We start from the raw sequence: 57,671 nt of genomic DNA on the forward strand, positions 1-57,671 counted from the left end.
CCAGTGACTTTGAACGTCTTAATCGCCGTATGCACAATAAATCTCTGATTGCAGACAGTGTTTCTGCCATTGTCGGGGGTAGGAATATCGGCAATGAGTACTTTTCTTTTGAATCACAAGTCGAATTTGGTGATTTTGATCTACTGCTCTATGGTGAGGCGGTACAACAAACTGCAGATCAGTTCGACCTCTATTGGAATAGCGCCTATGCGATACCAATGGAATGGATAACACCGGACTCACAGCAAATTACTGACCTGGCGATTCAAAAGCAGGTCGACAAACTCCAGCTAGAGGAAAAGTTCTCAACCGGCCGTTATGACTTCACTAAACTGGATATGTACCAAGCTCTCAAACAAGGCAATCTCAAGCTCTACTGGGGAGAAGCAAAAGTATGGTTTGACTTACCCGATAAAGTTGCGACCCGAGAGAGCCAACTTATTGATAATTTAACGGAGCTGGTTAAAAGTGTTGAACATTCATTTGTTCTTATCTCCCCCTATTTCGTCCCAACCGAAGTCGGCACACAAGCATTGAGTAACGCGGCCAAGCGAGGCGTTGATATCACGATTGTGACCAATAGTCTCGCCTCTAACGACGTGTTTGCCGTGCATGGTTGGTACGCAAAATATCGAACAGACCTACTCGAAGCTGGGGTCAAGCTATGGGAAGTAAAAGCAAGCGCGAAACTCAAAAGCAAGTGGAGCCTCACGGGGAGCAGCAGAGCAAGTTTACACGCAAAAGCAATGACGATTGATGACAAAACTCTGTTTGTTGGCTCGATGAACTGGGATCCACGTTCAGCCGCTTTGAATACCGAAATGGCCGTTGTTATCGAACAGCCAGAATATGTGCAAATGTTTCTAGAACAACTGCCGAATCAATTGTCGAATAACGCCTATGCCTTAACTCTGCGCGACGGAGACATTGTCTGGACCGACATAAAAACAGGCAAAGAATATGATTCTGAACCAGAGGCCGGAGTATGGCGAAAAATGGGCGCTTGGTTCTCCGGTATATTGCCAATTGAAGATCAGCTATAACAATTGCCAATGTTTCAAAACCTCCCCGATAAAGCAAGACAAGAATGGACACTAGATTTGGGGAAACACAATAAATACAAGGAAGTTCAATGTCAGCACAATGGAACGAGTACTATCAGAAAATTTTAAACCAACCTCACCGCCCAAACGTAGAAAATGCCGTAAACCTATTGAAACTCGAGAGCAAAGTCGCTCTTGATATTGGCTGCGGAATAGGTCGAGACAGTCATTTCCTCCTCGAACAGGGGTTTAACGTTCACGCATTTGATAGCCATGAAGATGCAGTAAAAACTTGTTTAACACGCTTTGAAGGCCAGAAGCGTTTCTCAATTTCACAGTGCTGTTTTACTGAGTTTGACTACCCTCAATGCAGCCTGGTTATCGCGAATGCCAGTTTGTTCTTTTGCCCGGATGAAGGCTTTGAGCAAGTTTGGACCAAAATAGACAGTGCCTTACAACCTGGCGGTATCTTTTGCGGTGATTTCTTAGGAGTAAAAGACTCCTGGGTTGCATCAGAAATGCATCCGAACATTACCGCATTAACGAAAAAGGAAGTGGAAAGTTTATTCGAAGATTACGAACTCATTTCATTGAATGAAAGAGATGAAGACGGAACCACGGTAGTCGGAAGCCCAAAACACTGGCACATGTTTAGTGTGACCGCTCGCAAGCGCTAAAAGCGGTCTCTCAAGAAAGCAGCACTTCAAATCAGTGCTGCTATCAGCGATTAATTGACTGAATACACCACTTCAAAACGCTCCAAAACTAGCGTACGTTTCTCATGCCAATCTATGTTCAACTCATCGCATTCAGCTTTAAAAAATGCAGTATGCGCGTCACGCCACCAGTTTAAGGTTCTATCACCTTCGCCTTCTGCGTAGGCAAACTCTGCGGTTACATCCTCATATTTGCATGTACTTACGTCAGTAATTCGTATCACGCAAACTGGGTCCCCATCCCAATTCGTCACTACTTGTAAATGACCGACTTGGGGCATGCTTTCGCCATGCTCTCGATACCAAAGCTCCATACTGCAAGAGACGGTTTTCTGTCCAATTCGAACCAAATCGGCGCATACGTTGGCGTTGTATTCATCGGCACAATAATAGTCAGCACTAACTGATGGTACGGCTGCTCTTTGTTCTGGTGATAATAATTTTAGATACTGCTCTAAGTAATCCTTAGCTCGCGCGTCCATGCTCTCACTCCATTAATCATAAATTCGCAAGGAGGATAAAAGATATCACGGCAAATAACCACCAGGAACAAACTGAAAAACAACAAGAATATGACTTTTACGTAGACGACAATTATTTCTTTTGTAATAACTTTGCTAAACGTTTGTGCTATTTGCTATTGTTGCATGGTCTATCTGTACTCTTCTCGTGAAAGGACGTTATATGCGCTTATTTATTGGTATTTTTTTCTCGCTGATACTTGCCTTGCCGACAATGGCATCGGACGAAAAGTATTCAGAATCGGATCTGTTAGATAGACCATTAATGGAACGCTATATTTTAGATGAGCTAAAAGCACTGCGTCAGGACTATCAGAGCCTAGAAAAACGAATGATCACAGAGATCACCGACCGTGAGCTGACGGTTGCGGATAAATCGTTGAACTATGCCAACGTGACCGTAACCTACTTCTTCTACATCATCGCAGGTGTCGCATCGCTGATCGCCTTTGTAGGCTGGCAATCTCTGCGTGAGTTTAAACACAACACCAAAGAGATGGCGGATAAACGATTAGAAAAGATTGCCCAAGAATACGAGAAGAAATTTGTAGCACTGGAGCGAGATTTAAAACGTAAAACTCGCATTATCAGTGAAAACAATAAAGAAATTGAGAAAATCAACGAGATCCATAACTTATGGTTGCGTGCGCAAAGCTCACAAACACCAGAGCAACGTATTGAAATCTATGACGAGATCTTGCTGATTCGCCCAGGTGATTTAGAAGCGTTGACTTACAAAGCAGACGCCGCGATGGAAATCAACGAATACCACTGGGCACTGAGCATCTGTAACCGCGTACTTGAAGTCGATTACACCAATGGTCCTGCACTGTATCAACGTGCTTGTGCATACTCTCGTCTTGGCATTGAAGAGCAAGCCATTGAAGACTTGGAACGCGCTATTGAATACAGCCCATCTATTCGTGACTTGCTTGCCGAAGAGCGAGACCTCGAATTGCTGCATGGTAACGAGCGCTTTGAAAAGCTCTTACACCTAGCAAACGAATAATGGAATGAGCAGCATGAGTAGTCACTTTAACTTAGAAGACGCCAGCCAAGTGTTGGTTGGCGCTTTTGCCCTCGCCGTCCCCATCTCTTTTTCTGAAGAGGCGTGGCGACTGGGTGAAAGCTTGCCAATGGCAAACCTGCTCATGCTGTTAAGCCTTTCTGTCATTTTCCTCAGTTTTTTCGCCTATCAAAGCGTGTTCCAAAGCCACATAAAAAATCGCGTATCCATTTTTATTTTTCGTGTGGTTATCGCGTACCTCATTGCGGCCGTTGTGGTGGCGTTAGTTCTTTTCTGTCTTGATAAGCTGCCACTAATGAATGAGCCTTTGGTTGCGATAAAACGGGTCATCGTCATCACAATGCCGGCGTCAATGGGCGCGATTGTGGTGGACAGTTTCGACAAAGAATAGGAATAACACCTACTCTTCTAACGTTAAGTTAGAACCCGAGTGGTCTTTGCCTAACACATCTTCTGGGTTTCGCAGTGCGCAGGTTTCTAACGACAAACACCCGCAGCCAATGCATCCGCCCAAATCGTTTTGCAGGGCTTTGAGCTTTTGAATTTTTTGCTCCAACTGTTCATGCCAATGGCTCGCCATGACTTCCCATTGCTGTTTGTTTGGCGCTTGATGTTTCGGCAGCTCATCTAGCGCATGTTTGATTTCTTCTAACGACAACCCCACTTGCTGCGCCGCTTTAATCACCGCAACACGGCGCAAAACGCTACGGTGGTAGCGGCGCTGATTGCCTTGATTTCTCCAGCTCGAAATCAGTCCTTTTTGTTCATAAAAATGCAGGGCAGAGACCTTCACTCCGGAACGTTTTGCCACTTCTCCTACACTGATTTCCATCCTTGACTCCCTGTGTATCAATTTTGTTAAAAAAATGCTTTACCTCAAGTTTACTTGAGGTTTTAAAGTTGCACCATCTTAATTAACGCTAAACCCAGATGGTCTCGAAATAATGCGTTCGGAATGAACAAGTTTGTTGACAAACACAGCACCGTTATAAGCCAACGTTTTGAAATCCAAAGGGAACTTGAGGCAAACATAATGAAAAATAAAACTCAGCCGTACTTAGCTGGCCGCTTCTTCGACAGTATCTCATCTGGCTTGTTCATGATGGCACTGCCATGGGTCATGCTTTCCGAACCTAACATGAGTACATTCGTCGCTTTAGTTTCTCTGAGCTGCACCGCGATTTCTTTTCTGGCAACGCCTTTCTTTTCCACTTTAGTTGACCGACACTCACGCAAAGCACTCCTCGTGCTCAATCAATGGATTCAATCGGGCATGGCTTTGGTGGTGTTCATTGCTTATTGGTTGGGTTTTGAGTCCCACTGGCTGCTGGCTTTTGCGCAATTGGTGTATTGGGTTTCGAGTAACTTTGCATGGACGACCAACAACGCCTTCACCCAAGAAAATTATCAGCATCACGAATACGCAAAAATTTCGGGTCAGCAAGAAATTGTAATGCAATCCACGACCCTAGGAGCTGGTGCGTTGGGTATTGTTTTGCTAGAAATGTGGGGAATGAAAGAGTTTGCTTTGTTTGCAGCCAGCGCATCCGCTTTGGCGGCGATGTTTTATATTCTGACGCCGTATACCCAACAATTAAGGGCATCAAAATCTGTCGCTTTCATCGCACAACTCAAAGAGAGCCAACAAATATTCCGTCTCGAACCCCGCTTTTATGGCTTTATTCTGCTCTCTTGTCTCTCTTATCCTGCATTGACGTATTTGAGCAAATTGGTGCCGATTTGGTTTTCTGAACAAGGCATCTCTGGCGATTGGTTTGCAGGGTTCAACATCAGTTTTGGTCTCGGCTCGTTGCTAACTGGTTTCATTGTCACCAAAGTGCTGAGTCGCGCCTCCCATAGCCACATTATGTTTGCTTCGATGGTTATGGTATCTCTGACGTTAATCGGGATGAGTTTTTCAATGAGTCCCCTCATCATCTTGTTGTTTACGGCACTGTTTGGCGTATTTAACGCGCTGAATCGCATTGCGAGAGTCAACTGGATGCATCACACCGTAGCGGTTCATCAACGAGGTCGTGTTGATGGCGGCATCAGCATGTTTTCCACCACCATTCAATCTCTTAGTTATGTATTAATCGCGATGTTGAGTCATTACGAGCTAACACAATACGGTTTTGCAATAGCAGCTGTTGTCATGGTGTTAGCAGTGGTATTGATGGGATTACTCAGCCGAGACGTCGAGCCGTTTAACGACCTGCCCCTTCATGCAGCGGCAAAGTGAAGCATAGAAATTGAGAAGTTGAGAAATTGAAAAAGCGAGATAAGAAGATAACCAAAATCGTCTTCCTAATTTTCTACACCAGTACTTTTTTCTCTATCGCTCATCAGCAAGGTTGGGTATTCTGAGGCGACCAACATGAGCAGAAGGAATTCGCAGTGAACTTAAGACAATTGGAAGTCTTTTACGCCATTATGCAAGCAGGAACGGTGTCAGGCGCGGCTCGCTTACTGCACGTTTCCCAACCTAATGTCACTCGAGTTCTCGCCCATACAGAGCAACAACTGAGCTTCGCTTTATTTGAGCGTGTAAAGGGGCGTCTCGTTCCCACTCAAGAAGCCAAAGCCTTATTGCCAGAGGCAGAAAAAGTCTATCAACAACTCGGACAATTTCGTTCTCTGACCAACAAAGTCAAACAGGGAACTCAACATTTACGAGTCGGTGCCCCGCCTGTTTTGGCCGCACACTTGTTAGCGCCGACTGTCGCGTTGTTGTCGAAAGAACACGGCATCTCCTTTGAGCTATTAACGGCCAATCGCGATGAACTGTGCTCTGGGTTGCTGAAACATGAATTGGATGTCGCTATCGCTTTTGGTGAAGAAACACCACCAGCGCTTATGGGGCACGTGTTATTGAAAGAAAACTTAGCACTGATCGCTCCTAAAAGCGCAGCGATACCCGCAGAAAAAACCGTCATTTTAGAAGAACTCATCAGTGACGATTTATCCATTATCGGTTTAGATAGCCGAGACCCTCTGGGCTTATTGCTGCATCAAACCTTATCGGCGCGTGACGAGCATTATCAACATGCCATCACCGTGCGCAGCTACTCCGCAGCGGCTGAACTGGTGAAACACCAAGCAGGGTTCGCCATTGTAGACCCATGGACTGCAAAACAATATCGCCAAGATAATGCCGTCTCCGTGCATGCTTTGGAGCCAAACATGTCCTTCTCTGTCTCTATTTTATTCGCAGAGCACACGCCTCAATCCATTGCGACAAAGCAATTTATCACCGCCCTAAAACAACAGATGGTTTAAAGGTATAACTTGAAGTTATACCTGCCTAACAAATAAGCATTCGGTTTCCTAAATCAATCTGGCTACATTAATGAGCAATAACGATGACGAAGGGAACCATCATGCAAATTGCTCAACCTTACCTACTCTTTCTTGGCGATGTAACCGATCCACTCGCAGCAAAAACCGCGCGTGGCATATACCAATGGCGACCTGAGATTTGCCTTGGCCAAATCCGCCTGACGCCAGAAACCGTATCGCTTGGTTTAACCGACATGACACTACAACAAGCGCAGCAGCAAGGAGCAAAAACGCTGGTACTTGGCACAGCAAACCCGGGGGGAGTCATTCCCGAAGCTTGGCAAGCAACCTTACTTGAAGCGGCAGAAATGGGATTTGAAATTGCATCGGGCATGCACCAACGTTTGGCGGAATTTGCTCCTCTTGCCGATCTAGAACAACGCGGATTAACCAAACTATATGATGTTCGCCATTATGATGCCCCGCTCAAGGTCGGCAATGGCAAAGCTCGCGCAGGCAAGCGAGTACTTACTGTAGGAACAGATTGCTCCGTTGGCAAAATGTACTCCGCCCTTGCCATTGAACACGCATTAAAGCGTAAAAACTGTCGCGCAGAGTTCAAAGCAACGGGTCAAACGGGAATTCTCATCTCAGGCAGTGGCATTTCAATTGATGCCGTAGTTGCCGATTTTATCTCCGGCGCAGTAGAAGCGATCAGCCCCGACTTCACTGACCACGATTGGGACATCATCGAAGGGCAAGGTTCGTTATTTAACCCTTCGTTTGCTGGCGTAAGTTTGGGCTTACTTCACGGCGCACAAACGGACGCTCTGGTACTGTGCCATGAGATTGGTCGCCCGCACATCCGCAACTTACCACATGCGAGTTTGCCAACCATTGAACAAACGATAGAAGCGAATCTGGCCGCTGCTCGCCTCACAAATGCAAAAGCTCAATTAGTGGGTATTTGCTTAAACACTTCGGCGATCAGCGAAGAAGATGCAGCCCAGCTATGCCAGGATTGGAGCGACAAATATCGGGTGCCCGTCACCGACCCTGTGCGTTTTGGCGTTGATGCGGTTGCAGATAAGATCCTTACGATTTAGGAAACATTTACGGTTTAGAAAATAACTGCGGTTTAGGGAAAACTAGTGAGATGAAAATTCATGTAGAACCCGTCACGATTGCTATGGCGACACCATTTCGCATCTCTCGCGGCAGTCGGACAGAGTGCCACGTAGTCCGCGTGACAATTGAACATCGAGGCATGATCGCCCAAGGAGAATGCACGCCATACCCTCGTTATGGTGAATCAGTTGAATCGGTAATTAAGGCGATTTCTCACGCCGCGCATGAACTGCAAAGTTTGTACGCCAAAGGTGACGCTGATGTGATGGCTCTCAAAAGCCAGCTTCAATCATTATTGCCCGCAGGAGCGGCAAGAAATGCGTTGGATTGCGCCCTTTGGCATCTTCTTGCGCTTTTGAGCCACAAGCAACAAGTTCACGACCTCTTTACGTTACCTGAGGCGATTGTGACGGCGATGACGGTTTCTATCGATACGCCGCAAGCGATGGCAAAACAGGCGCAAGCTTACCTTAGCCAAGGCGCAAAACTGCTTAAGGTAAAACTGGATGGTGAACACGTGATTGAGCGCGTTGCAGCAGTACGTGACGCCGCGCCGCACGCACAAATTGTCTTAGATGCGAATGAAGCGTGGCGAAACCTCGACATCGCGACGGTATTTGATCAACTCGAACCGTTTAATATCACCATGATCGAGCAACCGTTGCCACAAGACTGCGACGACGTACTCGCTAGCATTCCACACCCCATTCCACTTTGCGCCGATGAAAGTTGTCACACCAGAGAGCAATTGCATCAACTGCTTGGCAAATATGAAATGGTGAACATTAAGCTAGATAAAACGGGCGGGCTCAGTGAAGCATTATTGCTGGCCGACGATGCAAAAAAACTCGGTTTTAGCCTCATGTCCGGTTGTATGTTGGGGACGTCGCTGGCGATGCGAGCTGCGTTACCCATTGCTGCTCAGGCGAGCGTTGTCGATCTTGATGGCCCGGTGTTGCTCGGACAAGATGTAACGCCGAGCTTAGTTTATCGCGACGGCGAAATCGTTCTTTCCAAATAGCCTAAACAATCCAGAGGTTTTGATCGAAAAGTCAGAACCTCTGAGTTTATGATCTCGATTAAAAAACAATCAGCCCCATCATGAAATAAGTCACATAAATTATACGGTTATTACGGCATGCTAAGATTACAGTAGTCCAAGAAGGTGGTCTTATGCATCGAGTCATCCGGAAAATGACATGGAAGACGAATAGGCGGTAATCCCGCCCTACTCCAATGCAGTGCGTGGGTTTCTCTAACAACCCACTTCCTAGCAATTCGTAGGTTTTTCACGCCATCTTGCAAGGAGGCTCTATGCCTATAAACAAAATACGCAATATCGCTTTCGTCGGCCAAACCGGGACCGGTAAAACCACGCTGATAGAAAAACTGCTCTTCACCTGCGATGCCACTCACCATTTAGGCAGCGTAGAAAAAGGCGATACCGTTACCGACTTCGACCCTCAATCCATCCAATATCAACACAGCATTGAAGCAACGCCAGTCGCACTGCGCTGGAATAAATACCGGCTCAATATCATCGACACTCCGGGACAAAACGAGTTACTTGGCCGTACGATCAGCGTCTTTCCTGCCGTTGAAACATCCGCCCTTGTCATCGACCCTCAAACCCCACTAAACCAAACTTCCGATCGCTTATTCACCTTTGCTAAAGAGCAGCAAAAATGTCAGATGATCATCATCAATAAGCTCGATAACCACGGTAGTCAGTTAGAAAGATTGATGGAGAACATCGTTGAGCATTTTGGGGACCACTGCTTGCCGATCAACTTACCTTCGGCTGACGGGGAATCTGTAGTTGACTGCTATTTCGAACCAGAATTGGGACGAGAAACCTTACTTGCAACGGTAGATGAAGCTCATGAGACCTTGATTGACCAAGTTATCGAAGTCGATGAAGAACTGATGGAACTGTATCTGGAACAAGGTTCCGAACTCACCGCAGAGCAACTGCATGATCCGTTTGAAGAAGCACTGAGAACTGGACATGTGATTCCGGTCTGTTTTGTCTCAGCACAAACCGGCGCGGGCATCGAGCTTCTGCTTCGTACCTTGGCGGAGATCATGCCCATGCCAAACGAAGGTAACCCTCCTCTATTGGAAAAGAACGGCAAAAAAATCAAAGTAAATTGCGAAACCTTAGAGCACACCGTCGCACACGTGTACAAAGTCAGCGTCGACCCATATATGGGAAAACTTGCCTACTTACGTGTGTATCAGGGTGAAATCAATGCGGGCAGCCAGCTTTATATTGGCGAAAGCAACAAGGCATTTAAAGTTGGGCACTTATATCAACTGCAGGGCAAAGATAGAACTGAGATCCCTCGCGCGCTTGCCGGCGACTTCTGCGTTTTAGCCAAAGTGGATGATCTCGAATTCGATTCAATCGTTCATGACTCTCACGAAGAAGATGGTGTTCAACTCAAAACGTTGGACCTTCCTGACTCCATGTATTCTTTGTGCTTGAAGCCTCTTAAGCGTGGAGATGAGCAAAAATTGGGAGATGTGCTGAATAAAATCGCCAGTGAAGATCCTTCGCTGCGCATCGAACATCGCGCTCGCACCAACGAAACCATCATCAGCGGCCAAGGGGAGTTTCACCTCAAAGTCGCATTAGAAAAGATGGCGAACGTGTACAAGCTGGACGTCGAAACCTGCCAACCAAGCGTCGAATACTTTGAAACCATCACCAAACCTGCCGAAGGGCATTATCGACACAAAAAACAAAGTGGCGGTGCAGGCCAGTTTGGTGAAGTGCAATTGAAGGTTCGCCCACTCGAGCGTGGCGCCGGATTTAAGTTCATCAACAAAGTGGTGGGTGGCGCCATCCCAACCGCGCTCATTCCTGCTGTTGAAAAAGGTATTTTGCAAGCACTCGAAGAAGGGGCGATTTCTGGCAACCCAATTAAGGATGTGGAAGTCACCGTTTATGACGGTAAATATCACTCCGTCGATTCGAAAGAAATTGCGTTTGTCATCGCAGGTAAGAAAGCCTTTTTAGATGCGATCAACAACGCAGATCCTATTGTGTTAGAGCCCATTGTCCAAATGGAGTTACACGTCCCAACCACAAACGTCGGTGACGTGTCTGGGGATTTGTCAGGTAATCGAGGATTAATAGAAGGCACCGAACCGATTGATAGCCAATTCACGTTGTTGAAAGCCAAATCGCCAGTAAACGAGTTGCAAGATTACGCTCGTCGATTGCGAGCTATCACGGGTGGTGAAGGCAGTTTTAGTATGACTTTAAGCCATTACGAGCCCGCGCCACCAGCAGTGCAAAAACAAGTCTGCCAAGGCAGTGCTCAACAAGGTTAATTCCCTAAGATTCAAATCAATCAAATAAAAAAGCGCCCTCAAAATGAGGGCGCTTTTAGGTAAATTAAAATTTATTTATCGAGAGACAAACCGATCTGACTGATTTTATTTTCAAACTCTTCGATGCTGTTCGCTTTGTAAGTCGGAGCACCGTTAAAGTAGCGCGGTTTCTCTGGCAGCATCGCATTTTTCAGCTCTTGTTCTTGATCGACATTGTCATGATAAACCGTTACACGATTTGGAATATCCTGCTTTATTACAGCCATATTGGTTCTCCTTGTTTAAATCGAATATTAAGCGTAGAACGTGGTTAGCGATGCGTAAAAGCCTCTGTGTAAAATTTAGACACTAGCGACAATTTTATACTCAAACCATTGCATTATTTTGTTTCAATGTTCTCTTTAAGTATTCTTGGCGCACACACCTTTCGCGTTTAAGGTAAGTGAAGATTCCACCATCAAAAGACAGGATGTCTCATGTCAAAGCAAGAGCTTAACCAGATGGGCAGTGCCAAAGTTTATCTGGTAGAAAAACACGGCATTTCATTCATTGAAAAGCAGCAGGTAGAACAGGTTGAGGTCGCTTTTTATCAACACCAGGCTAAACCATTCAATGAACTTGGCATTCTTGTACCTGAGCTCATTGATTACGATCACCAACAAAATACGTTACGAATCGAGTATATCCCGCACTCTGTCAATCAAGAATTCCTGCTTGAAGAGCCGCGCGTGATAGAACAACTAGCTAAAATACATAGACTACCTCCGACATCAGACGGTGTTTATCATCCTCATCAGTGGACACAACCAGCCACTTCCCAAGCTTTAAGCACGCTCAAACTAGACGCAAAAACAGAGCGGTTCTTTTATCAGCTACAAGAGCAATCCGGCCCGCTTTTCAACGCCAAAAATTTGATCTCTGGAGACACCAATGCCGGGAACTGGGGGCGACGAGATAATGGCGATTTGGTGCTGTTCGACTGGGAACGTTTTTCGACAGGGCATATCGCGATAGATTTAGCGCCACTAGTCAAGGGCATGGGCACATTCGAAGATTATCTTGGTGTGGCACATACCTATACCAAGACTGCAAATCAAGGCGATGCGAGTAATTTAGCAAGAACGATTGCAATAGCTAAAACGTGGATGGTGGTAGAAGTGGTGAACATACTGGTCTCGAGACAGAACCCGCAGACCAGTAAATACATTGACTGGTTTAAACAAACCTTACCGAAATGGGCAAAAGATCTTAGCGCTCAGATGACGAATTAGGTTCGGATATTTGATACAAACGTCTTTCAGGCTCTGCACAAGAGGTTTCACAATTGCACACCTTATCAACACCGACATTATTCAATCCGCCACAACTCCCTTGAATACGCTTGTTGTGGAAAATGACGCCAAGCGACATCAACAAAATGATTGCGAGAAAACCAAGAAAGGTAAATAACCAAACCATATTAACCTGCCTTATTAGCCATCGTCTTTAGCCTAAGTATAGCAGGGCGAGATGTCACTTTAAGTAGCCCTGCTGGTGCTTTCGGTCTTGCCAGCAAGGAGGGTTTGGATTTTTTGCCACCACAACCACAGGAACCGCAACCGCCTTTTGGCTTGTGAGCATTTTTCTTATGATTGTTTGAGGGACGACCTTGAGACGGCTCAATGAGAGGCTCTCTTGGAACCGCAAGTACATCTTCCAATGAGCTACGGGTAGAAAGCCTGAATACTTGCGTGCCACTACGAAGTAATTTGGCTAATGCGCGTTCACCGATATTTCGTACAAGTACAGCATCCACATTATACTCTTGCAGAGACTGAATTAACTGAGACTTCGCATTGCAACCTGCTTGTGGCATCGAAGCAATGTTCGCTAAGTTTTTTAGCATGCCGTCAGTATCAGAATAAATAGCAATATATGGTGCTTTAACAAAGTGGTTTGCCACCCGCTCACCATCATTAGGAATAGCATAAATCATAAGTTTGACTCCTCATCCGGAAAAACTAATGCATGACCTTCAACTAAACTTTTTGCGACTTTCAATCTTGCACTTTTTACTGTGTTACCAAAAGTTTGTCTAGAGACGCCCATCTGATCAGCAGCTTGCTGCTGGCTAAGCCCCTCTAAATCGGCCAAACGCAGTGCTTCTAGCTCTTCTGGTAATATGGCGACTTGCTCCAACTGATGAAATGGCACGCCATTAGGTTTGAAACAATGGTGTGCAGCACGTCCGCATATTCGTCTTTCTATCTTTGGTCTTGCCATCATTATCCCTCGAAAACACAGGGTCAAATTACGCCTTAAACTGGCATATGCCAATAACATTTTTAGCATATGCCAATAAACTAAGTTTGCAAAAATCGACACGATAAATACGTAAGACATCAGGATTAATTAGACATCTAAGAATTGACAAACTTTGGTGACAAACGAGCAAAAAGATCAATTCTAATTATCTAGATAATAAAAACGTTAGTTTGCGCAGACTTTTCATACAAATACGCGCTAATGTATTCATTTTATTGGAGAAGAAAAACTATAATCCGATCAAATCATTCATTTGAACACTAATGATTATTTTATTAAAAGAGTGTCTCCCTAAGTAACTATAAAGTGCAGGTCGACTGCATTGAAATGAGCCTAAAGGGTAAAACAATAGATGGAGGACCTATCGAACCACCAATCATTACTTGGTCTACGATCCCAGCCATTCTTGCTGAATCACGTCTCTTGAGGCCACCTAGATATATCAGAAAAGGAAGTAAATATGTCTGACTCGAATTGGCTCAGCGAATTCCCAGAAATGGATCGCTCTGATCTTAGAGCGATTCGCAAAACACTCGATGGCGCCTACCGAGATTTCTCTCGTGAATATGGTGAACTTATCGAGTCTCTCTTTGATCCGCTCCTTTCATTTCTTGTCTGGTTTGAAAAACTGCTTATTTCAACACCTTGGGTCGTTGTTTTAGGCGTCTGCACCGCCCTCGTTTATGCCGCTAGTCGCTCTTGGAAACTGGCTATCGCATGTTTTGGCTCACTTATCCTGATTGGCTACTTCGGCATGTGGGAAGACACAATGCGCACGCTCAGTATTATCACGGTGTGTACCATGCTGGCAATCACACTCGGGATCCCTATCGGCATAGCCATGGCGCGCTCTAATCGTATTCAGTCAGTTGTGACACCATTACTCGACGTCATGCAGACCATGCCGGCATTTGTGTACCTCATCCCAGTTGTGATGTTACTCGGGATCGGGAAAATTCCTGGCCTCATCGCAGTAGTGATCTACGCGATTCCACCTGTTATTCGTTTAACTAATTTGGGGATTCGTTTGGTAGATAAAGAAGTGTTGGAAGCCGCAACCGCATTTGGTGCCAGCAGTAAACAGCGGCTTTTTGGGGTCCAACTTCCGCTCGCAATGCCAACCATCATGGCGGGAATCAACCAAACGATCATGATGGCACTGTCGATGGTCGTCATCGCATCGATGATTGGGGTAAAAGGTTTGGGCCAGCCCGTTCTTAAGTCGATTACCAATCAATATTTCACTCTTGGTCTTTTAAATGGTCTAGCCATTGTCGCTCTAGCGATTCTTTTCGACCGCGCTTCACAAGCGTATGCGAAACGCACTCAAGCCCATCTGGGAGATTTAAAGCATGACTAGCCCACTTATCGAAATCAGCGGTCTGTATAAAATCTTCGGACCCAAACCCGACAGCGTGATTGAGCGCGTCAAGTTGGGACATAGTAAAGAACACGTGTTAGCGGAAACGGGCCACACGGTCGGGCTAAAAGACATCAACCTCCAAATTAAAAAGGGCGAGATTTTCGTCATTATGGGTTTATCCGGTTCAGGAAAGTCCACCATGATTCGCCACTTCAATCGCCTAATCGATCCAACCATGGGAAAGATTTTGGTGGAAGGGGTAGATGTCATGCAGCTTTCTAACAAGGAGTTAGAGCAGTTTCGTCGTCATAAGATGTCGATGGTGTTTCAACGTTTTGGCTTATTGCCTCATCGCACTGTTATCGACAACATCGCTTACGGTTTGGAAATTCAAGGAATAAGTAAAGAAGCGCGCTTATCAAAAGCAAACGAATGGTTGGATACCGTTGGATTAACGGGTTATGAGAACCAATATCCCGCTCAGCTATCAGGTGGTCAGCAGCAACGCGTAGGCCTCGCGCGAGCATTGGCAACCAATGCCGAAATACTGTTAATGGACGAGGCATTTTCAGCGCTGGACCCACTGATTCGGAGCGAAATGCAGGATCAGTTAATAGAACTGCAACAGCAGTTACACAAAACGATTGTTTTTATTACTCACGACTTAGATGAAGCATTGCGCCTTGGCGATCGCATTGCGATCCTTAAAGACGGTGAGCTTGTCCAACAAGGTTCACCAGACGAAATATTGCTGCATCCTGCCGATGAGTACGTTGAAGCCTTTGTAAAAGACGTCAATAGAGCGCGAGCATTGACGGTTGAGACTGTGATGCAGCCACCTTCATATCGCATTGCCGCTAAAACCATTGAAGAAGCGCTCAGTGAGATGAAACGTGTAAAACGTGATTATGCTTATCATGTGACCGATTCAGGCTATCAAGGCGTGATAACGCAACAAGGGTTACTAGACGCGACGAAGTTAGCTCACCCCCCAAGCTGGGATGATGATATCTATGAAGAAGTGCCTATCATCTCTCCCCATTCAGCCATTGAGCAAATATTGACTGAAACCATGTCGTGCGAATACTCACTGCCCGTTGTCGATGAGCATGGCCATTTGAAAGGTGAATTAGAGCGTCGTACTGTTGCTGGTTTATTCGCTGATGAAGACAGCACAAAACGAAGCACCTCACGTTCAAACATCGATAAGGCCTCTTAACTGATTTAATAAAACAGCTCACGGCAATGTGGGCTGTTTTCACTATCTCTGCCCCCCTCTAGATATTTATTTGTAGACTCAAGCTTGATATCCCAATCAACATTTACATTGTTCTGATTTTCCTGACAATTTCATGCTCATATTCGGTTTTATTGACATAGATAGATCATTCTATTGCTTTTTGATGACGCAAATACCTGATAAATGTCTACTATTACTCTCATACAAAATCTTGATTTAAAGAGGGATAAAATGAAAAAAACAATGTTGGCACTAACAGGCGTGGTAATCATTCTTGCAGGCTGTCAAGATGAGAAACCTGCCGAAACAAGCGCAGTTGAAGTACCTCAAGCGACGGAAACTGAAGTCACTACTAGCGCAGAAGTTACTACAGAGACAATTGACACGCTGCCAGTAGCAGAAGAACAAGTCATCACTGAAGAAACATTTGTAGACTCTGAGCATAACGCACAAAATGCCCTGGACTGGAACGGCACATATAAAGGTACGCTTCCATGTGCGGATTGTTCAGGTATCGACATGACCATCACACTAAATCAAGATGGCACTTATGTACTTGAAGAAAGCTACCAAGACAAAGAAGACGGTCAGTCAAAGTCTGAAGGCCAATTCACTTGGGATGCAAACGGCAGCATCGTAACGTTGACAAACGAAGATGCGCCAAACCAATACTTTGTTGGTGAAAATGTACTTATGAAGCTAGACATGAATGGCGAAAAAGTAACAGGTGACCTAGCACCGTTATACAATTTAACGAAACAACAATAAGTTCGTATCGATACCTGATAAATAATCTAAATCCGAGCTACCCCAGCTCGGATTTTTCTTTCCATCGACGGCGGTTGTCTTTCTTATCTTCCTTCTATGATCTTACATTCCGCTTCTTATCCTGATGGTTCATTACATTTCCATACGCTTTGCTGATAGAGGCTTACAACTTCATTTTGTACAGTGTTCAAAACAAATCAGAACAACTCGGAAAAACGATGAAAAAGACATTAATTGCACTACTAACTCTGACTGCTGCTGCTTCAGCGGTTGCTGGTGATACTTATATTCGTAACGGTAACATCTACAACAATGAAGGTGGCTGGAACGCGGAAGTCGGAGTGGCTCATGGCAGCGATCTTTTCAAAGATCAAAAATACAATACAGCTCCAATTCTAAATGGCGGTTACCATGGTGACGACTTTAACGCCGATCTAAGTGGCATTAACTACCGCTTCTTCGGTAACACCAATGAATTAATCAACATGAGTGCTTACCTTGTTGGCAGTGGTGTCATGCGTGACGGTGATATTGCAAAGAGCCTGAAAGGCACGGATAAACGTCGCTTTGCTGTCGATTTAGGTTTGAACACTGACTTTACGTTAGATCAACACAATGTGATTTCAACATACCTTCAACATGATATCAGTGGTGCTTACAAAGGTTACTTAGCGGGCGCGACTTACTTCCACATTATGAACTTCGGTAGTGTTGATTTTGTTCCTTTTGCTAACCTAACTTATCAAAGTGAAGACTACGTAGATTACTACTTTGGCGTAAAACAACGCGAAGCAAATGCAAACCGCAAAGCGTACAAAGGTGATTCAACAGTAAGCTATGGTTTAGGCTACAAGCTAGTCATGCCAATCAACGATAACTGGCAAGTGAGCCAAATGACACAATACACTCGCCTAGGCAGCGGTATCAGCGATTCCTCGATTGTTGATAGTGCAAATCAATGGGTTGTTGGTGCGAGTGTGTCGTACAACTTCTAACTCTACATTCCACATAAAGCCATCATTGCGATGGCTTTATGTATTCATACTCTATGCTCACCGTATCGAAATATGCTAGTTAGAGTGAGCGATCCAGAGACGATGCAAATCGCTATAACCCGTATTTTTCACCTGAACACCGCGCACTTGCTGTGTTTTTGTCACCTCTTCATAGCCAACAAATAAAGGCAAATAAAGATACTGCTCTCGTAACGCTTTTTCTACACCTAAAAGAGATTGTAAAGATTGAGCATTTGTCATGGCTTCGCGAAGGTTTTCTCGATGGATCAACATCTGGCTTTGATCAAAACTAAAACGCAAACCTGTTGCTATCGATAGCCATTCAAATACGCCATACTCAAACGGCGCTTCCATGACTTCTTCAATTAGGAGCAAGTCCGCTCGATGTGATACGACTTCAGGAAAACTAATGTCATCAATAATGACGATCTCTAGCTCTAATCCCGTCGCCCGAATCACTCGGTGCAACCACTCAGAGTGACGAATTAAACTTGGTATCGTCCAGATTGGCTCGGCTAGCGCTACTTTACCTTGTAGCTTAGGCGTCACAACAGCCTCTGCTATTAGTAAATCTTGCTCTTGAGTCGCTAACTGAATGCTGTCAACGGCACTTTGCGCCTCATAGATTCTCTTTTGCGCATTGATGTAATCGGCGAGTTGATGCCAATCTTCTTTTGCGAGATTAGAGTCCGCGCGCTGCCGATAGGTCAAATATGAAAATGCGCTGATTTTTTCCACTTCAACGTGATCAGAGGTTTGGTTAAAACTCAACATATTCAGGGTCTTAACATCACCATGAGACAGCGTAATTTGGTCCAACAACGCGCGTGCTGAAAAATATTCTTTGTGTGCTTGAAGAAGCATACTCTCTTGGTTCCAACCACTGATTTTAAATGGTCCGGTGCCTATGTGGTAAGAATAACCAGAACCGAAAGAAACAACATCTCGACAAAGAATAGAAGCGTGAGGAGTGGCTAGCATGTATGGAAAAAACATGTTCGGATGTTTCAATGTGATTTTTAAGCAGCTCGATGTTTCGGCAATCACACTGTCAATACACTGCCAGAGCTCGTGTACTGGTCCTTTTATTTCCTTAAGTCTTTCGATGCTCCAAACAACATCTTGTATGCTGAGAAGTTCGCCATCGTGACGATATATTCCAGGCCTCAACCATAACGTCATCACATTGCCTTCCATTTTCCACTCATGTGCTAGCGAAGGCTCAATGCCACCATTGGAATTTTGAGTCAGCAAAACATCATAAACACTTTTCGCCACATGCAGTTCAGTATGACGATAAGTGTTCGCAGGATCGACCTTAGACACCCAAGGATAAGAGGAGATCAAAATAGCGTTATTTGACTCATTCAACTGGTTCACTTTTTCAGAGGCAATCGTCAGCGCCCTGACAGCACTTTGACCGAACCAATCGATAAGTTTTGTTATCGAGTTCATTCTTCCCCGACCAAGCTCCTCAACCAAAAATTCGGTCATCGCTTGTTGAAGGGAAATAGTAATATTCAGACGGCTGGCGTTACTTCTGCCAATTGCAGGTTTCCAATCTACCCAACCGTAAGAGGCAAGCTTTTTCATCACAATAGAAACATTGCGCCTTGACGTACAAATTACCACTTCAAGCTCCGACAGCGTAACGAAGTGATATTGATGAGGTTCAAAGTGCTTTAACAGTAGATCCAGATACCTAAGATTGACATCGTTCACAAAGATTCCTAAGAGTTATTCCAAAGCAAAAAAATAGCACAGGACGCTTAGCAACTAAACTTCCTGTGCTATATCTAAACATATTCAAAACTTGGACTCAGCTCGACCAACAGAAGTCAAAAACGTGTACTAAGCCAAGAGGTAACTTGAATAAGTATTCTTAGAAACGGTAGCTCATACCTACAGAGAACACGTTGATGTCAGCATCAACTGTTACTTTTTCATTGCCAAATTTCGCAATGTCTAGCTCAGGCATCATGTATTCCCATTCAACTTGTAGAGCAAAATTTTCTGTAATAGCGAACTCTGCGCCTAAACCGTACATGCCTGTCACAGTGCTGTCAGAAATGGTGGTATGGCCTGCGCTACCGTCAATCACAGAGTTGCTAATTTTGAATTCAGCATTGAAGTAAGAAAGACCAGCTTTAGCAAAAAGGTTGAAACGATCACCAATAGGTAGAGTCGCCTTTGGTTGAATCGATAAATACTTCATATCACCAACAGTAACAACTTTGCCGTCTAAAGCGTCGTAGCCACCAATGGCTGCTTCTAGAGAAATGTATTCGTTAAACTTGTAACCACCAAATACTTTACCTGAAAGGCTTGAGTCATCTTCAAGTTTAAGCTTAGTGCTAGCGTTGGTACCACCACCATTGATAGAGCCATTAACATCACCAAAAGATGCTTGACCTACCGATGCACCAACGTAAGGAGCTGCGTTTGCAACAGAACATGTTGCTAGAAGGGCTGTCATTAGCCATGTTTTTTTTAACATTGTATTTCACTGCCTGTTAATTATTGAGGTTGTGTTTTGCCCATCCTTAAGCACGTCATGCTATCCATTTCACTCGGTTTCAAAACCAAGTTGATGTTACTGAATAAAAACTCAATAAAACATGAAATATTTAAACACAACTTTGCCACTTTATTTCTTAATTATGACAATTTAGTCATTTCATAAGCACTGTTGCTTCAACCAATTAGTGAGTTTGATAATTTCCGCCTGCTTGGTTCGGCTCTTTTTATGAATAAAATAAAAGCTGTCCCCCGTCTCTAATCCATGAGAAGGGATATACACCAAATCATGCGCTTTATCTCTTTCATTGAGCATAAAATCATTCGCAAATGCGATGCCTTGGTCATAACGTGCAGCCTCAATTGCCAACAACATATGACTAAAATGTTGAACATCGACATCTTTTGGCAAAGTGTAACCACCCGCTCTGCACCACTCTGCCCAGTCTTTTCCTCTCTCACGATAAATAGAGTCTGTCGACAAAATAGGATATCGCCAAAGCGCTTCTGGAATGGGTTGATCTTGTAACTCTTTCCAAATTTTATGGCTGCATACCGGATACAGCGTTTCCGCGTATAACTTCACCGACATATAGTTGCGCTTTGGCTTCTCTACCGTGATAAAACAATCACCAACGCTATCTGTCTGCTCAGGATCACCAACAACCATATTGAGTGTCAGATCGATTTCCGGATGTAACCGCTTAAAATCAGACAAACGCGGAATAAGCCACTTTACGGCAAGCGAGCTATAAATCGCTAAACGTATGCTGCCTTTGTCCCCTTCTCTCACCTTTTGGCTGGCCATCGCAATAGAGCTAATTGCCGGGCTAATATCCTCTAAATAACGAGCACCAGTATCCGATAAAGAGAGCTTTCTTCCTTGACGAATAAATAATGACTCGCCCAAATAATCTTCCAATAATCGTATCTGATGACTAACGGCACTTTGCGTCACATTGAGCTCTTCAGCCGCAAGCGAAAAGCTAGAGTTTCGAGCGACAGATTCAAAACAGTGAACCGCTCTGAGTGGTGGCAATTTCATTATCTAAAAATCTCATACTTAAACTAATAAATATCACTTCACTTCATCCTATGACATCACCTACTCTTTGGCAAAGAAAGAGGAGAGGAAATAAGTGAAAGTTACATCGGTCGGCGCAGCTATGCTGCTATTAATTGTTGGGAATCTCATTGCGGTGCTTTCGGACTCTTTAATTAAAAGTGTCGGAAATGAAGTGCCTATTTTTCAGTTTGTCTTTTTCCGACAAATTTCCGCAGTGCTTTTCCTACTGCCTGTCTGCTTGCTGACAAAAAAGACTCATTTTCTTGAAGGATTTAAATGGCATGCTGTCCGCGCTCACGTGTGGTTGCTTGGTGCTATATTTATGGTTTTGGCGATTTCATCTTTACCGCTCGCAACTGCGAACGCAATCTTCTACGCCGCGCCATTAATCATGCTGCCGCTTGCCGCGATATTTTTTGGCGAACAGCTGTCTAAACAATCGGTCGCGGCTGCGATCATGGGCTTTGCTGGTGTGTTGGTCATCATTCGTCCAGATCAAATCGACTGGGCAGCGATTTCGGCTTTAGTTGTGGCTATTACCCTGGCAATCAATAACTTGCTTATTAGAAAACTGCCAAAAAATCAGTCCGTCATGCAAACGCTATTAATGACAAACTTGGCAGGTATTCCCGTGGCTTTCTTACTTGTTCTGATCGAAGCGGAACCTTGGGACTGGAGTGCTTTCCCTGTCGCTGCTGGCTCAAGTTTGTTCATCATGATTTATGCGGCAACATGTGTGATCGCTTACCGCTCGATTGATAGCAACAAAATTGCCAGCGCTGAATACAGTGGCTTAATTGGTGCCGTGTTTGTGGGATTAATCTGGTTTGGAGAAGTGCCAGACATATTTATGGCTATAGGAACAATAATGATTGTTGTGCCGCTGGTTTGGCTTTCTAAACGAGAACGTCGCAAGAAAAAGCTGCAAGCTCAGCAAGAGCGAGAGCGAGAGCAACAAGAGGCGCACGTTACTTAAAATCGCGCTCTATCTCAAAGACTAAAAAAACCGAGTCGTAAGTACTCGGTTTTTTTATGTGGCTCTAATCCATTCTGATGTAAGCGACCACATGAGATAAAAACTGCCTTGCAAAGCGATCATTAAACCGGATGCGATATTCATGATCGGCTTCCGACACTAGACGCCAGCCTTCAGCAAAGTATTCTTTGATATCATCAACCGCTTCTTCTTTATTTTTGATGTGTTTCGCACTCCACTGATAAGTGCAAGAGACAACGATCAGCCCACCAACCTTGGTGGTTTTTTTTAGAGCATTGATCACGCTAAGTGGCGACTCACATTGATCAATCACATTTAAACATACGACTAAATCAAAGCGAGATTGGAGAGTATCGAGCTCAAAAGGCTGGTTAATTAGCGTCAAATCAACATGAGCACATTTCTGTACGATATCTCTATTCTCTACCTCTAAAGCGTTTAAGGTGTTCACATCATGAAGATAAGTTAGCTCGACTCGTTGTTCTTCTATTAATAGTTGCTTCAAGCCATCCATCAACCTATTTGAAGGCTCCACAAGCGTCGCTTCTTTAAGGTTAGGTAAGCGTTGCACTAACTCATAATAGTTTCTTCCCAGCGCCGCGCCAACCTCAAGTAGGGAATACGGCTGAACGCCGCTCTCAAGTGCCATCTGCGCAATAAAATCAGCAACTTGGGAGCAGTGAGGTGATGACAAAAAAGAGAGTGGGACTTGTTTTGAGCGACTGGTTATCGTCTCAATCTGCTTATCTTCGATGAACTTGTCGAACCATTGCGCTTCGAAATAACCAGCTAAACCGCGATCGGTCAGGTAAAAATCTTCCATGTTTTTTCCGTTCGTACTTTTCGAAAAGTGATTGTATCGAACGCTGAAATTGACTAGTAATTCTGGCTGCACATTCCCGCGGGAAAATAGATGAAAACACCGCTTATGTGAAAAAGCCCTTTCATCTCAAAGATAAAAGGGCTTGTTAATTACTTCGGTTGAGGAGCTAGTTATTGCGGAAGAACAACTTTGCCATCTTGAATTGGGAACGTTTTTGTCGCTGGCTTGCTCGCTAAGCGAACCGTCGTTGGCGCACCTGAAACTTCATAAGTGACATCGTAACCCACTACTTTTTCAGATGTTGTGTATTCTGTGTGACACTGCTTTTTCGTCGTTGTCACTACATCGCCTTGTTGCACGTTCTCCTGAATCTTACGACCCGTTAATGCACCAGCAATCGTACCAGCTGCAGTTGCAATCACTTTACCTGAGCCGCCACCGATTTGGTTACCCAATGCCGCGCCAGCTGCTGCGCCGCCGACCGTACCAATTATTTTATTATCATCCGTAGGAGCAACTTGCTCCGTTACTACCACGTCTTTACATACTTGGTGTGGATTTTTCACAGTTTCAGTCACCGCTTCAACCAAAGTAATGTTTGCATGGGTTGGAGCTGGTGGCGTTTTGTCTTTACAGCCTGCTAGTACAGCAACAACTGCCGTTGCAATTGCGATAGATTTCATATTCATGATTTACATCCCAGTATGGTTTGCTTTGATGAGCGGTATAGTAAATCGCAATTAGGAAATCACATCAGGCGAAAACAAACCCTCTGTCATTAACGAGTAAAGAAACACTGTTTTATAAAAGGTACGTCAAGAAACACTCAACAGAATGTCAACTGAGCTAAAACCGTATCATTACTGATTATGATTAGGCTTGATTAACCTATGAGGCTTATTTTTAAGCCAAGCTTAAAAACAGTTCGTCGTCGGTTAAATACTTATGACGGTGACTCAGGTTACGCACGTGCATAAACATAAAATCAGGAAAGCCAGGAGCAATGATGTTGTTTGGTTCCCAGCATACACCGCCAACAAACACATATCGCCCTTGCTTGTTATCTTCGTGAAGGGGGTTATTAAGAGGAGAAGAAAACTCTGCGCGACAACCTTCAACCACACAAACAATTTGTCCTTTAAAAAGGCCGATCACGCGCTTAACAAGATTTGCCTTGATGCCACATTTCCATGCCTGCCGAGTGGCCATCTCATAGCCATATTTTCGGATCGCTTTCTTTTGCAAATGTACTACTAGGTTCATTTTGACTCCTGATTCAAGCAATTACGCGAAGCCCAAAGTCATAAAAGCAGATAGACGTCTATACCCGAGTGACCTCATGGTACATGGGAATAAACTACGTGATTAGACTGAGTTTAGTGTCCGATGAAAATACACCTTCCACGATGCTGTAACGTATCGATTTACACCAATCATAGGCACATAGCACATCAAAAAAACAACCTCATTTTCGAGTGCTTTCCTACGCTGTATCTGGTTACTTCTGCGTATTACTATAACGAAATCACCCTCTACGTTTGTCTATATAAATTTGTCGTAACGATAGAGGGTGCTTATCAAGAAGGAGGGATAACGCCTACGCGTCGATGAGATAGTTTTGACCTTCAGTTTCTAGACGATCAATCAGTTTACGACACTCATTTAAATCAAGAGGTTGCTCGAAGCGGCGCTTGAGGTTCATCAAAAAGAAGATATCTTCACACATGGCTTTCTCAGGTTCGTCACTGATTTTTGCGACTGGTGAACCATTGCACGTGACCATTTTGATCACGATAGAAAGTGGCTGGTAGGCTTCACCCTCTTTATTGACATAATCACCCATATCGTTCGCAAGAAAAGTACCGATACCGAAACTCACCTGAATACGTCCTTGGAAATACTCGCAAATATCTAACGCTTGTTCGAAGTTAAGTCCGTCTGTAAACACCAGCGTTTTTGTTAACGGGTCTATATTAAGCGACTGATAATGTGCAATCATTTTTTCACCCCAGCTATAAGGGCAACCACTATCGTGACGTACACCGAAATACGCGTTACTTAGCTCTTCATCAAAGTCTTTAAGGAAGGCATCAATACCAATCGTGTCGGTCAGTGCAATACCTAGTGCACCGTTAAACATTTTTTGCCAACGTTGCAAAGCCACTTTTTGCGAATCTCGCACATTCACCAGAGCTTGATGGCCCATAAACCATTCATGAGCAACGGTACCGATAGGCGTCAAATTCAGTTCTTTTGCTAAGTGGTAGTTGCTTGTTCCTGTCAAACATTCCGGCACTTCCTGACACAAGAACTCCAGCATGGTGCGCTGAGCTTGAAAGGAAAAACGTCGACGCGTCGACATATCAGAAAACTTAAAGTTAGTGATGTTACGACGTTTTAGTTCGGATTTTAGGTACCGAACTTTCTCTTCTAAAACGGTGGTAAATTGCGCTACAGGGATATCTGACCAACGCTGACGGCTACGAACTTCAGACACGATGCTCATGATGATCGTTTCGTACAAAATAGTATCTCGCCACAAACCATTGATAGTAATGCGTAACTGGCTTGAGCCATCAGCCATGGCTTTATTGTGGAAAGAGACATCACTTTGTGGATTGAAACGGAAATGGCGCAGTGCATCAACAAAGTCAGGATTCAGGTAAGGCGCGACACGCTTGATGTATTCGATTTCTTCTTGCGTAAATTGAATGTCTTGCAGTTTAAGAACTTCTGCTTTTACCTCTGGTAGCAGTTCAGAGAGATCTTCCTCGCTACGCACAATAAATTTGTATGACACCATTGCATCAGGGTAAAGCGCTGTTACTGCGCTCATCATATTGACTTTGTAGACATCAAAATCCAAAGCGCTTTGAATGATGCGGGAAGAAAATAGTTTGGTGGTCATTAGGTGCCCTTCTACACGCCCTTCCTGGGTATATAACTTTTTGTTACTAACTAATTTGCGTAAACAATAAACACCCATCTATAGTTTGTCAACTTTTGTTACTAACCACTCATTTTTATAAGGTTTTCCTGTCTAGAATTCGCACACAGATTGTGAATAAGTCAGATTCATTCGTAGATTTATACTCAAGGCGTACTATGAAGCACTACCAAAAACGTTTCGCACAACTCGTTACTTACCCATTGATTGACCACTTGTTATGCGCTAGATTACTTACAAATCAATATTAGGACCCAACCATGATCGTATCTGTCGACATTATTCCATTCAGGCTATCTGGCTGTGCCGATAAAGGACTGGAAGTGTTGTTGATTAAACGTTCAAATCCAAATCGGCCATACCATGGAGTCTGGGCACTACCGGGCGGATTTGTCTTTGATAAAGACTTAACCAGTGAAGGAGGACGCCCGGCCGATGAAAACTTTGAGGCGGCGCGTCGCCGAATTTGCCGCGAGAAAATCCATACCTACCCTCGTCATTTTAGCGAAGCGTTTATCGACGGTGATCCAAAGCGTGATCCAGAAGACTGGAGCTTAAACATTACGCACTACGCCTTGGTCGATCGTAACAATGTAGAGCAAATCAACAATGCTGGTGTACCAGAGTGCCAACTAAAATGGTTTTCGCTACAAGCTATACTCAATGGAGAAGAAACTCTCGCGTTTGACCATCAAAAAACCATTGAAAAAGCGTGGCAGAAGCTTCGTGCATCCATTGAATACACATCGGTTCTTTTGTTTGCATTAGACAAAGAGTTTTTGGTTGCCGACATCATTTCTGCTTATCAAGAGTTTGGTATTGATATTAGCCGAATGACGATTAAGCGCCGCTTGATAGATTCAGGCGTACTAAAACCTACCAATAAAGTCGCTTCTACCAACAAAGGCAAAGGTGGAAAACCCGCAATGGTATATACGCTGACTAGCGACGAAGTAACCTTTTTTCAAAACTGTTTGCGTGGATAAACGCAGGCAATCAGACAGACAAGGAGTCTGCCATGACTGTTCGAGTAAACTATCAAACTACAGCAGTGATCGACGTTGATCCAGAGAAAGGCTTTAGTGAGTTATGTCCAAATGAACTACCCGTTGCAGGTGCGTTGGAAATCGTACCGGAGCTTCTGAGTAATCATGCCAAAGGCCGATTAAAACTGGTGAGCCGTGACTTGCACCCACCGAAAGCAAAATGGGATGCAGAAACACCAGCCAACATGCTTGAACCCGTCGGTCTACCCAATGTGGATATAAAATGGAACCGCCATTGTGTGCTTGGCACAACAGGTTCTGAACTGCTAGACGGTTTACCACCTGTTTTGGACTATGATTTTCAAGTTAATAAAGGCATGGATCCTGATGCGCATCCTTACGGTATTTTCTTCCATGATATTGCCGATACTAAAACGACAGGCGCACATGAATTTCTAAAATTCAACGGGATTGATACCCTAGTGATCGGCGGTCTCGCGCTAGATTTTTGTGTGAAGAAATCCGTCATGCAAGCACTGGACCTTGGCTACAATGTGGTGGTCAACCTTGCTTCAACTCGCGCAGTACTGCCTGATAATGTTGAAAATGTGCTGACAGAGCTCAAGGATCAAGGCGTATTATTTGTCGAAAAAGCGGATGACATCATCGTAGAAAAATTCGCCTAGAGACGATAGTAACCGAGAAGGATTTCACTATGCATCAACATGAAAAATTGAATTACGTCGAATTTGGTTCCACCAATATTAACGCTACAAAACAATTTTTTGAGCGTACCTTTGACTGGACTTTTATCGATTATGGTCCTGAATACTCTGCATTTTCAGGACAAGGGTTAGATGGCGGATTCTTCAAATCTGAGTTTGTAAACCAAACCGCAAATGGTGGCGCACTTTTAGTGTTTTATAGCTCAGATATTCAGGCCACGCAGATAAAAGTTGAGCAGCATGGTGGAAAAATTATCCGCCCTATTTTCGAATTTCCCGGCGGCTGCCGATTCCACTTCACCGAACCAAGTGGAAATGAATTCGCAGTATGGTCGGAGAGCAATTAGTACTTACCCCAACACCACTTCCACACCTAGCTTTTTGATTTGCTCAAGGTCGCTTTTCGGAGCGGCTTTGTCGGTTAACAACACCGATATTTCGTTGGTATTGCCAATTGAAGAGGGATAAATCTGTCCAAACTTACTGGAGTCCGTCAGTACGATGTTACGTCTATTCTTTGCCAGAATGGCCTCTGCGATGTCGGCACGCATCATGTCTCGGCTAGTAAAACCAGTGTCTTGGTGAAATCCGTCGATACCCAAGAAAGCCGTGCTGAAGTGAATGTTCTCAATACAGAGTTTGGTGAGCGGGCCAACGAGGCTCTCACCTTGATGCTGATACACACCACCAAGCAAGATGATGTTAGCTGAGGTGTTACGGATGAGATGGGCGATGTACGCCGATGGGGTAATGATGGTCACATCGCCGCGTTCAGCTAAAGTGCGAGCCAAGAGCGCATTAGCACTGCCGCCCTCGATCAATACGGTTTCGTTTGGTGATACCAAGTCCGCCGCTTTATTTGCAAGTGATTGTTTAATATCGAAACGGACTTCTAATCGGGTATCAATATCATCACTTTGCAATGCGGTAGCTGCGCCGTGTACGCGCTTTAGATAGCCCTGTTGCTCCAGAAAATTCAAATCCTGCCTGATGGTCACGCCCGACACGCCGATAATGTCAGAAAGCTCCGTGACTTGAACGCGTTTACGATCATTCACTAATTGCAGGATTTCATTTTGTCTTGGGTTCACAGGCTCACTCCTTATTAATGAGCTTGCAGTATACGCCCGAACACTTTCATATGAAAGCAGCCTGTGAACGATAGAAATAAGCTAAGTCGCGTTACACCGTAAGCTCAAGACGGTTGCCGCCCGGATCTAAGATGCAGCTTTCGTAGTAACCATCACCCGTTTGTCTCGGACCGTCGATCCATTGGTAGCCATCATCTACTAAGGTTTTGGTTAATTGATCCACCGCCTGCTCTGATCCTAAAGCGAAGGCAAAGTGTGCTAATCCTGTTACCTGCATCGCATGAGATTTTTCACAAGCGGTCACACCTTCCATCGACATTAACTCCAATCGCGCTCCACTTTCAAACGAAAGAAAGTAAGATGAAAACTGCTTAGTTGGGTTGTGGTATTTATCGTTAGACACCGCGTTAAAATATTTCTCATAGAAGGCTTTTAACTCTTCCAAACGTTCTGTCCAAATCGCGATATGTTCAATTTTCATTAGGGTTCCCCTTAGCTCTTAACTGCGCTCAATCTAACGAGGAAAAGCAGCACAAAAAAGAGAGCAAATCATCACCGAGTTGTTCCTGTTTTATGTCCGAACTGCTCATCAATGAGTCATTAAATCTATGGTTGGAGTTGTGTTTGAGCGAAAGTGATGTCCATAATGGCGCAAAGTTTTACAGGATAAAATGATGGAAGAGATTTACTTCGCAGGCGGCTGCCTTTGGGGCGTTCAAGAATTTATGCGCCACCTTCCCGGCGTAATCAGCACCGAAGCAGGACGAGCAAATGGCACGACGGATAACACTCAATCCGAATACGATGGTTACGCAGAATGCGTGAAAACCCAATTCGACCCTGAGCTGGTTTCGGTTGCAACTTTGATGGGGTATCTGTTTGAGATCATCGACCCGCACAGCGTTAACAAGCAAGGTGAAGACGTAGGTGAAAAGTACCGTACCGGTGTTTATAGCCAAAACGAGCAACACCTAACTATTGCTAAAGCGTTTATCGCCGCAAGACCGGATGCCGATAAAATCGCCGTAGAAGTGCTGCCACTCACAAACTACGTGCCAAGTGATGATGAGCACCAAGACCGACTCACGCGCTTTCCAAACGACTACTGCCATATTCCGTTAGATTTGCTGCATAAATATAAAAATTAATGGCCAGCTTTTATCGCTGTTTCTATTATCTCAAACTAAGAGGCGCAACGCCTCTTTTTGCATCCTAACCAGGGCTATTGATCCTCCTCCAGTTCATTTTCATGTCTAGTTATTTATTTCAAAATAACTGGAATATAAATCACATAATAAATTTTATAATATTCCGCATTATTAATGACGGCTATCACACTTAAGATTGAGTGATACAAAAGTATAGTTATTGGTTTTTTTTTACTATTTCCGAAAACCACTTCATTAATTAAATTTGACTCATTACTTCAGCACCAATGAGTCACAAAATGATTACAGAACTAACAAACGTCAATTTAATTAAAAGCAACCTTCAAGCAAATAATAAAAAAGAAGTCTTTGAAGAGCTAGCACAAATGCTATTCGAAAATAATCGAATCAGCAGCAAAGAGGCTTTTTTAACCGACATCGAAGCACGTGAAGTATTAAGCGTGACTTCAATGGACGGCATCGCTTACCCACACGCAAAAAGCAAAGCGGTTACAGAGCCTGCAATCGCCGTTGGCGTAAAGCGCGAAGGCATCGAGTATGGCGACGAAGAGGGAGTCAAACCAACCGTATTCTTCATGATTGCTTCACCAGATAACGGTACCGACCACCATATTTATGTTCTTCAAGAATTATTCGGAAAATTTAGCGAAGAGTTTATTGAAGATATTCATAACGCAAAAGACGAAAACCAAATACTAAATATTTTAATTAATTCATAAGGCGTGAAATTATGAGTACAATCACAGCTCAAGCTAGCAATAATAGCGATTTCAAAAAACTCCTAAGTACCATGAAAGGTCACCTTTTATTCGGTACTTCTCACATGCTTCCATTTATCGTTGCGGGTGGTGTACTACTGGCGCTGGCGGTAATGGCATCCGGTAAAGGTGCGGTTCCTGCAGACGGGTTATTGGCTGATATTTCTAATATCGGTATTAAAGGTCTGGTGTTGTTCCCAATTATTCTTGGTGGCTTCATCGGTTACTCAATTGCAGACAAACCAGCACTAGCGCCAGCGATGATCTCTTCTGGAATCATGGCTGACATGGGCGGCGGCTTCCTAGGTTGTATCGTCGCTGGTTTTATCGCTGGTGGTGTAGTTCTACAACTTAAGAAGATCCCTCTTTCTGCTAACATGACTGCGTTGGGCGCTTACTTCATCTACCCACTTGTTGGTACGCTTATCTCTGCAGGTATCGTTCTATGGGGTATCGGTGAGCCAATCAAGATCTTCATGGCTTCTATGAACGAGTTCCTAGCTTCTATGGCTGGCGCTTCTAAAGTGGTTCTAGGTACGATTCTTGGTGGTATGACTGCATTCGATATGGGCGGTCCAATCAACAAAGTAGCAACGCTATTCGCTCAAACTCAAGTTGATACTCAACCATGGCTAATGGGCGGTGTTGGTATCGCAATCTGTACGCCTCCTCTAGGTATGGCACTAGCAACATTCCTATTCAAGAAGAAGTTTACTAAACAAGAGCAAGAAGCAGGTAAAGCAGCAGCAATCATGGGTTCTATCGGTATCTCTGAAGGTGCTATCCCATTCGCAGCAAACGACCCTGTACGCGTTCTTCCTTCAATCGTTGCTGGTGGTATCGTTGGCTGTGTGTTCGGCTTCCTAACAAACGTACTACTACACGCACCATGGGGCGGTTTAATCACAGCACCTGTATCAAGCAACATCCCAATGTACGTTGTGGGTATCGCACTAGGCTCACTAACAACTGCAGTTATCGTTGGCTTCTGGAAACCAGTCGCTGAAGAAGAAGCAGAAGACGAAATCGTAGAAGCAGAACTAGCACAATCTCAAGCGGCTCCAGTGGCAGGCGAAGGCGAGTACGACATCGTAGCAGTAACATGTTGCCCATCTGGCGTAGCACACACATTCATGGCAGCAAAAGCACTAGAGAAAGCAGGTGCGGCAGCGGGTCTGAAAATCAAAGTAGAAACTCAAGGTCAAAACGGTATCCAGAACCGCATCACTGACCTAGATGTAGCAAACGCGAAGCTGGTTATTCTAGCTCACGATATCCAAGTAAAAGACGCTCACCGCTTTGCAAAAGCAAACGTTGTTGAGTGTTCAACGAAAGAAGCGATGCGTAACGCAGCGACTCTTGTGAAAGCTTAAACCTTAAGCTCCTCCCCCTAAGAGCCCTTTCCCCCAAAGGGCTCTATTTCAAGTTTTTAAGTTTTAGTAATACCCCTGATTTTTTTAATTATATAACTCTACAATTTACAAGGCTTTAAAAATGAAATTCAAACCTTCCCTACTCGCTTGCGCAGTTTTAAGTGGTCTAGTCGGTCTGACTGGCTGTAACGACGACACAACCAACATTTATGAAGGCGGTGGCACCAACCCTGCTCTGCCGGATATTCCTGACGGCGGCAAGCCAGTATGTCCTCCAGTTGGCGATGGCGACTGTGATGACAAGCCAAACCCAGAAACACCTGAAATCGACATGGGCGTTCACATCCCGGTAGATTTCGCCGATATGGACGTAACACGCTACGTCAACCCATTCATCGGCACAGGTAACCTAGGCAACACCTACCCTGGTGCAACCACACCACACGGCATGGTGCAGCTTTCTCCAAACAACGGTTCTAACGGCTGGGAATACATTTCAGGCTACTACTACCACGACGCACGTACTTCCGGTTTCTCTCATACCCACCTTTCCGGAGCAGGTGCTGGCGACTTGAACGATATTCTCGTCATGCCAATCAACTCGCGTTCGGATTACATGATTAATGAAGGTTCGGCAACGCTAAACCTAGAAGCGTCTCGCTTCCAACATCGTGACGAGCAAGCGACGGCAGGCTACTACAAAGTCGATCTATTGGATTACGACATCAGAGCTGAGTTGACGGCGTCGGATCGCGTTGGTGTGCACCGCTACACCTTCCCTCGTGATGAGAAGTCAGAAATCATCGTGAACACTGGCTTCAAAATTAACTGGGACTACACCTCAGATTCTTACTTGAAATGGGACAAAGACAATAACCGCCTTGAAGGTCACCGTTTCTCTGATGGCTGGGCACCAAGCCAAAAAGAATTCTTCGTGATGGAATTCGACCAACCAATCAAAAACGTTCGCTTTGCTTACTACGATAAAGAGCAAGGTCGTTACATGGACGTGCCAGAAGGCATTACAGAAATCGGTAACGAAACACGTGGCAAGTATCAATACGCACGCGCTTACGTTGAGTTCGACACATCCAAAGACGGCTTAACGGTTGAAGCGAAATTGGCGCTATCAAACGTTGAGATCGGCGAGAATGGCAAGTCTGGTGCTTCTCTTAACATGACAGAAGTTGCTGGCATGAACTTCGACCAAGTACGCGAAGCCGCAACGAAGAAATGGGAAGACGAACTCGGCAAGATCCAAGTCTCTGGCGACGAGGATTACAAACAAACCTTCTACACCGCGATGTACCACTCGTACCTAGGTCAAACCATTCACTCTGACTTAGATGGTCGCTACCGCCAAGTTCACCAAGGTCGTAACGCTTACCCAGATGGCAACACACCTTGGGGCGATAAGATTGATACGCTGAAAGAGTCAATCCGCACTGCCGATGCCAACAAAGATGGCAAAGCAGACTTCACGCGCTACGACACTTTCTCGTTATGGGATACCTACCGCGCAGTTCAACCGCTGTCTTCGATTCTTGAACCTGACCGCCTAGCCGACGTGGTGCTGTCTATGTTGTCTTACGCTGAAGAAGAATGGGTGGATGACAAAGGCAACGTGCGCAAAGGTCGTCTGCCTGAGTGGACATTCAAAGGCAACGAAACCGGCATGATGATGGGCATGCACTCAACGCCTGTGATTCATGATGTATTGTCGAAAGGCTCACTAGAAAAACGCATGATCGATCTTGGCTTCACAGAAGCAGAACGCAAAGACGTGAAAGAGCGCTTAGTTGAAGCAATGATCACTGACGCGCGCGCCGCAACGAGCCAAGGCGTAGCATGGATCAAAGAATACGAAGAACAAGGTTACGTGCCAGCGCAACTGCACGACACTCCACCAGATTCTTACGGCGGTCACTCACCATTTAAAGATTCTTGGACAGCATCTTACTCGCTTGAATACTCAATGAACGACTGGGCAATCGCGCAATCGATCAAAGAAGTGTTCGGTGAAGAAGATCCACGCTACACCGAGTTCGCTAACCGTTCTAAAAACTGGCAAGCGCAATTCGACTTCGGCGGTAAGCAATACCAAGGTTGGTTCAAAGCCCGTGACTACGATGGCGAGTTTATCGATGCAGGTTGGGTAGACCCAATCACTGGTCGCGCGGTGGGTAAAGACTGGCGTCCAGACATGTTTAACTGGGCATTCTCTGAGTCGAACGGCTGGCAATACTCGTTCAGTGTTCAGCACGACATTCATGGCTTGATTGACCTGATGACACGCTTCGACAAGACACAAAACCCTGAAGCAGAACGCGGTGACTTGTTTGCAGCGCGCTTGGATGAGTACTGGTCAACCTACCCAGACCGTAACGCAGGTGACAACCAATTCCCAGTGTTCAACACAGGTAACGTTGGTCAGCACGTTCAAGGTAACGAACCAGATATCCACGTGCCGTACTTGTACAACTACGTCGGTCAGCCTTGGAAAGGTCAGGCAGCCATCGCCGCAGCAACCAACATTTGCTACAAGAACACCGCTGACGGCATTTGTGGTAACGACGACTTCGGTACGCTCTCTGCGTGGTTCGTGTTCCGTGCACTTGGCTTCTACCCAGTGAATGCTTCTTCTGGCATCTACGAAATCGGCACTCCGCTGTTTGAAAGCGCATCTATCGATGTCGGCAACAACCAGAAGTTCACCGTTACCGCGAAGAACGTTAGCCGCGAAAACATCTTCATTCAATCGGCTCGCTACAACGGCAAAGACTTCAACCGCACTTACCTGACTCATGACGAAATCATGTACGGCGGTGAGTTAGAGTTCGTGATGGGCGACAAACCAAATCAACGTTGGGGCTCTCTAGAGCAAGATCTTCCACCAGCACAAGGCATCGGTGAGTTCTTGCATGAAGACGAGATGCCAGCAGGTTCTCGTTAATCCCAATAGTGACCACTCAGCCGGGGGAGCGCATCTCCCGGCTATCCCTACAAGCAAATTTTATAAGCAGTCCTTTATAAACAGTCTCTTATAAACACTTTTATATACGAATAACGACAAAACGGTATGCACATGTTTAAACGTAATCTTATCTCTTTGGCTATCCTGGTTGGTCTGACGGGTGGCTTAGCTGGCTGTAACAGCGACAACGATTCTTCCTCTTCACTGCCGGGCGATCCAATTGTTGATCTTGCGGTATTGAAATACGTCGATCCAATGATCGGCACAGCGGCTTCTGGTCATACATTCCCGGGCGCGACGGTACCGGCAGGTATGGTTCAACTGTCTCCAGATACTTTCATCGGTTCTAACACTGATCACGAATCAGGACTTAACCCATGGCACTCAGCTTCTGGCTACTGGGATTCATCCAACTACGAAACTGGCGAAGTGGTTAACACTGACGTTCCGCTGTACGGCTTCTCCCATACTCACCTTTCAGGTACAGGCGCAACGGACTTAGGCGACATTTTGGTTCTGCCATACGCAGACATGGCGAACACACAGCTGAACTCGTTCGACAAGGCCAATGAAGAAGCAAGCGCAGGCTACTACAAAACCAAGCTGAACCAAGGTCAAATCGAAGTAGAGTTGAGCGCAACCAAACGCGTTGGCTTGCACAAATACACTTTTGCTGAAGGCGCGGACCGTAACGTGAAGTTCGATTTGGGTCATATCCTAATGAACAACAACGGCAAGTCTTTGAAGAACAAAGTAGAAGTGGTGGACGAATACACCATTCGCGGTCGTAAAACCTCAACTGGTTGGTTCCAAGGGCAAGATCACCAAGGTCAGGACATCTTCTTCTACGCGAAATTCAACCAACCAATCGCCAAGGCACTGTTGGGCGAACAAGATCTAGAACCAACGCGCGAAATGCGTAATGGTGCGGTTTACTCAGGCGATGATCTGACCGCTTACCTAAACTTCGGCACAGGCGAAGAGCCAATTGAAATCCGCGTCGGTATCTCTCCAGTTAACTGGCAGGGCGCACAGAAAAACTTAGAAGCGGAAGCACAAAATTTCGACCTAGCAAAAGTAAAAGAAGACGCAGAATACGCGTGGGCTGAGAAGCTAGCAAAAATCAAAGTTGAAGGCGGCACAGACGCAGAGAAAACCAACTTCTACACTGGCATGTACCACATGATGATCGCACCAATCGAGTTCTACGATGTGGATGGTCAATACGTGGATATGCTTGGCACAGTGCGCACACTGAAAGATGGCGACACACCAAACTACTCGATTTACTCAACATGGGATACATTCCGCGCCGTTCATCCAATGTGGACCATCATCGACCCAGATCAAGCAACGCTATACGTGAAAGACTTGATCCGTAAATCTAACGACGAGTTTGGTTTATTGCCGAAGTGGGAAGGTCATGGCTCAGAAACCGGCACCATGATCGGCTACCCATCAGCAGCGATTCTGGGCGATGCGGTGACCAAAGGCTTGATTGATGCAGAGCAGGCTTACACAGCGTCAGTGAAATCAGCTCGCTACACACCGCATGAGTACCCACAGATTCATGACGACATCCTAAGCTCACTCATGGCAGGTCAGTTGAACTACCACGAGAAAGAACAGTGTGTTCGTTACCCGAACTGGAACTCAGTGTCGTACTCGTTGGAATTCTCATTCTACGATTGGACGATCGCAGAAATGGCAAAAGCCGCTGGCGATATGGACGCGTATGAAGAGTTCAAAGCTCGTTCTTACAACTCTTTGAAACACTGGGATGCAAAAGCAGGTAACGCAGACGGCACGGGCTTCTTCGTACCAACAGAGCTGAAAGAAGACGACCCATGTGCACTGAAATACGCTTCAACTGACTTCGACCCTTACAAGTCTGACGCGTTCTACTACACAGAAGGTAACGCGTGGCAGTGGCAATGGGCGTTCATGCAAGACTTGGATAAGCTGACTGAAATCATGGGCGGCACGCAAGGTCTGAACGACAAGCTGAACAACCTATTTACCGCCGATCCAAATGGCGGCGAAGCGCACCAAGACATGACAGGCTACATCGGTCAGTACATTCACGGTAACGAACCTTCGCACCACGTCATCTACTTGTACAACCGTACTGAAGAGTCTTACAAGGCGCAGGAATACCTAGACCAAGTTTACGACCAGTTCTACAAACCGACGCCAGACGGCATCATCGGTAACGAAGACGTAGGTCAAATGTCGGCGTGGTACTTGATGTCAGCACTGGGCTTCTACCAAATCTCGCCAACCGATCCAACCTACAGCATCGGTCGTCCAATCTTCGACAAAGCGACGGTAGACATTGGTTCTGGCACCTTCACGGTAACGGCTGAGAACAACGGTCCAGACAACATGTACATCAAAGAAGTGACCATCAACGGTAAGCCTCTGGATGTTTACAACACCTTCCAGCACAGCGAATTCAAAGCAGGCGGCGAACTGCACTTCGTGATGACGGCTGACAAGTCTGAAGCAATGCAAGCCAACCTAGGCGAATAATGATTTTGAGGGGACCTCGTGTCCCCTTTTCTCGTGGAATAAAAACAATGAAACTAAAAAGAACCCTACTCTCTACCGCAGTGTTAACCGCCATGCTTGGTCTTGCTGGCTGTGGCAGCGACTCTGATCCAGAAACTCCGGTTATCTCTACCCCTACTTTGGAATTCGTTGATACCTTGATCGGCACTAAAGGTCTTGGCAACGTCAACCCTTCCCCAGTCATGCCAGAAGGTATGATTCAACCTTCGCCAGATAACTTCGATCCAAACGGTTGGAATGGCAAAGGCTCACCAGTCGAATACGATCCTGTGCACAGCCTGCTTTCTGGTTTCTCAATGACGCACATTTCTGGCGCAGGTAAAGGCGACCTAAACGACTTCGCTTTCTTGCCATACACAGGCTTCAATACTGATGCCGTGACCATGGATAAAAGCTCGGAAGTGGCAGAGGTTGGTTACTACTCGGTTGATCTTGTAGAAACCGGCGTAAAAGCTGAGCTGTCGGCGACCGACCGCGTGGCGTTCCAACGTTACACCTTCAAACCGGGTGAAGACCGCAAAGTACGTATCGATCTTCAACACGAACTGTTGGAGCAATACGGCAACCACTCTCGCAGCATCTACTACAAACGCGTTAACGATACCACCGTCGTAGGCGCGCGTACCTCAAACGAATGGGGTCAATGGCAAACCGTGTTCTTCGCGGCAGAATTCTCTGATCCAATCATTGAAGAGAACTTGTACACCAAGCTGGCTTCTGAGAGCAAACTCACTCCAACTGACGCTACGGAAGTCGGCTTGGAAGATTACCGTGGTTACGCAGAGCACAAACCAATGCCGGGCGAACCAGAACCTGACCCAGAACGTTTGGCAAAACGCGCAAACGATGTCCTGACGCATTTGAACTTTGGTAAGAGCGATGAGCCATTGGTGGTCAAAGTAGCGATTTCTGGCACTGGCGTCGACGGCGCACTGAAAAACCTAGAAGCAGACACCAACGGCTGGGATTTCGACAACGTCGTACAACAAAACCGCGTGGCTTGGGAAAACATCCTTGGCGAGTTTGAACTAGAAGGCGGCAACAAAGCCGACAAAACCATGTTCTACACTTCGCTCTACCGTACGTTTGTTGCTCCATTCCTATACCAAGATGTGGATGGCAAATACCGTGGCATGGATGGCAAAGTGCACCAAGCAGAAGATGGCTTAGTGAACTACTCAGTGTACTCAATGTGGGATACCTTCCGCGCCGCACACCCACTGAAAACCATCATCGATAAAGACCGCGCGATTGAACACGCACGCGATCTATTGAACAAATACCAAACGGGCGGCGTGCTGCCAAAGTGGGAACTGCACTCGGATTACACCGGTGAAATGGTCGGTCACCCTGCGGTCTCGGTTATTGCCGATATCATGGTCAAACACCCAGAAGCCTTTACAGCAGCTGAGTTTGATTTGGCACTGAAAGCGGCTGACGAAACGGTCAACTTCAACCTTGATAAAACTGAAAGCTGGGTGCCTTACCAAGATGCTTGGAACGGTGACAAACGCTTCACGGTCATGACACGTCATAACGACTACCAAGCAGGCGTCGGCTTTATTCCAGCTAACACCAAATGGGCGCCGGATTCTGGTGACAAACCGGGTTACGTAGAGAGCTTAAAAGTCGATAAATACGACGAGCTCGTGAACGAGTCGGTGTCTTACGGTCTTGAGAACGCATACTACGACTGGTGTATCGCCCAGATCGCTAAACTTGCTGGCAACGACCAACAGTACGACCGCTACATGGCACGTTCTGAATCGTTCAAGAACTACTTCGATTACAACCCAGAACAATACGGCAAACTGCAAGACACCAAAGGCAACGCATTGGGTGCGACAGGCTTTATGCGTCCGGCTTACATGAACAGTGGCAGCAAGGTTTGGGCAAACAACCTGAAAGCAGAATGTTTGGACGAGAACATGGCGCTGTCTATCCCAGACGGTATGGACTACAACGCGTGTAAAGACCGCAAAGCACTCAACGAAAGTGACGTGTTCTGGCCTTACCGCGCCGAGCACCGAGGTGAAGACTTTACCGAAGGCAACACGTGGCAATGGACATGGTTTGCACCGCACAACTTGAACGGTCTAGCCAACGTGATGGGCGGCGAGCACATCGACCGCACTGACTTCTCTCTTCCTGAAGACGTAACCGAACAAGGCAAAGCGGCATTCTTAGCCAACTTGAATGCGCTGTTTAATGCGGACTCCAACGCTGATACGAGCCAATCACACGACATGTCTGGCTACATCGGCCAGTTCGTGATGGGTAACGAGCCTGATCACCACGTACCTTACCTCTACAACTGGACGGCAGAGCCTTGGAAGACACAAGAAATTGTCGACCAAGCGATGAACGAGTTCTACCACCCAACGCATGAAGGTCTGATCGGTAACGAAGACGTCGGTCAGATGTCGGCGTGGTATGTGATGTCTGCATTGGGCTTCTACCAAGTCACACCGGGCGAAGCAAGTTACACCATCGGTCGTCCTTTGTTCGACAAAGCCGTAATTCCAGTCGCGGACGGTAAATTCACCATCACCTCAGAAAATAACAGCCAAGAGAGCATCTACGTGAAGTCGGTGACCATCAACGGCAAGCAATTGAGTGACAACTTCAGCTTCGCGCACAGCGATTTGAAAGACGGTGGTGAGCTGCATTTCGTCATGACTTCAGACAAATCTGAAGCGATGAAAGCGCAGTAACTGATACCCATCCAAATAACGAAAGGGGGCATCTAGCCCCCTAAAAAACTTCACTTCAGTGGAACCATAAAAATGAAACTAAAAAGAACCCTTATCTCTACCGCTATTCTCGCTGCCATGTTTGGTCTTACTGGCTGTAACAGTGATGACGACAACAGCAAATCTGGAACACCATCCCTCGACACCACACTAACTCAATACGTCAACCCATTGATTGGTACAGGCGCAGATGGTCACACCTTCCCTGGGGCGGTTGTGCCTTACGGTTTGGTACAACTTTCTCCTGATACCGAAATGGAAGGTTGGGGCTCTGCTGCAGGTTACTTCGACCACGGCAAGCTGACTGAAATCCCAGTATATGGCTTCTCCCACACTCACCTTTCTGGCACAGGCATTACCGACCTTGGTGATATCCTAGTTCTACCTTTCACCAAGAAAGAAAACGCCGTTTTCAACACCTTCGATAAAGACAACGAAACTGCAGAAGCAGGCTACTACGCCGTTGAACTGAACAAAGGCGAAATCAAAGCAGAGCTAACTACCACGCAACGTGTTGGCTTCCACCGCTACACCTTCAAAGAAGGCACCACGCCACACATCAAGTTCGATTTAGACCACACTCTCAATAAAGGTCACTTCAACAACCGCACCATGAAGGGCGACTTGGAGTTCATCGACGCTTACACCATTCGCGGTTTACGTAGCTCGAACGGTTGGGCGAACAACCAACACGTGTACTTCTACGCCACCTTTAACCAACCTATCGTCAAAGCCATTGCTCTAGTTGACGGCGCAGAAACGGAAATCGATGTAAACAACGACAACATCGACGCAGTGAAAACCATCGCTTACCTAGAATTCGCACCATCATCAACACCGCTAGAAATCCAAGTAGGCTTGTCACCAACAGGCACAGAAGGGGCGGAGAAAAACCTAGAAGCAGAAGCGAAAGACGTGTCATTTGATACTGCGCGCGCTCAAGCCAACGACGCATGGCACCAAGAGCTTAGCCGCATGATGGTATCTGGCGGCACAGAAGATCAAAAAGAGATCTTCTACACCGCGCTTTACCACGCTTCTATTGCGCCAATGATTTTCCAAGATGTCGACGGTCAATACCCAGCGATGCGTACTCGCATTCAAAAAGACGCGGGCGACACACCAAACTACTCCGTGTACTCCATGTGGGATACTTTCCGTGCAGCGCACCCACTGAAAACCATCATCGACCCAGAACGTGCCGAAGAGTTTGCCAACGACTTAATTCGTAAATACGAAGATGGTGGCATCTTGCCGAAGTGGGAACTGCACAGCCATTACACTGGCACCATGATCGGCTTCCCTGCGGTCTCTATCATTGCTGACGCGATGGCGAAAGGCTTAGACATCGACCCACAACTTGCCAAAGAAGCGGCTGAGTTTACGGTACGTTACCACGAGGCATCTGAATTCCCAGATTGGACGGAAGACAACAACATCGGCGCAGCAAACGTTGTGCAAGTGAAAGTGTACGAAGAAAACGGCTTTGTTCATCACGGCTACTGGAACAGTGCGTCTTATACGCTTGAGTTTGCTTACGGCGACTGGGCAATGGCAGAAATAGCGCGCATGGCTGGCGATGTAAAACTGCAAGAAGAGTTTATGACTCGTGCCGACAACTGGCTTAACCATTGGGATGCAGAGACGGGCTTCTTACGTCCGAAAAACCACCCGCTTAGCTCATCACCAAACAAACCACCTTTGGAGTTCAACCAACCGATTGATGAAGATCGTTTGGATGAGTGTGAAATGGTTGAGTGGCCAGAAGGCTCAGGTGTGATGAAAGAGAAATGCCCACTGCTACCATTTGACCCTTACTACGTGGACGAGTTTGCCTACACCGAAGGGAACGCGTGGCAATGGAAGTTCCAACCAATGCACGATTTCAATCGCCTGAAACAAGAAATCTATCAAGCCGACTTGGCGCAAGGCAAAGACACCACGCCAGAGAAAGCCTTCCGTGAAGACTTGGACGAGTTATTCAATGCGCGTTCTTCAAACACAGGCGAAGAGCTACCAGACCTAACGGGTTACATCGGTCAGTACATGCACGGTAACGAGCCATCGCACCACATTCCTTACCTATACGCGCTAACGGATGAGCCATGGAAAGCACAAGAGTACCTAGACCGCATCATGTCAGAGATGTACACCAGCGAGCCAACCGGCTTGATTGGTAACGAAGACGTGGGTCAGATGAGCTCTTGGTACTTGATGTCGGCAATGGGCTTCTACCAAGTGACGCCTGCGGATCCGGTCTACACCATCGGTCGCCCTATGTTTGATGAAATCACCATTCCAGTGGAAGGCGGCGAGTTCACAGTCATCGCAGACAACAACAGCCCACACAACAAGTACGTGAAGTCCGTAACCATCAACGGCAAACCGCTAGATGCCAACTTCACCTTCAAACACAGCGAAATCAAAGCGGGCGGTGAGCTTCACTTCGTCATGACGGGTGACAAGCAAGAAGCGCTTCAAGCTCAGTAACGTTTCATGTAATTCGTGTTTAAAGAATAAGCAGATAGATTAACTCAGTGGCAGGAAGTGACGCGCTTCCTGCCTAAGGAATCAAGATTATGAACTTTACGAAAACCGCTATCGCCACCGCTGTGATTGCAAGTGTTATTGGTTTGGCTGGCTGCAACGATGACGACGATAACACCTCACCAAGCGTCGATACTTCCAACCTAAAATACATCGACCCATTCATTGGTACCGGCTTTAACGGACACACCTTCCCGGGTCCTGTTGTGCCAGAAGGCATGGTGCAACTTTCTCCAGATACCGAGCTGATCGGCTGGCACTCTTCATCAGGTTACCACTTCGATAAAAAGACCCTATTTGGCTTCTCCCACACTCACCTTTCTGGCACGGGCATGGGCGGTTTAGGTGACATTCTGTTCCTGCCGTTTACCGAAGATAAAGCTAAATACATCGAAGACAGCGACGACTACCGCGAAGCGATTTCGGTCAAGATGGACAAAACCTCAGAAGTGGCAGAAGCGGGTTACTACTCGGTGAAAATTGCAGAGAACGGTATCAAAGCTGAGCTTACGGCTTCTGAACGTGTCGGGTTCCATCGTTACACCTACCCGCAAGGTCAACCACAACGTTTGAAGATTGACCTCAACTCCATCCTTAACAGCGACTGGGGTTCGACCTCTCTGCGCAACAAACTGACGGTTAGCGAAGACGGTCATACCATCACGGGCGAGCGCGATGCAGCGCACTTCTCTGGTTGGGCGAAAAACCAAAAAATCTTCTTCTATGCGACTTTTGATAAGAAGATCAAAGACGTTTACATCCTTGCCAATGGCGAACCTGTTGACGGCCTAACGGCAGAACATGTTTCTGAATTAATTTACGATGATGAAGGTAATGCCATCAAGCGTGTCAAAGCGGACGTTACTGCCTACATCGAATTTGAAGATGAAGGCTCACAAGAGTTGAATGCGCAAGTAGCGTTATCTGCGGTTGACCCACAAGGTGCAGAAAACAACTACGATGCGGAAGCGAATGTCTCTTTCGATACTGCGCGCAACAACGCACGTGAGAAATGGGCAAAAGCACTCAACTTCTCTATCGAAGGGGGCACGGAAGATCAGAAAGAGATCTTCTACACTGCGCTTTACCACACCAAGATTGCGCCAATGGTGCATCAAGATGTAGATGGTCGATTCCGTGGCATGGGCAAAGGCTCGATTCGTGAAGGTGAAGGGGAATACTCCATCGCTTATGGTCAAGCGACAGAAGAGCAGCCAAACTTCTCGGTTTACTCTCTATGGGATACCCAACGTGCATTACACCCACTAAAAACCATCACAGAGCCAACCCGCGCGGTGCAATACGCGAAGAATCTAGTTCAGAAGTACACTGAAAGCGGCTTGCTACCGAAATGGGAGCACTTAGGTGACGAAACAGGCACCATGGTTGGCTACCCAGCGGTAGCAGTGATTGCGGATGCGATCACCAAATTCCCAGAAGAGTTTACTCAGCAGGAGAAAGAGCTGGCGCTGAAAGCCGCGATCGACTCTTCGACTTACGACAACTACCCAGTACTGCAAGCCGATTGGGATCAGGGCGTATTGGATCGCACTTTAACCAAGCACATCGATTACATTGAGAAAAACGGCTTCACGCCTGCCATCCAACGTGTCGATGGTGAGCCAGTATTTGAAGACTACACGGTTGAGTCTGTTTCTTACGGTCTAGAAAACGCGTTCTACGATTGGGCCATCGCACAAATTGCCAAAGCAGCCGGTGATACTCAAGCGGAAGAGCAATACCTTGAACGCTCAAAAGGCTACAAAAAGTACTTCGATTACAACCCAACGGAATACGCAGAACATGGCGTGACAGGCTTTATGCGCCCAGTGATGATTGATGAAACTTTCATGACGCCATTCGACCCATACGGCACAGAACACGAGACAGGCAACTACACCGAAGGTAACGCGTGGCAGTGGACTTGGTTTGTACCGCATGACATAGCAGGCTTGAAGACCATCATGGGTGGCGATGCTGAGTTCCAGAAAAACCTAGAAGCAACCTTCACCGCAGAGAGCCAAGGCACAGAAACTCCGGATATGTCTGGTTTGATTGGTCAAGTTGCGTTTGGTAACGAGCCTTCACACCACATTCCTTACCTATTCAACTGGACCGCAGAACCATGGAAGACGCAACAAGTCGTCGACCACATTCTGGATGACATGTACTTTGCAGCGCCAGAGGGCGTCATTGGTAACGAAGACGTAGGCGCAATGTCTGCTTGGTATGTGATGTCTGCATTAGGCTTCTACCAAGTGAACGCAGCAGAACCGATTTACACTGTGGGTCGTCCGCTGTTCGACAAAGCGGTGATTCCGGTTAAAGACGGTACGTTCACCATCACCACAGAAAATAACGCCGATGACAACATGTACATCAAGTCTGTCACCATCAATGGCAAAGCTTTGGATAACGGTTTCTTCTTCGACCATTCCGAGTTCAAACCAGGTGGTGAGTTGCACTTCGTGATGACAGGCGATCAATCAGAAGCGATGAAAGCGCCTCAATAACCTTCACTTGAAATGTGTTCCTCAGGCCAAATCAGTCTGAGGAACACAAGCTCAAATCAATCCCTTCCACTAATGATAGTGTCATTTCTGCTGCTGAAACTTCTTTGCAACCCGACGAATTTTGTCCGCACCACAACGGCGTAAATTCATCTCGGTTTTGCTTCTCCATAAGCGCTCTTAACTGAGTCATTTCAATGGATGCATATGGGAATTTCGGCGCAGACTCACAGATGTAGCCTAGCTCCGACATCGCACGATTCACAATGCCTCGTGCAGGTCGGCCCGAGAAAACATTAGTCACCGCCGTATGCTGCGCGCGCTCACTGGCAATGGCATATCGATGTAAAGACGATGTTTTCGCCTCATCACACAACAAATAGGCGCTGCCAACCTGCACGGCACTTGCCCCTAACTTCAGCGCGGCTTCTACACCATTTCTATCGGCAATTCCTCCTGCTGCAATAACAGGCAAATTCACGCGCTTGACGATTTGCGGTAACAACGCCATCAAGCCTAATTGAGTGGATAAATCATCCGATAAAAACATGCCTCGGTGTCCACCAGCCTCCAAGCCTTGGGCGATAATGCCGTCAACGCCTTTTGCTTCTAGCCAAAGTGCTTCGTCCACCGTGGTCGCTGACGAAAGGATCTTCCCGCCCCACCCTCTAATTCGAGCTAACAGATCATCGTCTGGCAAACCAAAGTGGAAACTGATCACTGGCGGTGTAAATGGTTCAATCGCGTCAGCAATATCATGATTGAAAGGCATCCTTGTCGGAGCGTTTGGCTGAGCCTGCACGGTTGCACCCACTTCAGCAAAATAAGGTTGCAGCGTTTTTTGCCACTCTTCGTGCTTGTTGGCGTCATATTCCGGCATTTCATGGCAAAAGAAGTTGAGGTTGAACGGTCGATTGGTCGCCTGTTGAATAAGTTGAAGTTCTTTAACGATGGCGTCTTTGTTCAGCATTCCACAAGGTAACGAGCCAAGCCCGCCAACATTACTGACAGCTATGGTCATTTGGCTGTCTTGCACGCCGGCCATTGGCGCTTGAATAATCGGTAACTCTGTTCCCAAAAGTGTATTAAATACCTTGTTTATCATGATCTTTCCTTGAAAACTTAACCTTTACCTGTGATGGCTCTGCGCCATAGTTATCCAGACTAGACTTTCACATGATTAGCCACTTATAAAGTTAAAGTGATGCATTTGTGCGCTATGCACTTTTGATAGAAATGACAAAGGGAGCACATGGCTCCCTTGATGTAGTGGCGAACAAGAATTGAAATGGCTATCGTGCTACATCTGATTCAAGCTCTAATTCTGCAACAGAAAGCATGGCAAACTCTTCCTCGGCGGTTGCTGCAACCAATTTGTTGCGGCTGTACAACCCATAATAAACACCACCGATAAGAAACAATCCCATTGTCATGAAAAAGGCTGAGGGATCAAAAGCATAAACACCTGTCATTGCGATCAAAGAAAGCACCAGAGAAATACTCGAAGTAATTATCCCGCCAGGCGTTTTATATGGGCGAGCTAACTCCGGCTGTTTAATTCGCAATAAAATATGGCTCAAGGACATTAATGCGTACGATACAGTCGCACCGACAACAGCCATCGCCAAGATTAAGTCCCCCTCCCCCGTAAGAGAAACCAAGAACCCAAAAACGCCCGGAACCAAAAGCGCACGAGAAGGCACTTTTTTGTCGCTGGTTAATGACAAAGTTTGCGGCAAATAACCTGCGCGGGAAAGCGCAAATACCAGGCGACTGTAACCGTAAATGATAGAGAAGAAAGACGCGATAAGACCTGCCAACCCAAGTAAGTTCACGGCCATTGCTATCGTTGAATTGCCTGTAAGCTTCAGCGCGTCAACTAATGGCACCGCGCTATCGCCTATGACCTTTGAACCAACCGCACCAGCCAAAAGAACGACTACCAGAGTTGCGGTTAGTAATAAAAACAACATCGCACCAATGATGCCTTTTGGAACATCTTTCGCCGGATTTTTTGCCTCCTCTGCCGCTAAAGGTACACCTTCAACCGCAAGAAACAACCACATTGCAAATGGCAACGCCGCCCATACGCCATACCACCCAAACGGCAAGATTTCTGTTGCCTGAGCCGTCGCCGGAGCAATATCGAATAAGTTATTAACATCAAAGTGACCAATAAGCACACCAGCAGTAATTAGAATAGCTAGCACAGCCAAACCGCTGATGACCATCATTACTTTGAGAGCTTCGCCAACACCTGCCATATGAATAGCGATAAAGACGGCGTAGAAAAATGCGTAAACAACAGGGCCATCAATACCAACCAATTCATTCACTGCTGAGCCAATAAAAATTACTATCGCAGCAGGCGCGAGCGCATATTCAATCAAAACTGATAAGCCAGTGAAAAAGCCTCCTGTCGGCCCCATCGCCTGTCTTGCGAAGCTGTAACCACCACCCGCAGCAGGAATAGCCGCAGACATTTCAGCTAAAGACAATACTAGCGTGAAATACATTACTGCCATCGCGATAGCAGCAATAAGAAAGCCTCCCCATCCTGCTTGAGCGATGCCAAAGTTCCAACCGGCAAAGTCACCAGATATAACATACGAGACACCTAAGCCAGCAAGTAAAATCCAACCTGCGGTGCCTCTTTTTAGCTGCCTTTTGGCCAAGTACTCCTGATGTTTAGACATAGTAAATCCTTCTACTTTGATGAAATTAAAAAGTTGTCGCTGTGTTTATCTTCAACGCTTGCGCCACCTGGCTCATTGATATCTGAGCGATCTTTCAGGTTCACTCCTGACAGTTGTAATTTTCGAGCCTCCTTGAGCAAGTAAAATACGCGTTCACAAGCATCGTCATAATTGAGCCCCTGAGGACGCACATTGGAAATGCAGTTTCTTTGGGAATCTTTAGAGCCTCGTTTAGCCCCCCAAGTGAGATACATACCCATGCTATCCGGAGAAGTTAGACCTGGCCTCTCTCCAATTAAAACCAGCACGGCCTTAGCGTTAAAACATTCACCAACATCATCCCCTACCGCTACTCTTCCTTGCTTTACGATTGTGATAGGTGCGAATTTCCATTGATGTTCATCATCAGCGCTTAAAAGAGAAATCAATCGTGTAACAACAGGCACGGCATGGTTTTGAATTGCGACGGAAGAAAGTCCATCAGCAATAACAATCGCAAGATCAATGTCAGTGTTATGTTCCTTTGCTATCGAGTTGAGCGTTTGCCAAGAAGGTTCATCGAGCTGCCGTCCTAAATCGGGCCTTTGCAAGTACATAAGCCGATCACTCACTTGACTGCTCACTACCACAGGAGGTTCTAAGGTATTTTCAAGAATCGAGTAAGAGTCAGATAAACCAGCAACGAGAGAGTCAACATTCAAACTACAATGCACTGCATCCATAGCTTGGGCATGATCCAGCTGAAATGAGAGTAACTCGTTGGTTGGTACACTGTTCCCGCTGCGACCCAGAGCGATCCGAGCAGAGGTGAAGTCGCGTAACTTGCCCCAAGGATTGTGTGTGACAACTTCAGACTCGTCTTGTGTGGACTGAGCAATGGTGATCACTTTACCCATGAGAATACCCCTTATTCAGTTGATTAATTGCTCCCGAAAACGAGCGAGAGATTTGCTCACTTAACCGAACGTCTTGCACGCTCTCGAAAATCTGCATCTCCATTAACCATTGTTCAAACTCTGGAGCTGGCTTCAGACCGAGTACTTTTCTTGCGTAAAGGGCATCGTGAAATGAGGTAGTTTGATAGTTGAGCATGATGTCATCAGACCCTGGAATACCCATGATGAACGAGCACTCGGCAACACCTAATAGTGTCAGCAAGTTATCCATGTCATTCTGATCGGCATAGGCATGATTGGTGTAACAGATGTCGCAACCCATAGGTAAGCCAAGCAACTTCCCACAGAAATGATCTTCAAGCCCAGCACGAATGATCTGTTTACCATCAAACAGATACTCAGGGCCAATAAACCCAACGACAGTATTAACCAACAAAGGATCAAACTGTTTCGCAACAGCATAAGCACGGGCTTCACAAGTCTGTTGATCGACCCCATGAAATGCATTCGCAGACAGCGCTGTACCTTGTCCGGTTTCAAAATACATCACATTGTTTCCTACGCTACCTCGATTCAAAGACAATGCCGCTTCATGGGCCTCTTTCAAAATCGACAAGTCGATTCCGAAGGTATCATTCGTCCCTTGCGTGCCGCCTATCGACTGAAAAACGAGATCGACTGGTGCACCCATTTCAATGGCTTCGATCGTGTTCGTTACATGAGTTAACACACAAGACTGAGTCGGTATTTGATAGTGTTGAATCACCTCATCCATTAAGTTCATTAACTTAATAGCTTGAGGCACATTATCTGTTGCCGGATTGATACCGATAACCGCATCGCCATTTCCGTACATCAGACCATCAAAAATGGTCGCTGCGATACCGTTGAGAGAATCAGTGGGGTGATTCGGCTGTAAGCGAGTAGACAGGCGACTCGGCAAACCAATCGTATTCCGAAAAGCCGTGACAACTTGGCATTTTTTAGCAACGAGAATCAAATCCTGGTTGCGCATAATCTTACTGACTGCGGCCACCATTTCTGGTGTTAAACCTTGACGAATTTTAGCCAACGTTTCACCATCGGCTTCTTCACTCAGCAGCCAATTTCGAAAATCTCCGACCGTCAAGTGCTCAATCGGCTTAAAGGCTTCAAGGTCATGCGTATCGATAATTAGGCGAGTGATATCGTCGCTTTCGTATGGAATAACCGCCTCGTTAAGAAACGTTTTAAGTGGTAACTCAGACAGCGCCATTTGTGCGACTACGCGTTCTGCCGCTGACTGAGCACAAACCCCGGCTAACGCATCGCCTGAGCGCTCCGGTGTCGCTTTCGCCATCAAGTCAGCCAATGACTTAAAGGTATAGACTTTACTGCCTTGTTGCCGACGATAAGTTGCCGTCATTGCTCTTCCTCTTCACTATTTGGTTCGCTTTTTGCTGAACTATCAATAAGCTTTAAGAAAGTATTGCCAAATGTGTTCCGTAGCGTTATCAAAAACTGGCAACATTCATAAACCAAAAATAAACAATGAGTTACATAAAAGCTGCTCCAACATAACTCACAAAAAAGGAATGAGCATCACAAGGATGAGTGACCAAACACCCCAAACTGCACCAATGCTGTGCATCCATCACACAAAGGATGCAAACCAACAAGCTGCAAGCCTAATAAACTGGCAACAGGAATACGATCAACTCAGCGATGGCCGATTTTTAGGTCAAATTCGAGAACGACGATTTCCCAATTTCCATGTATTTCGTGAAGACAGTAACCGCTCACTAAGACAGCAATGCAGGGTTGAAGAGGGAGGAATTTGGTTGGGTTTGAGTGCGGAAAATAAGCCGCTACACCTAAATCACAGTCAGTTTAATGCAAGCCAGCTTTTGCTTAGACAAGGCGGTGCAGATTTTGAGTTAATGACACCTGAACAGTTTTCTATCTATGGGATAGTACTCGACAGAAAACTGGTTCAAATCATAGAAAAACAGCTTGAGTTAGACGGTATCGGCTGCAACACACCGCACTTAGCGGGACCAACAGAAAAGCACATTCAACAACTTAAATTCTACTTGGGTACTTTGCTCGGTACCACTGAGTCGCGATGGTCTGACAGCACACATCAGGTGGTTTTAAAAGACATCGTACTCGAACTGTTCTCAATCAGTTCACCAAACTCAATCCACCCGATATCAATCTCTCATCGTCAGCATGTGATGCGCCGCGTAAAGCAACAGCTACACGACTTAGATTACCGAACTCCGATCACCGTCAGTGAACTGTGTGACGCTGTGCACGTCAGTCGCCGAACACTGCAGTACACCTTTGAACATTGCTGTAATACTTCGCCAAAGCAATTCATACACCGAATGCGGCTGAATCAAGTACGTAGAGTGCTACAAAGCCCTGAAGATAATCGAACAATTGCAGAAATCGCTTTTGACTTTGGTTTTTTTCATCTAGGGCAGTTCAGTCAAAGCTACAAGCGGCTATTTGGTGAGACGCCAACTGAAACGAGAAAATGGGAGTCCAGCAAATAAAATGACAGGCAGTATATTCTTTCTGATTCTGCGTTGGGGCTATTTTATGTAGTCGCAATGATTTTCTGAAACTTAGCATGAAGGTCTTCAAGTGCCGCTTCAACATCCGGTTCTGCACGGCTCAAATGTGCGATTAGCGTCATGAAGTAGCAGTCAAAAATCAACGGCATCTTGTCTTCAAGAACAGAGCTTCCGCTTGAAGATTCAAACAAAGCTTGGTTAAACGACTGGTAATAATCCAAATCCCAAATCACCTCTTTCAACAATGCTCGGCTCAGCTCAACGTTCGCAAAATAGTAGCGATAGTATTTCTCCGTCAGCGCCAAACCAATGTCGATATCGGTTTTACCTTCCACACTGACTAGCGTTTCTTGGCTGATCTGTTGCAGTTGCGTCAGCATCCCTTCGCGCAAAATCGACAGTTTGGTCGGGAAGTGGCTGAACACCGTACCGTCAGCGACTCCTGCTTCTCTCGCAATCTGCCTTGTGGTCGTCATGTCATAGCCATTCTGAGCAAAAGATGCCCACGCGGCTTTTAGGACTTTGTCTCTGGTTTGTTGTCGCTTCGTCATTGATGTATCTGCTTAATGATCCTGAAATGATCATACCTTGAGTGGCTGACATTGACAAATTGAGCGCGCTCAATTATAAAAAATGAGCACGCTCAATTTTATATAAAAACAAAAGGAATCGCTCATGTACGTATTAAACAAACTAGGCCAAGGATTGATTTTCTTGCCGACCATATTCTGCTTTTCTTATATTTTAAGACCAATATTGATGGTGATTCTCATCCCAGGTGGACTCGCACTTTTGGCGTTAATCGGTGGGGCAGAAGTCCGGGCGGAACTCAAAGCCATGCTGCTTGAGGAGCTTTTTGGGGTCAGTCCATCGCACACCACCTCGAAAAAGGCGTGAGTGCGCGAGAAACGTTGGCAAGGTTAAGCAAAAAACAAAACGCGCAGGTATCGAGATATCAATACCTGCGCGATATAGATGTTCTGAAAAGAGGACTGGCGTTAGTCAGTATTCATGTTCTGACCGATTCGCCATAAAACGCCACTAGGGTCAAACAAACAACATTCGCGCATGCCCCAAGGTTGCTCGACCAGCTCAGTCAAACGCGAGCCAAATTCCTCATGGCCCACTTTGGATAAGTGCTGATGCCAGCTTTCTGCGTCTTCTACGAGCAAGTGCATCATGAAGTTGTTGCCGTGTTTTGGCTCATAAAAATTCTGTAAAAGAAACGCGCAACTACCTTGAGAGAAGTACGCCACATCACCGAAGTCTGACGCCATATCAAAGCCTATCGCCTCATAAAAACGTTTTGACAGCGCGTAATCTTTCGCTGGAACAAATGATTTGATTTCAACAATATTGAGGTTTTCCATTTCCAATTTCCTAAGACCTTTTCCATCAAACTGACTGACGTAATCACGCTCTACGCCTTCTATTCGCCTTGCGTAATCTGCTGTGATGACAGTGGTACACACTCTGCCATTTGCGTTTGTAACCACGTGATAAATTTATGTTCGAGTTCTGTACGCTTTTTATCATGACTCAATAAAACGTAATTGCAACCTGATAGCACAAAACCAAATGGTGCGACCAAATTACCACGCTTAATATCGTCCATGACAAAAGGATACGATCCCATCGCCGAGCCTAAGCTATCCACCGAGGCTTGTATGCAAAAATAAAAATGCGCAAATGATTGCTGAGTGTTGCCGTTGAAGGTTTTACAACGTGTTGATTGCTGCCAATCCGCCCAAGCATGTGGGTCGGGATTGGTCATTTTCGGCGCGATGCTGGGCTTAAAGACTTAATGCGCTGCGATCAGATTTCGACCATAAAAAATGCGGCTACTAGAGCCGCATGACAATCCACAAACCTTCGGTCTGATAAGTGAAACGTTTATTGAGTGATAACGGTTAGCGTATCCCAATCAATCGTGAAGCGAATTTGTGCCTCAGTGTAGTGGCTCGTTGTGCCTTGATCGTACCAGTTACACGCATTGCGAGAGAAACCTTCTTCAACTTCTTTCATGCCAGCTCGTGCGATCATCTCCGTTTTTGGCTCTTCTCCGCGCTCAAATTCTGGAGTGAACACATACTGGAATTTCGGTTTGAAACCGTAGATCAAACGCGGCAAGTTCTCTTCTGGTAATAGGTTTTCGTTTGAACAACCAGTGTAGTGGTAAACGCCCGCCCATTTACCGTAGTACTGGTAGTCGTTGGTGTAAATTTGGCTAAGAGAGGTGGTCCACTTAACGCCCATACCGCGTTCCATGGAAGCTTTTGGCTTGGCTGCGGTGACGTAATCCTTACTTGAGTAGCGAGACGTATAAGCCACACCTAAGTCGGTCGTCAACGAGCCAGAAAAACTTGGTGCCGAGCCCGGTGTTGCAGTCGCGGTTAAGCCGATAGACGGAGCAACCGTGGTTGTCGATACGGAAACATCATTGGCTTCGTTTTGCGGTGAGTAATCCTCACTAAATACCGGCGTGCCACCAGCTTGATAGATACTGTAGTCGAACGCGACTGGGTAGTTTTGAGTAAAACGGTCCACAATCGCAGCATCGTAAGTGTGTTTTACACCCGGATTACCTGGTACATAACCATTCCCTAGAGTGATCACGCGAGCCGCTTTTTTGTCGTTCTTTGAATTATGGAATAACTCAACCAGTAACTTCATTTGCACACGGCTACCACGAAACGCGTACGGGAAAAGCTCAGGCTCGCTTTGCATCACGACCTCATAGCTTTTCTTCACGTAACCTTCTAGCGCGATGTCATCAATCAAGACACTTTCTACAACCTTGTTATCAGAAGCAGCGGCAGTAGCGGAAATCCCTAACATTAAGGGAAGCAGTATTTTCTTATTCATTATTTTATTACCTTACTTGGGAACAGTCCCAATTTAAGCTAACACATTGAACAAGTAGCGACAATCAAACGAAAACGATTCACATTATCAATAATTGACCTACACCCAGAAATGAAAAAAACAGCCAACTTACGCTGGCTGTTTCGATGCAGTTAATGAATGACCCGTGCGTCCCCTTTAAATAACTGAGACAGATCGATAGTGAATATCGTCACTGTCGGACGTTTAGGCAGAGCATTTTCGATCGAAAACTCTGGCCCAGCTGGAACGAGGGGGAAGTGAATAGCCGTCGGCCACGTTGACGAAGCTTCATTACCGCTCGGCTCAGATATTGAGAAAGAAAACGCAGGTAAACGGGTCATAACACTTACCTCAAATGACTGATTCGCGGGCTCAAGCGAGCCCGCTTAGGTTTTGCAATGTTATTGTTGTTTTAACGCCTACTTAATCACTAACGATTGATAACGTTAGATATCAAGTTCTTTGTCTTCAACGTGGTTGGTGATCATCGCTTCAGTCGTGATCATCAAGCCAGCAACAGACGCCGCGAATTGAAGCGCTGAACGTGTTACTTTCGCAGGGTCCAAGATACCCATTTCGATCATGCTGCCGTATTCACCTGTTGCAGCGTTGTAACCGTAATCGGCATCACCCGCTTTGACAGCATTCGCTACGACTGAAGCTTCGTCACCTGCGTTGGTTGCGATTTGACGGAGAGGCTCTTCCATCGCACGTAGCGCAACTCGGATACCCACGTTTTGGTCATCGTTGTCACCTTTTAGATCCGCCAATTCTTTCGCGATCTTAGTTAGGGCAACACCACCACCAGCAACAATACCTTCTTCAACCGCTGCGCGAGTAGCGTGTAGCGCATCGTCCACGCGGTCTTTCTTCTCTTTCATCTCAACTTCAGTTGCAGCGCCGATCTTGATCACCGCTACGCCGCCAGAAAGCTTCGCAACACGTTGTTGAAGCTTGTCTTTGTCGTATTGAGAAGTGGTTGTTTCGATTTGTTTTTCAATCGAAGCCACACGATCAGCAATCGCGCTTGCTTCTGCTGCGCCACCCACAATAGTTGTTGTGTCTTTGGTGATGGTCACTTTCTTCGCGCTACCTAGTTGCTCTAGCGTTGTTTTTTCGAGTTCTAGGCCGATTTCTTCAGAGATGACCGTACCTGCGGTTAGTACCGCAATGTCTTCCATCATCGCTTTACGGTTGTCACCAAAACCAGGTGCTTTCACCGCAGTCGCACGCACGATGCCGCGCATGTTGTTCACAACCAATGTCGCTAGCGCTTCACCTTCGATATCTTCAGCAATGATCAATAGTGAGCGAGAAGATTTCGCCACTTCTTCTAGCACTGGCAATAGCTCGCGGATGCTGCTGACTTTTTTGTCCACCAATAGGATGTAAGGGTTGTCTAGCTCTACGCTGCCATTTTCTTGGTTAGTGATGAAGTATGGCGACAAGTAACCGCGGTCGAATTGCATACCTTCAACCACAGACAATTCGTTGTCTAGACCTTGGCCTTCTTCAACCGTAATCACGCCATTGCGACCCACTTTTTCCATCGCTTCTGCAATGATTTCACCGATCGCGCGATCGCTGTTTGCAGAAATGCTACCCACTTGGGTGATGGATTCTTTGTCGCTGCATGGCTTAGACATTTCACGTAGTTTCTCAACCGCCGCTTCAGTGGCTTTGTCGATACCACGTTTTAGGTCCATTGGGTTCATGCCAGAAGCTACCGCTTTAAGACCTTCGTTGATGAAAGATTGCGCCAGTACAGTAGCCGTCGTTGTACCGTCACCCGCTTCATCATTCGCTTTGGACGCCACTTGTTTCACCATTTGTGCGCCCATGTTTTCGAACTTGTCTTTCAGTTCGATTTCTTTCGCTACAGACACACCATCTTTGGTAATGGTTGGCGCGCCGTAAGATTTATCAAGCACAACGTTGCGGCCTTTAGGGCCTAGTGTCACTTTTACTGCGTCCGCCAGTAAGTTCACACCTTTCAGCATTTTTTGACGTGCGTCATTAGCAAATAATACGTCTTTTGCAGCCATAATTATCTCCTCAAAAAACTACTACAAAAATAATTACTCAACGATTGCTAACACATCAGATTCGGACAGAATCAAGTATTCTGCGCCGTCAATTTTCTCGGTTTTCACGCCGTAACCGTCATTGAAAATGATTTGGTCGCCCACTTTGACTTCCATCGCAGCGCGTTCGCCATTTTCAAGGCGTTTACCTAAACCAACAGCAATGACTTTCCCACGGTTTGATTTTTTCACCGACTGAGAAGTTAAAACGATTCCCCCTTCAGATTTATTTTCCACCTCTTGTCTTTCAACAATTAGCTTGTCATTTAAAGGACGAATTTTCATTTTTAAGTGCCTCCTACTTGGAACCAAAAATAAAAGACAGAATAAACATCAAGATGGATTTGCGAGTCGACCGCTCGCTTTCGATGAGAATAATAAGGTCGAAAAATTGGAGTTCAAGAGGTGGATTTCATAAAAATTTTTTATTGAATTGAATAAAAACTTCTATCGAAACTTTTGACATTTACGACCACTTAAAACCATCTTTATTATGGAAAATGTGTTCAATCAAATCTAGAGTGGTTACATACTCTTAAAAAGGATAATCAAACAATGAAAAAGGTCGTATCTCTGTTTCTTGCAACATTGTGCGTTGGCTTGCTTTCTCCCAACGTGGCGGCTTCTGAGCGTGCTGAACAAGGGTGGCAACTGATTGAGAAAGGCGCAATGATTGTCGATGTACGCACGCCGCAAGAGTTCTCTGAGGGGCATTTAGACAATGCGGTCAATTTCCCTCTATCTGAGCTTGATAAACATTTCCAAGACGTCGATAAAGATCAAGCGATCGTATTGTACTGCCGCAGTGGTAATCGCTCTGGTAAAGCGTATCAATATTTGCAATCGCAAGGGTTCACGAATCTGCACAATGCAGGTGGCTTAGAAGAACTGCAAGACGCCAAATAATCATCTCTGTTCTAATTTCAAAAATAAAAGTGCAGAGGGCGTTGCAGACTTATTGCAACGCCCTCTGTTACTAAATAAATCTCTTCCGCTA

Annotated in this window: 54 protein-coding genes and 1 pseudogene (1 of these 55 cut by a window edge); 29 read left to right on the forward strand and 26 right to left on the reverse strand. The window is 45.9% G+C overall.

Features of this window, described 5'->3' with window-relative positions:
- Window positions 1–1,043, forward strand: partial view of a phospholipase D family protein gene (locus J8Z23_RS19750; protein WP_046873810.1) — the 3' portion only. Its footprint begins 475 nt before the window's first position; the window shows 1,043 of its 1,518 coding nt (coding positions 476–1,518); its start codon lies off the left edge, out of view; it ends in the stop codon at window positions 1,041–1,043.
- An 89-nt stretch (window positions 1,044–1,132) separates the two neighbouring features.
- Window positions 1,133–1,720 (forward strand): class I SAM-dependent methyltransferase, encoded by a 588-nt coding sequence (locus J8Z23_RS19755; protein WP_434635804.1) that lies wholly within the window; start codon window positions 1,133–1,135, stop codon window positions 1,718–1,720.
- 50 nt (window positions 1,721–1,770) lie between these two features.
- Here the strand turns inward: J8Z23_RS19755 and J8Z23_RS19760 are convergent, their stop codons facing one another.
- The gene (locus J8Z23_RS19760; RefSeq protein ID WP_434635805.1) at window positions 1,771–2,241 is read right to left on the reverse strand and encodes an ASCH domain-containing protein; all 471 of its coding nucleotides are present in this window, start codon (window positions 2,239–2,241) and stop codon (window positions 1,771–1,773) included.
- A gap of 202 nt (window positions 2,242–2,443) precedes the next feature.
- Here J8Z23_RS19760 and J8Z23_RS19765 point away from each other — a divergent pair, with 202 nt between their 5' ends.
- Window positions 2,444–3,289: a tetratricopeptide repeat protein gene (locus J8Z23_RS19765; RefSeq protein WP_005392681.1), complete on the forward strand. Its 846-nt coding sequence runs from the start codon at window positions 2,444–2,446 to the stop codon at window positions 3,287–3,289.
- A gap of 13 nt (window positions 3,290–3,302) precedes the next feature.
- The gene (locus J8Z23_RS19770) at window positions 3,303–3,698 is read left to right on the forward strand and encodes a DUF2391 family protein (RefSeq protein WP_005373896.1); all 396 of its coding nucleotides are present in this window, start codon (window positions 3,303–3,305) and stop codon (window positions 3,696–3,698) included.
- 9 nt (window positions 3,699–3,707) lie between these two features.
- Here J8Z23_RS19770 and soxR read toward each other — a convergent pair whose 3' ends face one another.
- Window positions 3,708–4,139, reverse strand: coding sequence for a redox-sensitive transcriptional activator SoxR (gene soxR / locus J8Z23_RS19775; RefSeq protein ID WP_005392679.1), 432 nt, complete (start codon window positions 4,137–4,139; stop codon window positions 3,708–3,710).
- Between the two features lie 201 nt (window positions 4,140–4,340).
- Here soxR and J8Z23_RS19780 point away from each other — a divergent pair, with 201 nt between their 5' ends.
- From J8Z23_RS19780 to fusA, 5 genes are all read left to right on the forward strand, one after another.
- Window positions 4,341–5,549 carry an MFS transporter gene (locus J8Z23_RS19780; RefSeq protein ID WP_434635806.1) on the forward strand — a complete coding sequence of 403 codons (1,209 nt, stop codon included), beginning with the start codon at window positions 4,341–4,343 and terminating at the stop codon, window positions 5,547–5,549.
- 155 nt (window positions 5,550–5,704) lie between these two features.
- Window positions 5,705–6,586 (forward strand): LysR family transcriptional regulator, encoded by an 882-nt coding sequence (locus J8Z23_RS19785; protein ID WP_434635807.1) that lies wholly within the window; start codon window positions 5,705–5,707, stop codon window positions 6,584–6,586.
- A gap of 101 nt (window positions 6,587–6,687) precedes the next feature.
- The gene (gene dgcN / locus J8Z23_RS19790; RefSeq protein WP_434635809.1) at window positions 6,688–7,692 is read left to right on the forward strand and encodes an N-acetyltransferase DgcN; all 1,005 of its coding nucleotides are present in this window, start codon (window positions 6,688–6,690) and stop codon (window positions 7,690–7,692) included.
- Between the two features lie 50 nt (window positions 7,693–7,742).
- Entirely contained in the window at window positions 7,743–8,735 is a 993-nt protein-coding gene (gene dgcA, locus J8Z23_RS19795) for an N-acetyl-D-Glu racemase DgcA (RefSeq protein WP_434635810.1), read from the forward strand.
- A gap of 293 nt (window positions 8,736–9,028) precedes the next feature.
- Window positions 9,029–11,053, forward strand: a complete 2,025-nt coding sequence (fusA, locus tag J8Z23_RS19800) for an elongation factor G (protein WP_434635811.1) — start codon at window positions 9,029–9,031, stop codon at window positions 11,051–11,053.
- A 71-nt stretch (window positions 11,054–11,124) separates the two neighbouring features.
- On the opposite strand, the gene J8Z23_RS19805 is transcribed toward fusA, so the two are convergent.
- Entirely contained in the window at window positions 11,125–11,319 is a 195-nt protein-coding gene (locus J8Z23_RS19805) for a hypothetical protein (RefSeq protein WP_005392673.1), read from the reverse strand.
- A gap of 210 nt (window positions 11,320–11,529) precedes the next feature.
- Between J8Z23_RS19805 and J8Z23_RS19810 the strand changes: the two genes are divergently transcribed.
- On the forward strand, window positions 11,530–12,324 hold the full coding sequence (locus J8Z23_RS19810; protein WP_434635812.1) for a phosphotransferase: 795 nt from the start codon (window positions 11,530–11,532) through the stop codon (window positions 12,322–12,324).
- Here J8Z23_RS19810 and nqrM read toward each other — a convergent pair.
- From nqrM to J8Z23_RS19825, 3 genes are read right to left on the reverse strand one after another with little or no spacing between them, the layout of a single operon-like run.
- Window positions 12,302–12,511 carry a (Na+)-NQR maturation NqrM gene (gene nqrM / locus J8Z23_RS19815; RefSeq protein ID WP_005392671.1) on the reverse strand — a complete coding sequence of 70 codons (210 nt, stop codon included), beginning with the start codon at window positions 12,509–12,511 and terminating at the stop codon, window positions 12,302–12,304. The two genes, J8Z23_RS19810 and nqrM, sit on opposite strands and share 23 nt — an antisense overlap.
- Window position 12,512: 1 nt before the next feature.
- Window positions 12,513–13,028 (reverse strand): NifB/NifX family molybdenum-iron cluster-binding protein, encoded by a 516-nt coding sequence (locus tag J8Z23_RS19820; protein ID WP_048624742.1) that lies wholly within the window; start codon window positions 13,026–13,028, stop codon window positions 12,513–12,515.
- Entirely contained in the window at window positions 13,025–13,315 is a 291-nt protein-coding gene (locus J8Z23_RS19825) for a DUF134 domain-containing protein (protein ID WP_048625148.1), read from the reverse strand. Before J8Z23_RS19825 ends, J8Z23_RS19820 begins: the two co-directional genes overlap by 4 nt.
- A gap of 502 nt (window positions 13,316–13,817) precedes the next feature.
- Between J8Z23_RS19825 and J8Z23_RS19830 the strand changes: the two genes are divergently transcribed.
- The 4 genes from J8Z23_RS19830 to ompV all read left to right on the forward strand — a co-directional run bounded on the left by J8Z23_RS19830 (window position 13,818) and on the right by ompV (window position 17,723).
- A complete protein-coding gene (locus J8Z23_RS19830; protein ID WP_046873819.1) occupies window positions 13,818–14,717 on the forward strand; it encodes an ABC transporter permease in 900 nt (299 codons plus the stop codon).
- Window positions 14,710–15,939 (forward strand): quaternary amine ABC transporter ATP-binding protein, encoded by a 1,230-nt coding sequence (locus J8Z23_RS19835; RefSeq protein WP_434635814.1) that lies wholly within the window; start codon window positions 14,710–14,712, stop codon window positions 15,937–15,939. Before J8Z23_RS19830 ends, J8Z23_RS19835 begins: the two co-directional genes overlap by 8 nt.
- Before the next feature lie 252 nt (window positions 15,940–16,191).
- Entirely contained in the window at window positions 16,192–16,728 is a 537-nt protein-coding gene (locus J8Z23_RS19840; protein WP_434635815.1) for a copper resistance protein NlpE, read from the forward strand.
- Between the two features lie 218 nt (window positions 16,729–16,946).
- Window positions 16,947–17,723, forward strand: coding sequence for an outer membrane protein OmpV (gene ompV, locus J8Z23_RS19845; RefSeq protein WP_012842379.1), 777 nt, complete (start codon window positions 16,947–16,949; stop codon window positions 17,721–17,723).
- A 75-nt stretch (window positions 17,724–17,798) separates the two neighbouring features.
- Here ompV and J8Z23_RS19850 read toward each other — a convergent pair whose 3' ends face one another.
- From J8Z23_RS19850 to J8Z23_RS19860, 3 genes are all read right to left on the reverse strand, one after another.
- On the reverse strand, window positions 17,799–19,466 hold the full coding sequence (locus J8Z23_RS19850) for an ABC transporter substrate-binding protein (protein WP_269043139.1): 1,668 nt from the start codon (window positions 19,464–19,466) through the stop codon (window positions 17,799–17,801).
- A 160-nt stretch (window positions 19,467–19,626) separates the two neighbouring features.
- Window positions 19,627–20,241 carry an outer membrane beta-barrel protein gene (locus J8Z23_RS19855; RefSeq protein ID WP_301658368.1) on the reverse strand — a complete coding sequence of 205 codons (615 nt, stop codon included), beginning with the start codon at window positions 20,239–20,241 and terminating at the stop codon, window positions 19,627–19,629.
- 180 nt (window positions 20,242–20,421) lie between these two features.
- Window positions 20,422–21,306, reverse strand: a complete 885-nt coding sequence (locus tag J8Z23_RS19860; protein WP_182037067.1) for a LysR family transcriptional regulator — start codon at window positions 21,304–21,306, stop codon at window positions 20,422–20,424.
- 94 nt (window positions 21,307–21,400) lie between these two features.
- Here J8Z23_RS19860 and J8Z23_RS19865 point away from each other — a divergent pair, with 94 nt between their 5' ends.
- A complete protein-coding gene (locus tag J8Z23_RS19865; protein ID WP_226420367.1) occupies window positions 21,401–22,303 on the forward strand; it encodes a DMT family transporter in 903 nt (300 codons plus the stop codon).
- A gap of 64 nt (window positions 22,304–22,367) precedes the next feature.
- Here the strand turns inward: J8Z23_RS19865 and J8Z23_RS19870 are convergent, their stop codons facing one another.
- From J8Z23_RS19870 to pncB, 4 genes are all read right to left on the reverse strand, one after another.
- Window positions 22,368–23,147 (reverse strand): class I SAM-dependent methyltransferase, encoded by a 780-nt coding sequence (locus J8Z23_RS19870; RefSeq protein WP_434635816.1) that lies wholly within the window; start codon window positions 23,145–23,147, stop codon window positions 22,368–22,370.
- 170 nt (window positions 23,148–23,317) lie between these two features.
- Window positions 23,318–23,836, reverse strand: coding sequence for a glycine zipper 2TM domain-containing protein (locus J8Z23_RS19875; protein ID WP_052764179.1), 519 nt, complete (start codon window positions 23,834–23,836; stop codon window positions 23,318–23,320).
- 214 nt (window positions 23,837–24,050) lie between these two features.
- Window positions 24,051–24,410 (reverse strand): acyl-CoA synthetase, encoded by a 360-nt coding sequence (locus J8Z23_RS19880; protein ID WP_434635817.1) that lies wholly within the window; start codon window positions 24,408–24,410, stop codon window positions 24,051–24,053.
- 334 nt (window positions 24,411–24,744) lie between these two features.
- Complete coding sequence (pncB, locus tag J8Z23_RS19885; protein ID WP_074190011.1) at window positions 24,745–26,055, reverse strand: nicotinate phosphoribosyltransferase; 1,311 nt, start codon at window positions 26,053–26,055, stop codon at window positions 24,745–24,747.
- A gap of 299 nt (window positions 26,056–26,354) precedes the next feature.
- Between pncB and J8Z23_RS19890 the strand changes: the two genes are divergently transcribed.
- The 3 genes from J8Z23_RS19890 to J8Z23_RS19900 are packed head-to-tail and all read left to right on the forward strand — an operon-like array spanning window position 26,355 to window position 28,152.
- Entirely contained in the window at window positions 26,355–27,080 is a 726-nt protein-coding gene (locus tag J8Z23_RS19890; RefSeq protein WP_005373953.1) for an NUDIX domain-containing protein, read from the forward strand.
- 32 nt (window positions 27,081–27,112) lie between these two features.
- Window positions 27,113–27,766, forward strand: a complete 654-nt coding sequence (locus J8Z23_RS19895; protein WP_434635818.1) for an isochorismatase family protein — start codon at window positions 27,113–27,115, stop codon at window positions 27,764–27,766.
- A 29-nt stretch (window positions 27,767–27,795) separates the two neighbouring features.
- Entirely contained in the window at window positions 27,796–28,152 is a 357-nt protein-coding gene (locus J8Z23_RS19900; protein WP_054866935.1) for a VOC family protein, read from the forward strand.
- Window positions 28,153–28,155: 3 nt separating this feature from the next.
- On the opposite strand, the gene J8Z23_RS19905 is transcribed toward J8Z23_RS19900, so the two are convergent.
- Both J8Z23_RS19905 and J8Z23_RS19910 read right to left on the reverse strand, forming a co-directional pair.
- A complete protein-coding gene (locus J8Z23_RS19905) occupies window positions 28,156–28,896 on the reverse strand; it encodes a DeoR/GlpR family DNA-binding transcription regulator (protein WP_053808097.1) in 741 nt (246 codons plus the stop codon).
- Window positions 28,897–28,987: 91 nt separating this feature from the next.
- Window positions 28,988–29,377, reverse strand: coding sequence for a VOC family protein (locus tag J8Z23_RS19910; RefSeq protein ID WP_258684353.1), 390 nt, complete (start codon window positions 29,375–29,377; stop codon window positions 28,988–28,990).
- Between the two features lie 193 nt (window positions 29,378–29,570).
- Here J8Z23_RS19910 and J8Z23_RS19915 point away from each other — a divergent pair, with 193 nt between their 5' ends.
- The 8 genes from J8Z23_RS19915 (at window position 29,571) to J8Z23_RS19950 (ending at window position 45,554) form a co-directional block, all read left to right on the forward strand.
- Window positions 29,571–30,044 carry a peptide-methionine (S)-S-oxide reductase gene (locus J8Z23_RS19915; protein WP_434635835.1) on the forward strand — a complete coding sequence of 158 codons (474 nt, stop codon included), beginning with the start codon at window positions 29,571–29,573 and terminating at the stop codon, window positions 30,042–30,044.
- Between the two features lie 299 nt (window positions 30,045–30,343).
- Window positions 30,344–30,784: a PTS sugar transporter subunit IIA gene (locus J8Z23_RS19920; protein WP_170892187.1), complete on the forward strand. Its 441-nt coding sequence runs from the start codon at window positions 30,344–30,346 to the stop codon at window positions 30,782–30,784.
- Between the two features lie 11 nt (window positions 30,785–30,795).
- Entirely contained in the window at window positions 30,796–32,196 is a 1,401-nt protein-coding gene (locus J8Z23_RS19925; RefSeq protein ID WP_434635820.1) for a fructose-specific PTS transporter subunit EIIC, read from the forward strand.
- A 121-nt stretch (window positions 32,197–32,317) separates the two neighbouring features.
- A complete protein-coding gene (locus J8Z23_RS19930) occupies window positions 32,318–35,149 on the forward strand; it encodes a GH92 family glycosyl hydrolase (protein WP_301658741.1) in 2,832 nt (943 codons plus the stop codon).
- Window positions 35,150–35,281: 132 nt separating this feature from the next.
- A complete protein-coding gene (locus J8Z23_RS19935) occupies window positions 35,282–37,702 on the forward strand; it encodes a GH92 family glycosyl hydrolase (protein ID WP_434635821.1) in 2,421 nt (806 codons plus the stop codon).
- A 47-nt stretch (window positions 37,703–37,749) separates the two neighbouring features.
- Entirely contained in the window at window positions 37,750–40,455 is a 2,706-nt protein-coding gene (locus tag J8Z23_RS19940; RefSeq protein ID WP_434635822.1) for a GH92 family glycosyl hydrolase, read from the forward strand.
- Window positions 40,456–40,527: 72 nt separating this feature from the next.
- Window positions 40,528–42,984 (forward strand): GH92 family glycosyl hydrolase, encoded by a 2,457-nt coding sequence (locus J8Z23_RS19945; protein WP_045460996.1) that lies wholly within the window; start codon window positions 40,528–40,530, stop codon window positions 42,982–42,984.
- An 89-nt stretch (window positions 42,985–43,073) separates the two neighbouring features.
- Window positions 43,074–45,554, forward strand: coding sequence for a GH92 family glycosyl hydrolase (locus tag J8Z23_RS19950; protein WP_434635823.1), 2,481 nt, complete (start codon window positions 43,074–43,076; stop codon window positions 45,552–45,554).
- 31 nt (window positions 45,555–45,585) lie between these two features.
- Here J8Z23_RS19950 and J8Z23_RS19955 read toward each other — a convergent pair whose 3' ends face one another.
- From J8Z23_RS19955 to J8Z23_RS19970, 4 genes are all read right to left on the reverse strand, one after another.
- Entirely contained in the window at window positions 45,586–46,656 is a 1,071-nt protein-coding gene (locus tag J8Z23_RS19955) for an NAD(P)H-dependent flavin oxidoreductase (RefSeq protein WP_085343304.1), read from the reverse strand.
- A gap of 187 nt (window positions 46,657–46,843) precedes the next feature.
- The gene (eat, locus tag J8Z23_RS19960) at window positions 46,844–48,247 is read right to left on the reverse strand and encodes an ethanolamine permease (RefSeq protein WP_367001159.1); all 1,404 of its coding nucleotides are present in this window, start codon (window positions 48,245–48,247) and stop codon (window positions 46,844–46,846) included.
- 11 nt (window positions 48,248–48,258) lie between these two features.
- Window positions 48,259–49,143, reverse strand: coding sequence for an ethanolamine ammonia-lyase subunit EutC (gene eutC / locus J8Z23_RS19965; protein ID WP_434635825.1), 885 nt, complete (start codon window positions 49,141–49,143; stop codon window positions 48,259–48,261).
- Entirely contained in the window at window positions 49,136–50,548 is a 1,413-nt protein-coding gene (locus J8Z23_RS19970) for an ethanolamine ammonia-lyase subunit EutB (protein WP_005388715.1), read from the reverse strand. The genes eutC and J8Z23_RS19970 overlap by 8 nt, the downstream gene beginning before the upstream one ends.
- Before the next feature lie 184 nt (window positions 50,549–50,732).
- Here J8Z23_RS19970 and J8Z23_RS19975 point away from each other — a divergent pair, with 184 nt between their 5' ends.
- Window positions 50,733–51,683: a helix-turn-helix domain-containing protein gene (locus tag J8Z23_RS19975; protein WP_301615300.1), complete on the forward strand. Its 951-nt coding sequence runs from the start codon at window positions 50,733–50,735 to the stop codon at window positions 51,681–51,683.
- A 44-nt stretch (window positions 51,684–51,727) separates the two neighbouring features.
- Here the strand turns inward: J8Z23_RS19975 and J8Z23_RS19980 are convergent, their stop codons facing one another.
- A complete protein-coding gene (locus J8Z23_RS19980; RefSeq protein ID WP_434635826.1) occupies window positions 51,728–52,255 on the reverse strand; it encodes a TetR/AcrR family transcriptional regulator in 528 nt (175 codons plus the stop codon).
- A gap of 124 nt (window positions 52,256–52,379) precedes the next feature.
- Between J8Z23_RS19980 and J8Z23_RS19985 the strand changes: the two genes are divergently transcribed.
- Window positions 52,380–52,601, forward strand: coding sequence for a hypothetical protein (locus J8Z23_RS19985; RefSeq protein ID WP_005481464.1), 222 nt, complete (start codon window positions 52,380–52,382; stop codon window positions 52,599–52,601).
- 101 nt (window positions 52,602–52,702) lie between these two features.
- Here J8Z23_RS19985 and J8Z23_RS19990 read toward each other — a convergent pair whose 3' ends face one another.
- The 6 genes and pseudogenes from J8Z23_RS19990 to J8Z23_RS20015 all read right to left on the reverse strand — a co-directional run bounded on the left by J8Z23_RS19990 (window position 52,703) and on the right by J8Z23_RS20015 (window position 56,959).
- Entirely contained in the window at window positions 52,703–53,074 is a 372-nt protein-coding gene (locus J8Z23_RS19990; protein WP_434635837.1) for a VOC family protein, read from the reverse strand.
- Between the two features lie 59 nt (window positions 53,075–53,133).
- A pseudogene (locus J8Z23_RS19995) lies at window positions 53,134–53,463 on the reverse strand (LysR family transcriptional regulator); the annotation flags it as partial.
- Window positions 53,464–53,597: 134 nt separating this feature from the next.
- Window positions 53,598–54,569 carry a leukocidin family pore-forming toxin gene (locus J8Z23_RS20000; RefSeq protein ID WP_006741319.1) on the reverse strand — a complete coding sequence of 324 codons (972 nt, stop codon included), beginning with the start codon at window positions 54,567–54,569 and terminating at the stop codon, window positions 53,598–53,600.
- A gap of 152 nt (window positions 54,570–54,721) precedes the next feature.
- The gene (locus tag J8Z23_RS20005) at window positions 54,722–54,931 is read right to left on the reverse strand and encodes a hypothetical protein (protein ID WP_005395278.1); all 210 of its coding nucleotides are present in this window, start codon (window positions 54,929–54,931) and stop codon (window positions 54,722–54,724) included.
- Between the two features lie 105 nt (window positions 54,932–55,036).
- Entirely contained in the window at window positions 55,037–56,635 is a 1,599-nt protein-coding gene (groL, locus tag J8Z23_RS20010) for a chaperonin GroEL (RefSeq protein ID WP_114323457.1), read from the reverse strand.
- 33 nt (window positions 56,636–56,668) lie between these two features.
- Entirely contained in the window at window positions 56,669–56,959 is a 291-nt protein-coding gene (locus J8Z23_RS20015; protein ID WP_005373989.1) for a co-chaperone GroES, read from the reverse strand.
- Between the two features lie 270 nt (window positions 56,960–57,229).
- Between J8Z23_RS20015 and J8Z23_RS20020 the strand changes: the two genes are divergently transcribed.
- The gene (locus J8Z23_RS20020; protein ID WP_182034404.1) at window positions 57,230–57,580 is read left to right on the forward strand and encodes a rhodanese-like domain-containing protein; all 351 of its coding nucleotides are present in this window, start codon (window positions 57,230–57,232) and stop codon (window positions 57,578–57,580) included.
- Window positions 57,581–57,671 lie beyond the last annotated feature (91 nt).

The organism is Vibrio sp. SCSIO 43086 (genome assembly GCF_051132235.1).
Classification (GTDB): Bacteria; Pseudomonadota; Gammaproteobacteria; order Enterobacterales; family Vibrionaceae; genus Vibrio; species Vibrio diabolicus.

Excerpts from the sequence above, each read along its gene's own strand:
- J8Z23_RS19755 (WP_434635804.1), top strand. The coding sequence starts at position 1,133 with ATGTCAGCACAATGGAACGAGTACTATCAGAAAATTTTAAACCAACCT.
- J8Z23_RS19760 (WP_434635805.1), bottom strand. The coding sequence starts at position 2,241 with ATGGACGCGCGAGCTAAGGATTACTTAGAGCAGTATCTAAAATTATTA.
- J8Z23_RS19765 (WP_005392681.1), top strand. The coding sequence starts at position 2,444 with ATGCGCTTATTTATTGGTATTTTTTTCTCGCTGATACTTGCCTTGCCG.
- J8Z23_RS19770 (WP_005373896.1), top strand. The coding sequence starts at position 3,303 with ATGAGTAGTCACTTTAACTTAGAAGACGCCAGCCAAGTGTTGGTTGGC.
- soxR (WP_005392679.1), bottom strand. The coding sequence starts at position 4,139 with ATGGAAATCAGTGTAGGAGAAGTGGCAAAACGTTCCGGAGTGAAGGTC.
- J8Z23_RS19780 (WP_434635806.1), top strand. The coding sequence starts at position 4,341 with ATGAAAAATAAAACTCAGCCGTACTTAGCTGGCCGCTTCTTCGACAGT.
- dgcN (WP_434635809.1), top strand. The coding sequence starts at position 6,688 with ATGCAAATTGCTCAACCTTACCTACTCTTTCTTGGCGATGTAACCGAT.
- dgcA (WP_434635810.1), top strand. The coding sequence starts at position 7,743 with ATGAAAATTCATGTAGAACCCGTCACGATTGCTATGGCGACACCATTT.
- fusA (WP_434635811.1), top strand. The coding sequence starts at position 9,029 with ATGCCTATAAACAAAATACGCAATATCGCTTTCGTCGGCCAAACCGGG.
- J8Z23_RS19805 (WP_005392673.1), bottom strand. The coding sequence starts at position 11,319 with ATGGCTGTAATAAAGCAGGATATTCCAAATCGTGTAACGGTTTATCAT.
- J8Z23_RS19810 (WP_434635812.1), top strand. The coding sequence starts at position 11,530 with ATGTCAAAGCAAGAGCTTAACCAGATGGGCAGTGCCAAAGTTTATCTG.
- nqrM (WP_005392671.1), bottom strand. The coding sequence starts at position 12,511 with ATGGTTTGGTTATTTACCTTTCTTGGTTTTCTCGCAATCATTTTGTTG.
- J8Z23_RS19820 (WP_048624742.1), bottom strand. The coding sequence starts at position 13,028 with ATGATTTATGCTATTCCTAATGATGGTGAGCGGGTGGCAAACCACTTT.
- J8Z23_RS19825 (WP_048625148.1), bottom strand. The coding sequence starts at position 13,315 with ATGGCAAGACCAAAGATAGAAAGACGAATATGCGGACGTGCTGCACAC.
- J8Z23_RS19830 (WP_046873819.1), top strand. The coding sequence starts at position 13,818 with ATGTCTGACTCGAATTGGCTCAGCGAATTCCCAGAAATGGATCGCTCT.
- J8Z23_RS19835 (WP_434635814.1), top strand. The coding sequence starts at position 14,710 with ATGACTAGCCCACTTATCGAAATCAGCGGTCTGTATAAAATCTTCGGA.
- J8Z23_RS19840 (WP_434635815.1), top strand. The coding sequence starts at position 16,192 with ATGAAAAAAACAATGTTGGCACTAACAGGCGTGGTAATCATTCTTGCA.
- ompV (WP_012842379.1), top strand. The coding sequence starts at position 16,947 with ATGAAAAAGACATTAATTGCACTACTAACTCTGACTGCTGCTGCTTCA.
- J8Z23_RS19855 (WP_301658368.1), bottom strand. The coding sequence starts at position 20,241 with ATGTTAAAAAAAACATGGCTAATGACAGCCCTTCTAGCAACATGTTCT.
- J8Z23_RS19860 (WP_182037067.1), bottom strand. The coding sequence starts at position 21,306 with ATGAAATTGCCACCACTCAGAGCGGTTCACTGTTTTGAATCTGTCGCT.
- J8Z23_RS19870 (WP_434635816.1), bottom strand. The coding sequence starts at position 23,147 with ATGGAAGATTTTTACCTGACCGATCGCGGTTTAGCTGGTTATTTCGAA.
- J8Z23_RS19875 (WP_052764179.1), bottom strand. The coding sequence starts at position 23,836 with ATGAATATGAAATCTATCGCAATTGCAACGGCAGTTGTTGCTGTACTA.
- J8Z23_RS19880 (WP_434635817.1), bottom strand. The coding sequence starts at position 24,410 with ATGAACCTAGTAGTACATTTGCAAAAGAAAGCGATCCGAAAATATGGC.
- pncB (WP_074190011.1), bottom strand. The coding sequence starts at position 26,055 with ATGACCACCAAACTATTTTCTTCCCGCATCATTCAAAGCGCTTTGGAT.
- J8Z23_RS19890 (WP_005373953.1), top strand. The coding sequence starts at position 26,355 with ATGATCGTATCTGTCGACATTATTCCATTCAGGCTATCTGGCTGTGCC.
- J8Z23_RS19895 (WP_434635818.1), top strand. The coding sequence starts at position 27,113 with ATGACTGTTCGAGTAAACTATCAAACTACAGCAGTGATCGACGTTGAT.
- J8Z23_RS19900 (WP_054866935.1), top strand. The coding sequence starts at position 27,796 with ATGCATCAACATGAAAAATTGAATTACGTCGAATTTGGTTCCACCAAT.
- J8Z23_RS19910 (WP_258684353.1), bottom strand. The coding sequence starts at position 29,377 with ATGAAAATTGAACATATCGCGATTTGGACAGAACGTTTGGAAGAGTTA.
- J8Z23_RS19915 (WP_434635835.1), top strand. The coding sequence starts at position 29,571 with ATGGAAGAGATTTACTTCGCAGGCGGCTGCCTTTGGGGCGTTCAAGAA.
- J8Z23_RS19920 (WP_170892187.1), top strand. The coding sequence starts at position 30,344 with ATGATTACAGAACTAACAAACGTCAATTTAATTAAAAGCAACCTTCAA.
- J8Z23_RS19925 (WP_434635820.1), top strand. The coding sequence starts at position 30,796 with ATGAGTACAATCACAGCTCAAGCTAGCAATAATAGCGATTTCAAAAAA.
- J8Z23_RS19930 (WP_301658741.1), top strand. The coding sequence starts at position 32,318 with ATGAAATTCAAACCTTCCCTACTCGCTTGCGCAGTTTTAAGTGGTCTA.
- J8Z23_RS19935 (WP_434635821.1), top strand. The coding sequence starts at position 35,282 with ATGTTTAAACGTAATCTTATCTCTTTGGCTATCCTGGTTGGTCTGACG.
- J8Z23_RS19940 (WP_434635822.1), top strand. The coding sequence starts at position 37,750 with ATGAAACTAAAAAGAACCCTACTCTCTACCGCAGTGTTAACCGCCATG.
- J8Z23_RS19945 (WP_045460996.1), top strand. The coding sequence starts at position 40,528 with ATGAAACTAAAAAGAACCCTTATCTCTACCGCTATTCTCGCTGCCATG.
- J8Z23_RS19950 (WP_434635823.1), top strand. The coding sequence starts at position 43,074 with ATGAACTTTACGAAAACCGCTATCGCCACCGCTGTGATTGCAAGTGTT.
- J8Z23_RS19955 (WP_085343304.1), bottom strand. The coding sequence starts at position 46,656 with ATGATAAACAAGGTATTTAATACACTTTTGGGAACAGAGTTACCGATT.
- eat (WP_367001159.1), bottom strand. The coding sequence starts at position 48,247 with ATGTCTAAACATCAGGAGTACTTGGCCAAAAGGCAGCTAAAAAGAGGC.
- eutC (WP_434635825.1), bottom strand. The coding sequence starts at position 49,143 with ATGGGTAAAGTGATCACCATTGCTCAGTCCACACAAGACGAGTCTGAA.
- J8Z23_RS19970 (WP_005388715.1), bottom strand. The coding sequence starts at position 50,548 with ATGACGGCAACTTATCGTCGGCAACAAGGCAGTAAAGTCTATACCTTT.
- J8Z23_RS19975 (WP_301615300.1), top strand. The coding sequence starts at position 50,733 with ATGAGTGACCAAACACCCCAAACTGCACCAATGCTGTGCATCCATCAC.
- J8Z23_RS19980 (WP_434635826.1), bottom strand. The coding sequence starts at position 52,255 with ATGACGAAGCGACAACAAACCAGAGACAAAGTCCTAAAAGCCGCGTGG.
- J8Z23_RS19985 (WP_005481464.1), top strand. The coding sequence starts at position 52,380 with ATGTACGTATTAAACAAACTAGGCCAAGGATTGATTTTCTTGCCGACC.
- J8Z23_RS19990 (WP_434635837.1), bottom strand. The coding sequence starts at position 53,074 with ATGGAAAACCTCAATATTGTTGAAATCAAATCATTTGTTCCAGCGAAA.
- J8Z23_RS20000 (WP_006741319.1), bottom strand. The coding sequence starts at position 54,569 with ATGAATAAGAAAATACTGCTTCCCTTAATGTTAGGGATTTCCGCTACT.
- J8Z23_RS20005 (WP_005395278.1), bottom strand. The coding sequence starts at position 54,931 with ATGACCCGTTTACCTGCGTTTTCTTTCTCAATATCTGAGCCGAGCGGT.
- groL (WP_114323457.1), bottom strand. The coding sequence starts at position 56,635 with ATGGCTGCAAAAGACGTATTATTTGCTAATGACGCACGTCAAAAAATG.
- J8Z23_RS20015 (WP_005373989.1), bottom strand. The coding sequence starts at position 56,959 with ATGAAAATTCGTCCTTTAAATGACAAGCTAATTGTTGAAAGACAAGAG.
- J8Z23_RS20020 (WP_182034404.1), top strand. The coding sequence starts at position 57,230 with ATGAAAAAGGTCGTATCTCTGTTTCTTGCAACATTGTGCGTTGGCTTG.